42 protein-coding genes (2 of these 42 cut by a window edge) are annotated in these 57,671 nt (G+C 37.5%); 19 read left to right on the plus strand and 23 right to left on the minus strand.

The window, feature by feature from the left end; genetic code table 11:
* Positions 1–324, plus strand: partial view of a 23S rRNA (guanosine(2251)-2'-O)-methyltransferase RlmB gene (gene rlmB / locus GVN22_RS14750; RefSeq protein WP_166551774.1) — the final stretch only. The gene continues 474 nt to the left of window position 1, outside the view; the window shows 324 of its 798 coding nt (coding positions 475–798); the start codon falls outside the window, past its left edge; it ends in the stop codon at positions 322–324.
* 484 nt (positions 325–808) lie between these two features.
* Here the strand turns inward: rlmB and GVN22_RS14755 are convergent, their stop codons facing one another.
* Positions 809–1,561 carry an SDR family NAD(P)-dependent oxidoreductase gene (locus tag GVN22_RS14755; protein WP_166551775.1) on the minus strand — a complete coding sequence of 251 codons (753 nt, stop codon included), beginning with the start codon at positions 1,559–1,561 and terminating at the stop codon, positions 809–811.
* A gap of 196 nt (positions 1,562–1,757) precedes the next feature.
* Positions 1,758–2,513 (minus strand): NIPSNAP family protein, encoded by a 756-nt coding sequence (locus tag GVN22_RS14760; protein WP_166551776.1) that lies wholly within the window; start codon positions 2,511–2,513, stop codon positions 1,758–1,760.
* A 451-nt stretch (positions 2,514–2,964) separates the two neighbouring features.
* Here GVN22_RS14760 and GVN22_RS14765 point away from each other — a divergent pair, with 451 nt between their 5' ends.
* On the plus strand, positions 2,965–3,660 hold the full coding sequence (locus GVN22_RS14765) for an Abi family protein (RefSeq protein WP_166551777.1): 696 nt from the start codon (positions 2,965–2,967) through the stop codon (positions 3,658–3,660).
* A gap of 30 nt (positions 3,661–3,690) precedes the next feature.
* Here the strand turns inward: GVN22_RS14765 and GVN22_RS14770 are convergent, their stop codons facing one another.
* Complete coding sequence (locus GVN22_RS14770; protein WP_166551778.1) at positions 3,691–7,926, minus strand: OmpA family protein; 4,236 nt, start codon at positions 7,924–7,926, stop codon at positions 3,691–3,693.
* Positions 7,927–8,331: 405 nt separating this feature from the next.
* On the opposite strand from GVN22_RS14770, the gene pth reads away from it, so the two are divergent.
* Positions 8,332–8,892, plus strand: a complete 561-nt coding sequence (gene pth, locus GVN22_RS14775) for an aminoacyl-tRNA hydrolase (RefSeq protein WP_166551779.1) — start codon at positions 8,332–8,334, stop codon at positions 8,890–8,892.
* 1,263 nt (positions 8,893–10,155) lie between these two features.
* Here pth and kduI read toward each other — a convergent pair.
* The 3 genes from kduI to GVN22_RS14790 all read right to left on the minus strand — a co-directional run bounded on the left by kduI (position 10,156) and on the right by GVN22_RS14790 (position 15,393).
* Positions 10,156–10,986 carry a 5-dehydro-4-deoxy-D-glucuronate isomerase gene (kduI, locus tag GVN22_RS14780; protein WP_166551780.1) on the minus strand — a complete coding sequence of 277 codons (831 nt, stop codon included), beginning with the start codon at positions 10,984–10,986 and terminating at the stop codon, positions 10,156–10,158.
* A gap of 513 nt (positions 10,987–11,499) precedes the next feature.
* Positions 11,500–13,533 carry a methionine--tRNA ligase gene (metG, locus tag GVN22_RS14785; RefSeq protein WP_166551781.1) on the minus strand — a complete coding sequence of 678 codons (2,034 nt, stop codon included), beginning with the start codon at positions 13,531–13,533 and terminating at the stop codon, positions 11,500–11,502.
* A 222-nt stretch (positions 13,534–13,755) separates the two neighbouring features.
* Complete coding sequence (locus GVN22_RS14790; RefSeq protein WP_166551782.1) at positions 13,756–15,393, minus strand: ABC-F family ATP-binding cassette domain-containing protein; 1,638 nt, start codon at positions 15,391–15,393, stop codon at positions 13,756–13,758.
* 278 nt (positions 15,394–15,671) lie between these two features.
* On the opposite strand from GVN22_RS14790, the gene rpsU reads away from it, so the two are divergent.
* Positions 15,672–15,866, plus strand: coding sequence for a 30S ribosomal protein S21 (gene rpsU / locus GVN22_RS14795; RefSeq protein ID WP_095160389.1), 195 nt, complete (start codon positions 15,672–15,674; stop codon positions 15,864–15,866).
* A 95-nt stretch (positions 15,867–15,961) separates the two neighbouring features.
* Positions 15,962–16,849, plus strand: a complete 888-nt coding sequence (locus GVN22_RS14800) for a tyrosine-type recombinase/integrase (protein WP_166551783.1) — start codon at positions 15,962–15,964, stop codon at positions 16,847–16,849.
* Between the two features lie 271 nt (positions 16,850–17,120).
* On the opposite strand, the gene GVN22_RS14805 is transcribed toward GVN22_RS14800, so the two are convergent.
* On the minus strand, positions 17,121–18,644 hold the full coding sequence (locus GVN22_RS14805; RefSeq protein WP_166551784.1) for a sigma 54-interacting transcriptional regulator: 1,524 nt from the start codon (positions 18,642–18,644) through the stop codon (positions 17,121–17,123).
* A gap of 231 nt (positions 18,645–18,875) precedes the next feature.
* On the minus strand, positions 18,876–19,994 hold the full coding sequence (locus GVN22_RS14810; RefSeq protein ID WP_166551785.1) for a VWA domain-containing protein: 1,119 nt from the start codon (positions 19,992–19,994) through the stop codon (positions 18,876–18,878).
* A gap of 398 nt (positions 19,995–20,392) precedes the next feature.
* Between GVN22_RS14810 and thrA the strand changes: the two genes are divergently transcribed.
* Both thrA and GVN22_RS14820 read left to right on the plus strand, forming a co-directional pair.
* Entirely contained in the window at positions 20,393–22,849 is a 2,457-nt protein-coding gene (thrA, locus tag GVN22_RS14815; protein WP_166551786.1) for a bifunctional aspartate kinase/homoserine dehydrogenase I, read from the plus strand.
* 19 nt (positions 22,850–22,868) lie between these two features.
* Positions 22,869–23,804, plus strand: a complete 936-nt coding sequence (locus GVN22_RS14820; protein ID WP_166551787.1) for a homoserine kinase — start codon at positions 22,869–22,871, stop codon at positions 23,802–23,804.
* Positions 23,805–24,034: 230 nt separating this feature from the next.
* Here the strand turns inward: GVN22_RS14820 and GVN22_RS14825 are convergent, their stop codons facing one another.
* Positions 24,035–24,397, minus strand: coding sequence for a VanZ family protein (locus GVN22_RS14825; protein WP_166551788.1), 363 nt, complete (start codon positions 24,395–24,397; stop codon positions 24,035–24,037).
* Between the two features lie 151 nt (positions 24,398–24,548).
* On the opposite strand from GVN22_RS14825, the gene GVN22_RS14830 reads away from it, so the two are divergent.
* From GVN22_RS14830 to GVN22_RS14840, 3 genes are all read left to right on the plus strand, one after another.
* Complete coding sequence (locus tag GVN22_RS14830; protein WP_166551789.1) at positions 24,549–26,159, plus strand: beta-N-acetylhexosaminidase; 1,611 nt, start codon at positions 24,549–24,551, stop codon at positions 26,157–26,159.
* 170 nt (positions 26,160–26,329) lie between these two features.
* Positions 26,330–27,232: a uroporphyrinogen decarboxylase family protein gene (locus GVN22_RS14835; RefSeq protein WP_166551790.1), complete on the plus strand. Its 903-nt coding sequence runs from the start codon at positions 26,330–26,332 to the stop codon at positions 27,230–27,232.
* Positions 27,233–27,261: 29 nt separating this feature from the next.
* Positions 27,262–29,829, plus strand: coding sequence for an AMP-binding protein (locus tag GVN22_RS14840; protein WP_166551791.1), 2,568 nt, complete (start codon positions 27,262–27,264; stop codon positions 29,827–29,829).
* A gap of 121 nt (positions 29,830–29,950) precedes the next feature.
* Here the strand turns inward: GVN22_RS14840 and GVN22_RS14845 are convergent, their stop codons facing one another.
* The 6 genes from GVN22_RS14845 to GVN22_RS14870 form a co-directional block, all read right to left on the minus strand.
* The gene (locus GVN22_RS14845) at positions 29,951–31,642 is read right to left on the minus strand and encodes an ATP-binding protein (protein ID WP_166551792.1); all 1,692 of its coding nucleotides are present in this window, start codon (positions 31,640–31,642) and stop codon (positions 29,951–29,953) included.
* A 265-nt stretch (positions 31,643–31,907) separates the two neighbouring features.
* Positions 31,908–32,579 (minus strand): MgtC/SapB family protein, encoded by a 672-nt coding sequence (locus GVN22_RS14850; RefSeq protein WP_166551793.1) that lies wholly within the window; start codon positions 32,577–32,579, stop codon positions 31,908–31,910.
* Positions 32,580–32,741: 162 nt separating this feature from the next.
* Entirely contained in the window at positions 32,742–33,140 is a 399-nt protein-coding gene (locus tag GVN22_RS14855; RefSeq protein WP_095160376.1) for a biopolymer transporter ExbD, read from the minus strand.
* A 25-nt stretch (positions 33,141–33,165) separates the two neighbouring features.
* Positions 33,166–33,879, minus strand: coding sequence for a MotA/TolQ/ExbB proton channel family protein (locus GVN22_RS14860; RefSeq protein WP_166551794.1), 714 nt, complete (start codon positions 33,877–33,879; stop codon positions 33,166–33,168).
* A 323-nt stretch (positions 33,880–34,202) separates the two neighbouring features.
* Positions 34,203–34,844, minus strand: coding sequence for an alpha/beta hydrolase (locus GVN22_RS14865; RefSeq protein WP_166551795.1), 642 nt, complete (start codon positions 34,842–34,844; stop codon positions 34,203–34,205).
* 181 nt (positions 34,845–35,025) lie between these two features.
* Entirely contained in the window at positions 35,026–35,955 is a 930-nt protein-coding gene (locus GVN22_RS14870; protein ID WP_166551796.1) for a phosphatase, read from the minus strand.
* 128 nt (positions 35,956–36,083) lie between these two features.
* Between GVN22_RS14870 and GVN22_RS14875 the strand changes: the two genes are divergently transcribed.
* The 3 genes from GVN22_RS14875 to GVN22_RS14885 all read left to right on the plus strand — a co-directional run bounded on the left by GVN22_RS14875 (position 36,084) and on the right by GVN22_RS14885 (position 39,348).
* Positions 36,084–37,082, plus strand: coding sequence for an NAD-dependent epimerase/dehydratase family protein (locus GVN22_RS14875; protein WP_166551797.1), 999 nt, complete (start codon positions 36,084–36,086; stop codon positions 37,080–37,082).
* An 82-nt stretch (positions 37,083–37,164) separates the two neighbouring features.
* Positions 37,165–37,617: a DinB family protein gene (locus GVN22_RS14880; RefSeq protein WP_166551798.1), complete on the plus strand. Its 453-nt coding sequence runs from the start codon at positions 37,165–37,167 to the stop codon at positions 37,615–37,617.
* A gap of 327 nt (positions 37,618–37,944) precedes the next feature.
* Positions 37,945–39,348 (plus strand): tetratricopeptide repeat protein, encoded by a 1,404-nt coding sequence (locus tag GVN22_RS14885; RefSeq protein ID WP_205690909.1) that lies wholly within the window; start codon positions 37,945–37,947, stop codon positions 39,346–39,348.
* A 289-nt stretch (positions 39,349–39,637) separates the two neighbouring features.
* Here GVN22_RS14885 and GVN22_RS14890 read toward each other — a convergent pair whose 3' ends face one another.
* From GVN22_RS14890 to GVN22_RS14925, 8 genes are all read right to left on the minus strand, one after another.
* Positions 39,638–40,051 (minus strand): BrxA/BrxB family bacilliredoxin, encoded by a 414-nt coding sequence (locus GVN22_RS14890; protein WP_166551799.1) that lies wholly within the window; start codon positions 40,049–40,051, stop codon positions 39,638–39,640.
* Positions 40,052–40,150: 99 nt separating this feature from the next.
* On the minus strand, positions 40,151–40,462 hold the full coding sequence (locus tag GVN22_RS14895; RefSeq protein ID WP_166551800.1) for a DUF59 domain-containing protein: 312 nt from the start codon (positions 40,460–40,462) through the stop codon (positions 40,151–40,153).
* A gap of 64 nt (positions 40,463–40,526) precedes the next feature.
* Positions 40,527–40,943: a SufE family protein gene (locus GVN22_RS14900; RefSeq protein ID WP_166551801.1), complete on the minus strand. Its 417-nt coding sequence runs from the start codon at positions 40,941–40,943 to the stop codon at positions 40,527–40,529.
* A gap of 97 nt (positions 40,944–41,040) precedes the next feature.
* The gene (locus GVN22_RS14905; protein WP_370520418.1) at positions 41,041–42,258 is read right to left on the minus strand and encodes a SufS family cysteine desulfurase; all 1,218 of its coding nucleotides are present in this window, start codon (positions 42,256–42,258) and stop codon (positions 41,041–41,043) included.
* Positions 42,259–42,278: 20 nt separating this feature from the next.
* Positions 42,279–42,713 carry a GNAT family N-acetyltransferase gene (locus tag GVN22_RS14910; RefSeq protein ID WP_166551803.1) on the minus strand — a complete coding sequence of 145 codons (435 nt, stop codon included), beginning with the start codon at positions 42,711–42,713 and terminating at the stop codon, positions 42,279–42,281.
* Positions 42,714–43,061: 348 nt separating this feature from the next.
* Positions 43,062–44,378: a Fe-S cluster assembly protein SufD gene (gene sufD, locus GVN22_RS14915; protein WP_166551804.1), complete on the minus strand. Its 1,317-nt coding sequence runs from the start codon at positions 44,376–44,378 to the stop codon at positions 43,062–43,064.
* 76 nt (positions 44,379–44,454) lie between these two features.
* Positions 44,455–45,222 (minus strand): Fe-S cluster assembly ATPase SufC, encoded by a 768-nt coding sequence (sufC, locus tag GVN22_RS14920; RefSeq protein ID WP_095160363.1) that lies wholly within the window; start codon positions 45,220–45,222, stop codon positions 44,455–44,457.
* Positions 45,223–45,652: 430 nt separating this feature from the next.
* The gene (locus GVN22_RS14925) at positions 45,653–47,287 is read right to left on the minus strand and encodes a CotH kinase family protein (protein WP_166551805.1); all 1,635 of its coding nucleotides are present in this window, start codon (positions 47,285–47,287) and stop codon (positions 45,653–45,655) included.
* 260 nt (positions 47,288–47,547) lie between these two features.
* Here GVN22_RS14925 and GVN22_RS14930 point away from each other — a divergent pair, with 260 nt between their 5' ends.
* From GVN22_RS14930 to GVN22_RS14955, 6 genes are all read left to right on the plus strand, one after another.
* Entirely contained in the window at positions 47,548–48,915 is a 1,368-nt protein-coding gene (locus GVN22_RS14930) for an SWIM zinc finger family protein (protein ID WP_166551806.1), read from the plus strand.
* A gap of 65 nt (positions 48,916–48,980) precedes the next feature.
* Positions 48,981–50,498 carry a DUF5691 domain-containing protein gene (locus GVN22_RS14935; RefSeq protein WP_166551807.1) on the plus strand — a complete coding sequence of 506 codons (1,518 nt, stop codon included), beginning with the start codon at positions 48,981–48,983 and terminating at the stop codon, positions 50,496–50,498.
* Between the two features lie 47 nt (positions 50,499–50,545).
* On the plus strand, positions 50,546–51,625 hold the full coding sequence (locus tag GVN22_RS14940; protein WP_166551808.1) for an AAA family ATPase: 1,080 nt from the start codon (positions 50,546–50,548) through the stop codon (positions 51,623–51,625).
* Between the two features lie 60 nt (positions 51,626–51,685).
* Complete coding sequence (locus tag GVN22_RS14945) at positions 51,686–53,974, plus strand: DUF5682 family protein (protein WP_166551809.1); 2,289 nt, start codon at positions 51,686–51,688, stop codon at positions 53,972–53,974.
* Entirely contained in the window at positions 53,971–56,922 is a 2,952-nt protein-coding gene (locus GVN22_RS14950) for a DUF4132 domain-containing protein (protein WP_166551810.1), read from the plus strand. Before GVN22_RS14945 ends, GVN22_RS14950 begins: the two co-directional genes overlap by 4 nt.
* 210 nt (positions 56,923–57,132) lie before the next feature.
* Positions 57,133–57,671, plus strand: partial view of a DUF4132 domain-containing protein gene (locus GVN22_RS14955; RefSeq protein ID WP_166551811.1) — the beginning only. It continues 2,434 nt past the right edge of the window; 539 of the gene's 2,973 nt are visible here — the first part of the coding sequence; it begins with the start codon at positions 57,133–57,135; its stop codon lies beyond the right edge, outside the window.

Raw genomic sequence — 57,671 nt, forward strand, 5'->3', positions numbered from 1 at the left:
ATGAAAACATCTTCAGGTGCCTTAAACTTTTTGCCTGTTTGTCGTGAAGAAAGTTTAGCTCAAACAGTAAAATATCTTCAAGAATCAGGGATTCAAGTGGTAGGTTGCACCGAAAAAGTTTCTAAAAATCTATATGAAGTAGACATGACTATTCCTACAGCAATCATTATGGGTTCTGAAGAGGATGGTATTTCGGATGAATTATTAAAAGCAGCTGATGAATTGGCCAGTATTCCAATGGCTGGTCGTGTAGGCTCGCTTAATGTTTCTGTGGCTAATGGTGTGGTATTGTACGAAGCAGTACGTCAGCGCCTTAGTTTGTAGTATATCTATAGTTTGCAGAAACTAGCATAACATGGTTAGTTTCTGCAAACATTTTCTCCCTATCAACAAATCTTTCGGACCAGAATATATCTGTCTTATTCCTCTTCTTTTAGCTATTACCCTCTTTTTTTGATTTTATTCCTAATGTGCCGTTCACTCAATAATCGGAGTTATATTCCACATATTCAAGGAAGTATTTATAATTTTGATTAGAAATCAGAATGCAAAGTTGAGTTTGTTCGTTTTTAGTAAAAGTCCATTTCCTAATTATCTGCTACTAATTTGACAAATTGCCTCTCATTGGTTAAAAATCGATTTTCACGCAGTTTTTTGCATACACTGTTATTCAGATAATAACATTTTAGTGCGCAATTCGTTTTAGAATTGAACACGTTTGGATTTAGAAATAATTAGTTACCATAAATAAGTTCGGAATATGAAAAGCTCAATACCAATGGTATTGGGCTTTCTTGTTTGTAAGGCGTTACTGTCTTTTTATGACTGCTGGAGAAGCCTGTGCCGTAGGATATACCAAAATATCTGCCAAGACAACGTGTGCTGGGCGCGTCACCGTAAAAGCAATAATATCTGCAATGTCTTCTGCTACCAAAGGCTGGAATCCTTGGTATACTGCATCAGATTTTTGAGCATCTCCTTTGAATCTCACCATTGAAAACTCGGTTTCGACTGCCCCTGGAGCAATATTGGTTACTTTGATATTATGTGGGTTCAAATCCAAGCGCATTCCTTCTGAAATAGCTTCTACTGCAGCTTTCGAAGCACAATATACATTGCCATTCGGATACGTTTGCTTACCTGCTATTGAGCTGATATTGACAATATGCCCTGTCTGACGTGCTATCATCCAAGGCATTACAACCTTCGAAACATAGAGCAAACCTTTTACATTACCATCAATCATCGCATCCCAGTCGGCTACATCACCATCTTGAATAGTTCCAAGTCCGTGAGCATTTCCTGCATTGTTGAGTAAAATATCCACTTGTTTTAATTCTTCTGGAAGACTATTCAATGCCGTTTCTACGGCCTCACGGTCACGTACATCAAAAGTTAGGGTATGAACTTTTACTTTAGATGATAATTCTTCTTTCAACTCGTTGAGACGTTCGATACGGCGTCCACAGATTACTAAATCTATTCCCAAATTGGCAAATGCCACTGCTGTTGCTCTACCAATTCCCGAGGTAGCTCCTGTAATAATCGCTAATTTTGACATAATCGTTGCGAGGGTGTTGATGAAAATCGCCCCTTATCTTTTGTGTATTTTGATTAAGCTTTTTAATACAACTCATAGCTATATATGAATTGTTTCTCAAGTTAGGTAAAAAAGGGAAATGATTACACCCAAAAATAGATAAAGACACCTCGTTTTAGTCGTATCAAGCTATCTTGATTTGCCTTCTTGGTTTGTCTTATTTAATCGGTGAAAAATCGGTTGGCATTAGATATTCTGATTTCAAATAGACGGTAAGCAACCCTCCTGCTTTGGCCTCTGTTTCGGCTTTGACCTTTTTCCATGCTGGATCAGCATCAAATTCCTTAAAAGATGCCAAACCAGAAGCTTTGTCTTTATGTACCACAAAATAGTATAACATATCCTCCGCTCCTTGGCTGGTCTCAGTAGGTGTCCAATAAATCAAATTATGGATACCATGTTTTTCGAGTAAATCAATAGTATGATTTTTAAAGCGGTCGAGCAAATTGCCAAGATTATTGGGCGTAGCTTTATAAACTCGTAGTTCGAATACACGATTACCCACATTTTTCCAGTCATAGGGTGAAAAGTCAGTCATTTTTAAATCCACACTCTCCATTTTAGCGACGATTTCTCCGTCTTTGGTGGTTTCTGACACAACTTTTTTCCACGCTTTATCCTCTACAAAAGCTTTGGAATAAGCTTCTTTTGCAGATTTATTAGGGAATGACAACAAATAAACGAGTTTACTATCTATATTATCAAGGGGTATCCAAAAGCCTTCAACTATTATATGATGCTTCTTGAAAAGTTTTAACGTATGATTTTTAAAACGATCTAGCAAAACGTCTAATTTCCCCTCGGTGGCATAATAGGTTCGTAATTCGTACAAGCGCTCTTGTGGGGCTTGCGCCTGAAGTGTGGTTATTTTCAGAAAAAATAAAAAAACAATTATCAGTCGAGGAGCTTTCATGGTGATAGATTTGTTGAAAAATGTAATAGATTTTGAATATATAAAAAAAGGAAAGAACTCTTTTTGAATCCTTTCCTTTTTCCTTAAAATGAGGGTTTATGACTAGAGAATAATCTATTTTAGAAAAATATTTTTACATTTGTTGAGTAAATAAATAGTGGCACCTACATATAAATAAGACAATGAATATATCTCACTTCAAAGCTATTTTTAGATTAGCTCCAGATCTATCTATTCAAATCGACCCTTCCCATTTTAGCGAAATTCGTTTTCACATTTCAATTCATCTGTTGACTGATGAATGACTGAGTATTTTCACAAGATAAAATCTAATCTTGGGGAATAAGCTATCCCAAATAAAAACAAAAACCCCGACACATGGCAAGCCAGCGGTTTCGGGGAATACGTTGTAAAAATAAGTACTTTTATCCACAAAAACAATAGCAACGAATTGTCTACGCAGTATCAACTTCACGAAAAGTTACTTTCAACACCACGTTTAGGGCGTTTTCTAACAGCCACACAAGGCAATAAATCTCAGGCAGTTAGATTGTATAAATATAATTTAAGGCTATCTCAGTCGCTTTTTGGAACAATTTCAATGCTTGAAATTGCATTACGAAATGCCATTGACAAGCATTATCAACAGCAATTAAACCAACCGGATTGGCTTAAGCATAGTAGTCAACCATCAGGCTTATTCAATGACCCTTCATTAAGAAATCATGCGGGACGTTTTGAACAAGCTGAAAAAGTTAACTCAACCATAATCTCATTAAGAAAGCACTACTCTCATGATAAGCTTGTTGCAGGTTTAAGTTTTGGATTTTGGCGATTTATGTTTTCTGGTATTCAATTTAAGGTATTTGGGAACACGTTATTACAAATATTTCCTAATCGCCCCAAAGGGATAAATCAAAAAAATATTTACCAAAAACTTACCGATATTAATAATTTACGTAACAGAATTGCTCATCATGAACCCATTTGCTTTGATGTTAACAACAAACCCTCTATCCTATATTCACAAAGACACTTTCAGGATATTTTGGAGTTATTAGAATGGCTCGGTTACCCCTCTAAGCAAATATTATCAGGTCTCGAATCTCCCAAAAAAGATTGGGAAAAGATACAAAAGATCCGTTGAAAATACCATTGATAAGGAAGTATGTCTCCCCTACTGAATCCCTACAATCTCAACTCTTCGGTTTCTTTTCTTACTATCTTCGTTATCGTTTGGCGCTACTGGTTGAGCCCCTCCATATCCTTTAAATGTCAAGCGTTTATCGTCTATACCTTTACTCACAAAATAATTTAAAATGACTCTAGCGCGGTTTTCGGACAAGGCTTTATTTAACCTTGGATCACCAACGTTGTCGGTATGTCCTGCAATTTCGATTTTGGTTTGCGGGTTTTGTTTCAACATGGTCACTACCTTGTCTAATTCTGGATAGGACTCTTTTTGAAGAATAAAACTTCCTTGTTCAAAATACACGTTATTTAGTACAAAAGACTTTCCTTTTTCAATCTTCTGTACTACATCTGGAGCATTTTTAGCAGCAGGCGCTTCTACTTTAGCCACTACTGGTGGTGCTTGCGTATTCTCTTTGGTACGAGTCAGCAATATTTCTTTCTTTTTGTCAGCCGATGATGGCTCTATCTTAGCAGAATAAGGCATATATCCCTCTGCCTGAATATCTAACTGATATGAAGCTACAGGACTCAACTCCGCACTATAAGTATCATTTTTCAGATTTAAAGCCAACTCTTGCGAAGACTTTAAGTCGGTCAAATGTGCTGTAACATTACTCACAACATTTTTATACTTGGCATCCATAACAGTAAAAGACAATATGGTTTCTTTTTCGAGCCAGATAGCAGTTTTACCCTTATCTTTCTTCATACTCTCGTCGAGTGTGAAGCGTCCGTCGTATAACTTGTAACCCTCTGCTTTTACTTCAATAGTATAATTTACTTTATCCATCAATGAAGCTAATACATATTCATTACGAATATCGGTACTTCCTTCGGCAATCGTACCTCCTCCTGGCGCGCTAATTTTTATGCTTGCGGACACTCTTGATTTTTTGACTGCATCAATAGCATACAACTGAATAAAATACTTTTTGAAGGGTTGTAATTCCAAATCCTTGCGCTGATCATCGCTAGTAGCCTGTATTTGCGTTTCGTATTCCTCAAAACCTGCTGCTTTCACCTTCATTTTATAAGTATGTCCAGGCGTTAGATTAGCACTTACCTCTCCGTTTGGTAATGTTACCATGGCAGATACCATTTTGTTGGTCTGAATATCTGTCATTATCACCAAGGCATCTTTCAATAAATCACGCGTTTCGGCATGAACTGGACGAGCGGTTAGCACTGAAAAGTCTCTTGAGAAATAGACATTAAAGCTTCTACTCGCAGAAAGATCTGCAATCGTAATTTTCTCTTTTTTAACAGAATATCCTTTTACTACGGTCTCAACATAATATGAGCCAAAAGCAGGAATGACAAACTTAAACTCCATTTTACCAGATATGGTCAAACCCTGACTAACAACACTTCCATCTGCTTTGGTTACTTTAAATATAGCTTCTAATGGTTTTTGTGAAATCGAATCTTTAGCAGCCAAAGTCACGGTCATATCCGATGCCACTCGTGTCATTCGGCAAACTAACTCCGTACCTGAAAAATTATTGATTTCTTGTGAAAAACGCTCAAATCCGCTCGATACCAACTCTATTCGGTATTTGTTTTCTGGCAAAATCGAAATACTAGGCGAACCATCGTTTGCAATGATTACCTCAGGCTTGGCATTTTTATCGGACAAATCATATAGTGCATATTTCTGTACATCAATTTTGGAACCTGTTGCATTGTCAATTACTTTGACAGCAACTTGTACATATTCTTTTTCGAGACGGATAATATAATTATACTTCTTATTTTCAAGCAAATCCGCCATATTGAAGGTACTTTGCTTATGCTTGAATGTTGGCGCTGAAGTTTCGACCGTAAATACTTCTTTTTCTGATATGCGTATCTCTACTTCAGATTTACCTTGGAAAGTCTCCACTCGATTAGATTTCTCAAGTTTGACCGTTAAATTGGCCTCAACAGGCTTATTGGTTTTAGCATCCAAAACAGTAAAGCTTACAGGAACAGATTTGTTTCTGTACAAGGTAAAAGTAAGAGTTGCTCCTACGGGAATGTCCTCTATTTTTTGAGATAAAGGACGATAGCCATCGGCACTTGCTACTACCTCAAAAGATCCTTTACGTTTCATCATGGCTTTAAATTCACCAGCAGAACCCTGAATAGTAGGATTTACTTCGCCAGTGAGCATATCAGCAATTTTCACTTTCGAAGTTTTGATGATTTGCTTGGTATCTCCGTCTACAATTTTCACCGTCATAGGATAACGGTCATTTTGCATGGCTATCAGCTCTACTTTCTTTTCACCTAATTTAAAATCTGAAAATTCAAGTGTTTTTTCAAAAGGCAAGTAACCATCTGCCTCTGCCGTAATTTCTAATACGTCCTCTTTCAAAAGTTTAACCTCAAAAAACTCCGTATCTTTATTCGTTTTACCTTCTAAAACCTCGCCCTTTTTCTTCGTTTTTACTTTGAATGAAGCATACAAAAGCCCTTGTGTTACATCATCTATCGCCTTCAATCGTATGAGCGTAACCTTACGTGGAATCAACTTAACCGTCAAATCATTCGTTGATTGTCCAGTGAAATTGAGGTCATTATCTTCAAAATAATCAGATTGAATAGACACTTTGACTTGGCGATTTTCTGGAAGATGGAGTTTTACAGAATTCATGCCTGTTTGTGGCGCAAATTGTGCTATAGTCCCAGTTCCGTTTTCTGTCAAAATCACTTTCCAGTTTGGTGCAGGCTGATTGGTGCTAGCATCCAATGCCTTTATCGTAAAATTGGCATTAGTAGCTTCTAAAGCGATTTGCGTGAGTGGCTTTGCATCTTTTTGATTATCATATTTGAGGGGCTGCCTTATGGAGTTATATCCTTTGGCATTCACCACTAATTCGTATTCCTGCCCCAAAGCAACTGCGCTTGCAATTTGTCCTGTTGCACCTTGTTGTTGGGTAGCAATAGCTTTTCCACTCCCCTTTTCTAAAATCTCAACTTGTGCTGGCACTAGAAAACGAGTTTGTGAGTCAACTACTTGGAAAACTAATTTAAGTTGAGGCACATTGGCAGGAATTTTGGCTGGAACAGGCTCGACCTTTGCCGTTGTCTGATTAGCGAGCATCACCAACTTGATAGGCTCTACACTTGCTTCACAGCTTGATTGATTGGTAAGATCCAGTCCTAATCTTTTCTCATAATATCCTGCTTCTCTAATTTCAAAAGAATAGTTTCCTTTAGCTGGAACAATAGCGGTATAATTTCCTTCGGCATTTGACAAGAATGAAGCTATCAGAGTATTGCCTTTATTTTTATCAAAAATATTGATTCTAGTTGCCACAGGCTTATTGGTAAGCGAATCAGTAATAGTCCCAATAATGGTCTGATTAGCAAATAAGGAAACCGAAGTGGTATATATATCGTTATTTTCTACAAAGAATAACTCTTGTCCACAAGCAGGTATTGCCGCAAACAAATCTGCCTGTGGAGTGTTTATTTCATTTAAAGGTTTTGCTGGCGACCATGAATTATTCGCTTGAAGAGTAGAATAATACAGATCAAAATTACCCTTTCCTTCTTTTCTTACTGAGGCAAAAACTAAGGTTTTCCCATCAGGCATAATTCGAGGGGCTTTTTCGCAAAGCAAATTGATAGGACTTGGTAGCTCTACAGGCGTTTTCCAAGAGCCATCAGGCGCTTTTTCAGACACCATGATTCTGTAACAAGATTGAGCATCTTGCGTGTTTTTTTCATTGTATTTGGCACGAGCAAAATACAGCTTTTGTCCATCGGGTGACAAAGATGGATATCCTTCGTAATCGGTGGTGTTGATGGTATTAGGCAAACGAGATGGTGACGACCATCCTGTAGATTCTTTTACGGAAACAAAAATATCTTCGTGACCAGAAGATTCTTTGCTTTCTGCCGAGAAATACAAAATATTTCCATCGTAGCTCAAACATGGAGCTCCGAGTGGTTGATTTTCGTAAAAAGTAGCACTGATTTTGGGTATTGACGTAGGAACAGACCAAACATTTCCTTTCCTTTTGGTTTCAAACAACTTCCAATCTCCCTGTCGATTTGACTCGAAAATCATGGTACGACCATCTGCACTAACTGTCGGAGCGGTTTCTATAAATTTGGCTGTGTTAACAGGTGGGTTTAGGGCTTTTTTTCCTTGCGCCACGATATGCTGTGAACCCAAAGAGCCAATTATTCCCAAAAGTATAAACTTAATATTTCGTGTTACGTTTTTCATGGGCAATTAATTACTTTGCAAAATTAGTTAATTTTGCCAATTGCGTACCTTGCTTTACACTCTTAGATGAAGTATTGAGTAGCTTTCTTTCATAACGCATAATCTGATGATTCATGATTTGCAAGAATTTGAAAAGTTTTCACTCATTATGGATAAAAAAGCGAGCACATTAAGGTTTTGAATCCAAAAGATACGGGGTTCACCAATTTTTTTTGCAGAATTAGGCACACAAGTATCATTTTTTGACTGATTTATTTTTATTTGGTACGTTCCTTTAAAAATCATCTCATAAAAATTGCATTTAATCTATAAATAACACAGTTTCGTATCCTGATTTACCCTGAGGCATTTACCCGTAAAAATTGGATTTAGCAGAGATAAGAAACATACAACAGTATTATTAAAATGAAATATTTAATTGTTGGCTTAGGAAATATCGGCCCAGAATACTTATTCACTCGTCATAATATTGGCTTTATGGTCATCGACAAATTAGCCAATACCCATGAAGTAAAATACGATATGAGCCGCCTTGCCTACCATACCGAATTCAGACATAAAGGTAAACAAATTCACCTATTGAAGCCCACTACTTATATGAACCTAAGTGGAAAAGCGGTAAACTATTGGCTAAAAGACCTAAAAATAGAACCTGAGAATCTTCTAGTTATTACAGATGACATTGCTTTGCCTTATGGAAAAATGCGTTTAAAAACCAAAGGCTCACACGGTGGGCACAATGGTTTGAGAAACATTGAAGAGCTATTAGGTACACAACAATACAGCCGTTTGCGTATCGGTGTTGGGAGTGATTTTTCGAAGGGTCGACAAGCTGATTATGTATTAGGTAATTTTACGGATGAAGAAACAAGCTTTTTACCCGAGCATCTTGATAGAGCAAGTGAAATAGTACTTTCATTTTGTACTCAAGGCGTAAATCAAACGATGAACAAATACAATCAGTAATTGTACTTTTTAAAGAATTTTTCTATTTTCTCAAAAAGATACAATCAGAATATTCCAATAGTAATTTGCACAATTAACAAAATATTATTTTGGTATGCTTACCGACAATTACATCTTATACCCAACTATTCACTGATTTTGAAATAGTTATGACATAGTTAGCTTCGTAAATTGAAAAAAACATTTGGAGAATTAAAAAACTTTGCAGAAATTTGCATCATAGAACAACAGCAAAATAATTTGTACAAATCAACGATTAAACAAATTATTAAAAATGCGAAAGGTGACATAAAAAAGTTACAGGCGTCAAAAAATCAGTATGTAAATTATTACTAGAAAAATAGAACCAAACAGCGTCATTTTTCGTTTATTTTATAAGTAAAAATACTGAAAATAAAAATTTTTGTTGTGCCTTACAAAACCCATTTTGGAAAGGTTTTTGTAACTGTTAAAAGTAAGAAATTCGTAAGTCGATTATAGACTCAAAAATATTTTTTTCATAGTTAAATAGGTTTAGAGGTAAGACGAGAAAGGGCGTTTTCAATGGAGACGCCACTTTTTAATTCTCCTCCAAAAGCTATTCAAAGATTTTGGCGAAAAGCCACCGTTTTTTTCATAGTTAAATAGGTTTAGAGGTAAGACGGGAAAGGGCGTCTTCAATGAAGGCGCCACTTTTTAAAAACATTTACACTCAAAGTCGATTAGGTAGTAGCGAATGGGCAGATGGTTGCGATAAAGAGTTTTTGATTTTGTAAAAAGGTGCAGTTATTTTTCATAGTTAAATAGGTTTAGAGGTAAGATTTGAAAGGACATGGCTATTGGCTTCGTCCTTTTTTTGTTTTTATTCCCTTTAGTTTTACTCCATTTATTCGCAAAAATTATGACTTCATACCCAAAAAACATGTATATACATTAATTTTTCAAAACTCATCAAAAATATGCTCTTTGTATCAAATCGACACAATAAAAAAAATTTGTACAATTCTTAGTAAATTCCAATCGTTAGGTATATATTTGTATCAATTTTCATAGTTAAATAGGTTTAGAGGTTAAACAGATAAGGGCGGGAGCTTCTCCTGTCCTTATTTTTATTATACATTCTACATACTTCACAATTTGCAGACATATATGCAAATTATGCTAAGTCATGAATTTGACGGCTCAATAATTCATATTCCAATCTTTTGAATATCAAGAACTTTCCGTAAAAGCAAAAAAAAATCTGCCACTTTCGTAGCAGATTTTGAAAGACTTTTCTTGCAATTATCGTAAGTCTGAAATCGCAGCAAAATCCATATCGGTAAAGTCAAGATTTTCGCCAGCCATACCCCAAATAAATGAGTAATTAGTAGTACCCGCTCCTGAGTGAATAGACCAAGGTGGCGATACAATTGCTTGATGGTTGGCTACTAGCATGTGACGTGTTTCTTGTGGCTGTCCCATAAAATGGAAAACACGGTGCTCTTGTGGAACATCAAAGTACAAATACGCTTCCATACGACGATCATGCACGTGCGACGGCATTGTATTCCAAACGCTACCTTTGTTCAATACAGTAAGCCCCATTACGACCTGACAGCTCTGTAAACCATCTTTGTGGATATACTTATAAATCGTGCGCTCGTTTGAAGTTTCTAAGCTACCTAAAGCTACTGGAGAAGCCTCCTCTTTCGATAGTTTACTTGTAGGATATGCTTGGTGTGCTGGAGCCGACAAAATAAAGAAATTAGCAGGAGCAGTAGCATCTGCACTTTTGAAGGTTACCTTCTGAGAGCCTTTACCAATGTATAAGCAATCCAATTTTGACAATGCAAATACCTGACCGTCCACTTCGATTGAACCATCACCACCTACGTTGATGATACCAGCTTCTCTTCTTTCAAAAAAGTAAGTCGATTTTAGGTTATCATACGTTGGTAATTCCAATGCTTGTTCTACAGGCATTGCTCCCCCAATAATCACACGGTCGTAGTGCGTATAAACGAGCTGAATAGTATCAGCAACGAAGTTTTTCTCTACTAAAAAATTGTTTCTTAACGCTTGCGTATCGAAGCCCTTTGCCTCATTTGGGCTGATGGCATGAAGAATTTGCATATTACTTATTTGGTTTTAATAGACTAAGAGAATCCTTCCTCAAAAAGAATCTTGCCTTCTAAATCTACTTAGAAAGGCTAAAAGATTATTTCGAAAGAAAAACTCCGTACAATCATTTTATTTAAAAAGTACAATTTTAAGAAATCAGTTTATTGAAGAGTATTCATTCAATATAAGGTATATTAGGACTGATTGTGAAACGAATCTAAAAGGTTTTCAAACTTTCTCTTAGTATCTGAAAGAGTTTTTTTGTGCAATCGTTACCGTAAACGTTATCAAGTCAAACCTGCATCCTATTTTTAGCATACTCCACCCCTATTCTATTCACCTATCGATTCAGTTATTAGGCAAGCAATGTTCTTTTCTAAATGGATATCATAGTTTGGTTACAATCTTAAATAAGTACCATTTATCGTCCCATAACAACTGACAATAATCACTATTTTTCATACAAAAGGGTTACCTCTGTAGAGAGATAACCCTTTTGTATGATTAGCTATTGGTAAGAATCTTCTAGTTGATAGAAGCTCCACTCCAAACGTCTTTTGAAGGATATAAGAAAGCCAAAGAACCATCTTTGTCTTCCGCCATCAAAATCATCCCTTCAGATACCATTCCCATCATTGGGCGAGGTGCTAGGTTAGCCAAGAAAGTTACTTGCTTTCCAATCACATCCTCTGGAGAGAAATGCTCTGCAATACCACTCAAAATGGTGCGTTGCTTAAGCCCATCGTTCACTGTCAACTTCAATAGTTTCTTCGATTTTGCTACTTTCTCTGCGGCTTCGATTGTACCGATACGCAAATCCATTTTCGCAAAGTCATCGTACTGAATTGTATCTTTGATAGCCGAAACTTCTTTTCCTGCTAATTCATTCATTTTTTTAGCGTCTTGTAATTTTTGAATTTGTGCTTGAACAGTTGTGTCCTCAATTTTATCGAACAACAAACCAATTGACTCAATTGGACTTCCTGCTGTTAATAAATCCGCATTTCCTGCATCTGACCAGTTCAATCCAGATAAACCTAAGCCAGTGCTTAATTTAGCCGCCGTAAAAGGCATAAACGGCTCAGAAACGATTGATAAAGTTGCAGCAATTTGCAAACCGATATTCAAAATTGTACCTGTGCGTTCAACGTCAGTTTTGATTACCTTCCAAGGCTCGGTATCTGCTAAGTATTTGTTACCCAAACGTGCCACATCCATCACTAAAGCCAAAGCCTCACGGAATTTGTAGTTTGCAATAGCATCCCCAATTTTATTAGGCAACTCAGCCAAGGTATCTAATGTCTGACGGTCAAAATCAGTCAACTCGCCACGTGCAGGGATTTTTGAATCAAAATTCTTTTGCGTCAACACAAAGGCACGGTTAACAAAGTTTCCAAGAATACCTACCAATTCAGAGTTGTTACGTGTTTGGAAATCTCCCCAAGTAAAGTCTGAATCTTTTGTTTCAGGAGCAGAAGCCGCCAAGGCATATCGCAATACGTCTTGCTTGCCTTCAAACTCACGAAGGTACTCATGCAACCATACCGCCCAGTTACGTGACGTAGAGATTTTATCTCCTTCTAGGTTCATAAACTCATTGGCAGGTACGTTATCAGCCAAAATAAAGCGACCATCAGCCATACACATGGCAGGAAAAATCAAGCAGTGGAAAACGATATTGTCTTTACCAATAAAGTTTACCAAGCGAGTTTCAGGGTCTTGCCAATATTTTTGCCATTCGTCGGTCAATTCTTTGGTCATGGAGATATAACCAATCGGCGCATCAAACCATACATATAGCACTTTACCATCTGTATCAGGAAGCGGTACTTTTACACCCCAATCCAAGTCACGGGTCATAGCGCGAGGACGCAGACCGTCGTTCAACCAAGATTTTACTTGACCCAATACATTGGTTTTCCATTCTGGATGACTAGCGATATATTCCTCCAAAGCTGGTTGCATTTTGTCTAATGGCAAATACCAGTTTTTAGTCGGTTTCATCACAGGTTTTTCACCACTCAATGCTGAGCGAGGATTAATCAACTCAGTTGGAGATAGTGTTGAACCACATTTTTCGCACTGATCGCCGTAGGCATTTTCGTTACCACATTTTGGACAAGTACCTATGATATAACGGTCAGCCAAAAAGGTTTGAGCTTTTTCATCAAAATACTGTTCTGTAACTTCTTCAACAAATTGACCTTTGTCGTACAAATTTTTGAACATTTCTTGAGAAGTCTCATGATGCACTTTATTTGAAGTACGAGAATAGATATCAAAAGAAATCCCAAATTCCTCGAAAGAATCTTTGATGATTTTATAATACTTATCTACAACCTCTTGTGGTGTAATACCCTCCTTCTTCGCTTTGATCGTAATAGGTACACCATGCTCGTCGGTTCCAGAAACGAATTTTACATCGTGACCGATTGAACGTAGGAATCTAACATAAATATCTGCTGGCAAATAACAGCCTGCAATATGCCCAATATGGATAGGACCATTGGCATAAATCAAGGCAGCTGTTACGGTCGTTCTTTTAAATTGCTTTGTCATTATATAAACGGAAGAGTCGTTTTCTCTTCTTAAGTTTTTGATTCAAAATTTCGGGCAAAATTACGAATAATTTACACGCTATATGCCGTAGGCGTTAGGCAAAATAAGATTTAAGTGGTCTGGCAATAGGCATTAGGCAAATAGTTTTTAGATAACCACAGATTAATATTACTGAATGCCGATAGCTGAAAGCCGACTGCCTAATATGTTATGTACTCATATTTACGCCTTTCTTTCAATGTCTCTTAAGTTCTCCATTTTCTTATTTCTCAAGAAACCATTAATGTCTTCCAGGTGCTCTTTTACACGTTTGTTGCCAAACTCGAAAACTTTAGTAGCCAAACCATCCAAGAAATCTCGGTCGTGAGAAATTAAGATAATTGTACCTTCAAATGCCTTAAGAGCTTCTTTCAAAATATCCTTGGTTTTAAGGTCAAGGTGGTTGGTAGGTTCATCCAGAATCAACAAGTTTACTGGCTCCAACAACAACTTAATCATAGCCAAACGAGTTCTTTCTCCTCCTGAAAGTACTTTTACTTTCTTCTCGATAGCGTCGCCACTAAACATAAATGCTCCGAGGATATCCTTGATTTTGGTACGAATCTCTCCTACCGCAATATTATCAATCGTTTGAAACACTGATAATTCTCCATCCAATAAAGCCGCTTGATTCTGAGCAAAATAACCAATCATCGAGTTATGACCGATTTTCAAATCACCCTCGTGTTCGATTTCGTTCATAATTGCTTTGACGAAAGTTGATTTACCTTCCCCATTTTTCCCTACAAAAGCTACTTTTTCGCCTCTTTCGATAGTCATCGAAACATCTTTGAATACCAAATAGTCGTCATAGCTTTTCGCAACACCCTCTGCAATTACAGGATAGTTACCCGAACGTGGCGCTGGAGGGAATTTCAAGTTCAACGCTGATGTATCAACTTCATCAACCTGAACAATATCCAATTTCTCCAACATCTTCACACGTGATTGTACCTGTAAAGTTTTTGAATATGTACCTTTAAAACGTTCGATAAACTCTGTCGTTTCAGCAATCATTTTTTGCTGTTCATTAAACGCTTTTTGTTGTTGCTCCAAACGCTCTTTACGCAATTGTTGGTATTGAGTATAATTTACTTTATAGTCATAAATTTTACCCATTGTCAACTCAATGGTACGGTTGGTAATATTATCGACAAACGCTCTATCGTGAGAAATTACGATTACCGCTTTGGCGCTATTCAACAAAAAGTCCTCAAGCCATTGAATCGACTCGATGTCCATGTGGTTGGTTGGCTCATCTAGCAAAATCAAATCAGGATTTTGAAGTAAAATTTTTGCCAACTCAATACGCATACGCCAGCCACCACTAAATTCGCTAGTTTGGCGTTGAAAATCTGAACGAAGGAAACCTAAGCCCAACAAGATTTTTTCAACCTCCGCATCATAATTGATTTCTTCAATAGAGTAATATTTTTCACTAACCTCCGAAACACGCTCGATAATCGCCATGTATTCGTCAGATTCGTAATCAGTGCGAGTTTCGAGTTGGTGATTTAGCTCATCGATTTCGGCCTTCATACTCAACACATTTGAAAATGCTTTTGAAGTTTCTTCAAATACCGTTGAGTTGTCTTCCGTCAACAAATGTTGAGGCAAATAAGCGATAACAGCATCAGCTGGCTTCGAGATTTTACCACGCGTTGGCTTGTCAACACCCGCAATAATTTTCAACAAAGTGGATTTACCAGCTCCGTTTTTGCCCATCAAGGCGATTTTATCTTTTTCGTTGACGTTGAATGTTACATCACCAAATAGCGCACGACCGCCAAACTCTACTGTTACGTTATCTACAGAAATCATATATAAAAAATAGCCCGTTTTCGTTTTTAGCTATTGCCTTTTGAAGTTGTTATGTGTATCGAGAAAATTCTAGCACACAAAGATAAGGCTGATTTATGAATTCTTTGGGAGAAAAGACTTCCGAATTGAAAGTATTCTTTTGAGGGTTGGTTTATGAGCCTACTACGTAACAGTTCTGAAAAAGCGTAGGTTTGTTTGATAAAAACCCTTGACAATCAAATTGGAAATACTTATCTTTGCACCTCAATTATCATTAAGGCAATAAACAAACAAACAATATGCTGATTATCAACGTAAAAGAAAACGAGTCAATCGACAAAGCTCTTAAAAGATTCAAGAAAAAATTCGAAAAAACTGGTGTAGTTAAAGAACTTCGTAGACGTATGGCATTCGAAAAGCCATCTGTTGAGCGTCGTACTGAAGTAATTCGTGCTTCATACAAGCAAAAAATGTACGGTAACTTAGAGTCTTAATTAACGTTTGATTTCATTTCATAATGTTATCATTTAATCGCGAATTAAGCCGATAACCGTTCAGCATTCATAAAAAATTGACTATCTTTAGAATCATGAATTCAGAGATAGTCAATTTTTTTTTAGCCTACATACAACACGAAAAACGTTGTAGCGATCACACCACTACGGCTTATCGCAATGATATGTCGCAGTTTAGTCATTACCTTGCCAATACCTACGATTTTCATCATCCTCAACTTGCCGACCACCAAATGATTCGTTCGTGGGTGGTATCTCTTTCGGAAGCCAAACTCGACAGTCGTTCGATTAATCGAAAAGTGGCTACGCTTCGCAGTTTTTATAAATTTTTACTTTTCAAGAAAATCATTGACCAAGACCCTATGCGTAAGGTTGTGGCCATGAAAACAGCCAAGAATATTCCTACGTTTGTAAGAGAAAGCGAGATGGAAATGCTATTGGATCAAGTTGAATTTCCAGAAGATTTTGAGGGTGTTCGTGACAAACTCATCATGGAATTACTCTACGGTTCGGGTATTCGTCTGTCAGAACTTATTGAGTTGGAAGTAAAAGACATTGATTTTTACCAACACACAATTAAGGTTTTAGGAAAAAGAAATAAAGAAAGGATTGTGCCTATTCATGCCAATCTCTCAGCACAGATAAAGGAATATATTGAAATAAGAGATAGAGAAGGTTTTCAACATCATTTGTTGATTGTAAGCAATAAAGGCGAACAAGGTTATCCTGTGATGATTCAACGAATTGTCAAAAAATATCTGTCTTTGGTCACGAGCTTAACCAAAAAATCCCCTCACGTATTGCGTCACTCTTATGCCACCCATTTGTTGAATAATGGCGCCGATTTAACGGCCATTAAGGATTTGATGGGACATACATCCTTGGCTGCCACGCAAGTATATACCCATAACTCAATGGAAAAACTGAAAAAGATATATGAGCAGGCGCATCCGAAAGCCTAATTTAGTGAGTTGTGATTAAGGAAATGAGTGATTATTTTTTATCTAAGTCGTTTACTAGTTCAAGACTCTTGGGCTTATTTTTTAAAACAGTTTACAAACTGAAGTAAATAGCAGTCCGAGACAAAGTCCCGAACTAGAAAAGCGGTCGAAAAACAAATTTCGACCGCTTTTCTAGTTAATGACATAGCTGTAGACGCAAGGCATTGCGTCTCTACTGATATAATGAATGTTAAAACAATCACTCATGCACTCAATCACAAATCACTCAATACTATTCTTCGTCTTCAAATTTGAAGTTATCCAAGTCGAACAACGAATCAGTCAAGTCTTTGAATTGTAGACCTTGGTCGAGGGTTTTCTTTGAAATCATTGAGAATTCTGAAAGTCCGTGCAATACAAACTCCATCATAAATAATTTTTCACGACCTTCGAATGTTGGATATATTTTTTCTACCAGTTCATCCAAGCCATCAATAGTTCTCAATCTTGATGAATAATCAGCATCGGAACTATCGTTGAAAATATCAATAATGTTGCCATCCATAAACCAGTCGATAATTGGTTTGTATGGATTTTTACCAGCTTTGTCTTTCGCCAACTTTTTGATTTTCTCAGGATCTGGGAAGAAGTTCAAAAACTGCGCACGAATAGCTTTACCAACTAAGTTTTGTGCCACGATTACTGGGCCTTCTACTTCGCCTTCATACACTAACTCAACCTTACCACAAACCGCAGGAATCACGCCTACTAAATCGGCAACACGCACATAAGTTTTTTCTTCTCCACTCAATAATGCACGACGCTCAGCAGCAGAAATAAGGTTTTCATAAGCCGAGATAGTCATCCTTGCCGATACACCAGATTTGGCATCTACGTACTCTGATTGACGGGCTTCGAAAGCAATTTGTTCAATCAAATCCTCAATTAAGGCATTTGTTGTAACTAATTCTTCTTGCTCAGGTTTGATATTGGCTTCCTGCAAAGTAATACGCTTACCGATTTCTAAAGTCTTAGGATAGTGTGTTACAATTTGAGAATCAATACGGTCTTTGAGTGGTGTTACGATTGAACCGCGGTTGGTATAATCCTCAGGGTTGGCTGTAAATACAAACTGGATATCCAAAGGCAAACGCAATTTGAATCCACGAATTTGAATATCACCTTCTTGTAAAATATTAAACAAAGAAACCTGAATACGAGCCTGTAAATCAGGCAATTCATTAATTACAAAAATTCCACGATGCGAACGAGGAATCAAACCAAAGTGAATTACACGTTCGTCAGAATATGGTAATTTTAATGTTGCAGCTTTAATTGGGTCGGCATCACCAATAAGGTCAGCAACAGATACATCTGGAGTGGCTAATTTTTCGGTATAGCGGTCGTCACGATGCAACCATGAGATAGGTGTAGCGTCACCTTTTTCTGTAATCAAATCTTTGGCATAGCGTGATAAAGGCTGTAAAGGGTCGTCATTTAGTTCTGAGCCTTCTACGACTGGGACATATTCGTCCAAGAGATTGACCATCAAACGAGCAATACGAGTTTTGGCTTGTCCACGCAAACCCAATAAGTTGATATGATGTTGCGAAAGAATAGCACGTTCGATATCTGGAATTACAGTATCTTCATATCCCCAAATTCCATCAAATACTTTTTCTTTATTTTTAATCTTTTGAATCAAGTTATCTCGTAATTCTTGTTTAATAGATTTTACTTGATAGCCTGCATTTTTTAATTCGCCAAGGGTTTTGATAGCTAGCAATTGTGTTGCTGAAAGATTTCTGTAAGACATAAATTATTGTTGATTTTGGGATCTAGGCGAATTTTCAATCGATTTCCAAAGGATTCCGCTATAATTCGACCACTTATTTATCTAATTCTGCCGTTCACATACATTTAAGTGCGGCGATACTTAACATTCGGTAATTTTGAAAGGTAGTAACCTCTTTATCTAAAATTCAAAATGAAGCTCCTTTCTGCTTAATCTCAACCTAGCAAGCCTCTGCTTTCGAGCAGGGGCTTTTTATCTGACATCCTTCCTACGATTTCGTTGATAGTCTTCAAAGATAAATTCTCCCAAACCCTTCAAAGAAGAGTAATAGGCACGACCATTGTTGGTTTTAGTAAACTCTTGTACAAATTCTTTGAGATACTGGTCTCGCGCAATCATAAAAGTTGTTACTGGAATTTTCAAACGACGGCACTGAGCAGCGAGGGTGAGGGTTTTGTTCAGAATCTTTTTATCCAAACCAAAGCTATTTTTATAATATCGAATACCTTCTTTTAAACAAGTAGGTTTGCCATCGGTAATCATAAAAATCTGTTTGTTTTTGTTTTTTCTTCTACGCAACAAGTCCATCGCTAATTCTAAGCCAGCTACGGTATTGGTATGATAAGGACCCACTTCCAGATAAGGTAAATCCTTTACCTGAATCTGCCAAGCGTCGTTGCCAAATACAATTACATCGAGGGTATCTTTGGGATATTTGGTCATAATGAGCTCCGAAAGCGCCATAGCGACCTTTTTGGCAGGCGTAATTCTGTCTTCTCCGTACAAAATCATTGAGTGTGAAATATCAATCATCAACACCGTAGAGGTTTGAGCTTTATATTCCTTATCCATGATTTCGAGGTCATTTTCGGTCAACATAAAGTTCTCGAAACCGTTATTGATTTGAGCATTTCGGATAGACTCCGTCATGGCAATTTGTTCTAAAGAATCACCAAATTGAAACTCTCGACGATCGGTATTCATTTCGTCGCCCGTGCCTTGATAGGGCGTACGGTGATTACCAGAATTACCAGTCTTTTTGAGTTTACCAAAAATCTCATCTAAAGATTGTTTACGAATACTTTGCTCACCTTTGGCTGAAAGGACTTGAGCTTGTTGACCGTTTTCGTCTTTTTCTTCGCGGATATATCCTTTTTCTTTGAGGTCTTCAATAAAATCGGCAATACCGTAAGAGTCGTCTGTAAGGTTGTATTGTTTGTCGAGTTGGGTAAGCCAAGCCAGTGCCTCAGAGACATCGCCTGAGGTCATAGTGACCAATTGGTTAAAAATATCTAACAATTGGTCGAACTTAGCTTTTTTCCCTTCTTCTTGTTCTTGAGGAACAAATTCAGAAAAGCGGTATCCGAGCATGCGTGTTTTAGAGCTAGTTGAAGGTTTTAAAAAAGGTAAAATTGAACACCGACACATCGGACTGTTCGAAATTCTATAATTATAAAACAAATTTTTACGCATTGAGGTTTCCAGAATTTAACTTCTGAAATAGGCATAAAGCAAAATATTTTAGTTAGGCATAAGATTTAATCATTTATTTATACCGTTATTTTACTATTTAGCAGGAAAAATATTCTATTTGCCCCCTAAAATCCCCAAAGATTATTCTTGGAAAAGCTTTCCGAAAGGTCAAATCATATCAAGGCTTTATCTATATTTGTACTCCATTATAAACATTTAAACTGCTGTTGTAAAGCAGAAGCGTGCTTTTTAAGAGGCTTTTACACCAACTTATCAAGCAGCATCTTTACCAAAATATGAAAGTATTAAAATTCGGAGGAACGTCTTGTGGAACCGTTGATAGTATTCAATCAGTTCTAAGCATCATCAAGGGAAACCTTGAAAAAGGAGAAAAAATCGCCGTTGTATTTTCGGCAATGGGTGGAGTAACCAATCAACTTATTGAAACAGGCAAAAGAGCTTCTGTAAGTGATTTAAGTTATTTTGACCTTGTAAAAGCTATCGAGGAGCGCCATTTCAATGTAGTTAGAGCACTTATCGATGTAAAAGCTCAATCAAAAGTATTTGCCAATATCCGAACGATTATCAACGAGCTTGAGGATTTATTGAAAGGGGTATCGTTGATTCGTGAGATTTCTTCTCGAACGGCTGATTTAATCGTAAGTTTTGGAGAACGTCTTTCGACTACCCTCATTTATGAAATTCTTCATGCACAAGGCGTAGATTGTCAGTTTTTGGACGCCCGCAAGGTGATTCGTACCAACGATAGCTTTGGCATGGCAGAGGTGGATTTTGATACAACAAATCGTTTGATTCAAGAACATTTTGCCAAAACCAAATCACTACAATTAATTACAGGTTTTATTGGTTCGACGGACAAAGGCGAAACTACGACTTTAGGACGTGGGGGGTCTGACTATACAGGTTCAATATTCGGAGCAGCACTCAACTCGGAGGAAATCGAAATTTGGACAGATGTAGACGGCATGATGACCGCCGACCCACGTAAAGTAAAAAATGCTTTTACGATTCCTACCATTACCTATTCGGAGGCAATGGAGCTTACACATTTTGGTGCCAAGGTGATTTATCCACCTTCGTTGCAACCAGCATTTGCCAAAAATATTCCCATTCGTGTACTCAATACCTTCAACCCTAGCTTTATTGGCACAGTTGTAAGTCGCCAAGCCGAGCCAAGCGAGTATATTATTACAGGTATTAGTTCGATTGATAACCTTGCCTTGGTAAATCTTCAAGGTTCAGGGATGATTGGTGTGGCTGGGGTTTCAGGAAAGCTGTTTACGATTCTAGCAAAACATAAAATATCAGTGGTATTGATTTCTCAGGCTTCGTCTGAGCACTCAATTTGTTTTGCCATCGACCCACAATATTCGCAACAAGTACGTCAAATTTTGGAAACAGAATTTGCGAGTGAAATTGCCATTGGAGATATTGAAGGAGTAGATATCCAAGAAAACCTTTCGGTAATCGCTGTTGTCGGCGAAGGTATGCGTCATCATACAGGGGTGAGTGGTAAACTTTTCTCAGTATTGGGTAAAAATGGTATCAACATCGTGGCTACTGCACAAGGTTCTTCTGAGCTGAATATATCGGTAGTTATTGAGAAAAAAGATATTTCAAAAGCACTCAATGTTATCCATGATACTTTCTTTTTCTCTCAAGTCAAAACTCTCAACTTATTCTTGGTTGGTACAGGTTTGATAGGAAAGGCGCTTTTAAACCAATTGAAAGGACAAGCTAATTATTTGTCAAAATATCGTGGTTTGAAAGTAAATCTAGTTGGTGTGATGAATTCCAGAAAAATGCTCGTAACAAGCGATGGCATTTCGATGGATTCGTGGCAAGAAACCTTAGATGCCATGGGTAAGCCCGCAGAACTTTGGGCTTTTGTAGAGGAAGCCAAACGCTTGAATTTACCAAACTCCGTATTTGCAGATTGTACTGCCGATAAAACGATTCATAATTATTACCTAGGTTTGTTTGAATCTAATATCTCAGTGGTGACGCCAAACAAAGTAGCCAACTCTGGACGATACGAAGATTACGCCTTATTACACAGAACCGTGTTGAAAAAAGGCGTCAAATTCTTGTACGAAACCAACGTAGGTGCAGGTTTGCCAGTCATCAACACTTTGCAAGGTTTGATAGCTTCGGGCGATAGATTCGAGAAAATCGAAGGAGTGCTTTCAGGTACGCTTTCATATATCTTTAATAACTTCAAAAAAGGTGTCAAATTTGCTGACATCGTTCGTGAAGCCAAAGTAAAAGGTTACACCGAGCCAGATCCTCGCGAAGATTTGAGTGGTATGGATGTAGCTCGTAAGATTTTGATTTTGGGTCGTGAAATCGGACTAAGATTAGAACCAGAAGACGTAACCATTTTAAAATTATTACCAGAAAATTGTGAAAAAGCCCCAACTGTAGAAGACTTTTTCAACGAACTGGAAGTATCCAATAGTTATTTTGAAACAATGGTTGACGAAGCCGAAGCCAAAGGCGAAGTACTTCGTTTTATCGCAACACTCGAAGACAATAAAATTACGATTGGGGTAAAAAGCATCGGCAAAACGCATCCATTCTATATGATGGATGGCGCCGACAACGTAATTTCATTTACCACCAAACGTTACCACGACCGTCCATTGGTCATCAAAGGACCAGGCGCAGGTGCAGAAGTAACCGCTTCAGGGGTATTTGCCGATATTGTTGCAATAGGAAGCTATTTGGCGTAAAGTTCAACCTCCATAAACCATGAATGATTCAATAAAAGTATTCGCCCCAGCTACGGTTGCTAATGTAGCTTGTGGTTTTGATATATTTGGCTTTGCGGTAGACAATCCTGGCGATGAGCTAGTATTGCGCAAAACTGATTTGAAAGGCGTAAAGATTAATAAAATCGAAGGTGACGAAGGTCGTTTACCTTTGGACGCTAGCAAAAATACGGCTGGTATCGCCATTATCAAGTTCCTAGAAGCCATCGGTGCCGAATCGCAAGGTTTTGAAATGGACTTGAAAAAATTGATGCCATTAGGTTCTGGATTAGGCTCTTCGGCAGCTTCTTCGGTAGCTGGTGTATTTGCAGCAAATGAGTTGTTGGGTCGCCCTTTGGCGCAAAAAGACCTATTGCCTTTTGCCATGGAAGGTGAGTTTATTGCTTGTGGCTCGGCACACGCCGACAATGTTGGACCAAGTTTGATGGGTGGATTTACGGTAATTCGTAGCTACGACCCACTGGATATAATTCAACTTCGTACGCCCAAGGAGCTATACGCCACCATTGTTCACCCACATATCGAGGTAAATACAAAGGATGCTCGTAATATCTTAAAGCGTGAGATTTCTTTGAAAAAGACCATCACCCAAATGGGTAATGTGGCTGGTTTGGTAGCAGGTTTGATGCTTCCTGATTATGATTTGATTTCTCGCTCGCTGGTTGACGTAATCATTGAACCAGTTCGTGCGATTTTGATACCACAATTTGATGTTGTCAAAAATGCTGCTCTTGAAAATGGAGCGCTTGGCTGCTCTATTTCTGGTTCAGGACCTTCGATGTTTGCTTTATCAAAAGACTTTGACACGGCACAAAAAGTTGGCAGAGCTATGCAAGAAGGTTTTTCAAAAGTAGGTATCGATTCTGATTGTTATGTTTCTGGCATCAACCAAGCAGGTCCAGTGGTAATAGGCTAGATTAGTAATTTATGAGTGCATGAGTGATTATATAAGAATTTGCATTCTTGCTGTAGAGGCGCAATGATTTGCATCTTACATCAAACACTATAGTATAAAAAAAGCGGTCGAAAATTGTTTTTCGACCGCTTTTTTTATGAATAGTTATCAAGTTATAGTAATTTCCAAAATCAGAATGATTCATTTTTGCTCGAACACAAAAAAGTAATATATTACCGACAAAAACACTTTTATCCTTTTTTGAATATCTTGGAAAATAAGATAGCTAACGATATTCCGAGTAATACCCCAATAAAATCTGCAAGAACATCGGCTAAATCATACGCTCGATGAAATGATACTGGCAATAAATACTGCATTATCTCTATTCCATATCCAAACAAAGCTCCTCCTATCATAACTCCTAACGTTGATGAATAAGCATACATTGTTAAAAACGCCCATGCACCAAATGCTATGAAATGCTGTGTTTTATCATAAAAATTGAGAGAATGAGGTATTTCTTTTGAAGGTATAGCACAAAGTACAATAATTAGTCCTCCACATAGCCACGACCACACTTTTTGTTTTAACAGTTTATCAATCAGTATCATATTGTATAAATTAAGGTTTTGATCGTTAATTTAAAATAAATAAGAAATATATTACCTATATATTAAAAAAATTTAAAAATATTCTTTTTTCCTTATACACCTTGGAGTTTTTTCACCTACCTTTGAATCGTCTTTATCAAACCAATTTTTTATGAAAAAACTATTAACCCTTATTTGTGCTTGCGTAGTATTTGTTAGTTCTGCGCAAAATCAATATAACATTATTCCTTTACCTCAGACTGTTACACCACAACAAGGGCAGTTTGTCATAAAGAGTAATACCAATATCGTAGTTAGTACTAATGATCCTGCTTTCAAGCAAGTTGCCTCTATGTTGGCCGACCAATTAGGCGCTGCAATGGGGACAACACCTAAAGTAGTTAGCTCCAATAGCAAAGCCATAAGCAACAGCATTCAGTTTGTAAAAAATGATCAACTAGCAGAGGAAGGATATACGCTTAATGTAAGTAGCAAGCAGGTAAGTATTGCAGCTAGCACAGGAAAAGGTGCTTTTTATGCTTTACAAAGTTTGTTACAATTACTTCCGAATCAAATTTTTAGTAAAGAAAAATCTACGGGCATAACATGGTCAGTTCCTAACTGCTCTATTGCAGATGCACCTCGCTACTCTTACAGAGGTTTGCACTTGGATGTGGGTCGTCATTTCTTCCCTGTAAGCTTTATCAAAAAGTATATTGATTTGATTGCTTTACACAAATTGAATAATTTTCACTGGCACTTGACAGAAGACCAAGGCTGGAGAATTGAAATCAAGCGCTATCCTAAATTGGCAGAAATAGCGTCGAAACGTTCGCAAACTGTTGTGGGTAGAGCTTACTCAAAGAAATTTGATGGTAAACCTTATGGAGGATATTACACACAAGACGAAGTAAAAGAAGTAGTTGCTTATGCAAAAGCTAAGTTTGTGAATGTAATTCCAGAGATTGAAATGCCAGGGCACTCACAAGCAGTTTTGGCAGCATATCCTGAATTTGGTTGTAATCCTGATAAAATCTATCAAACTGCTACTGACTGGGGTGTGTATGAAGATGTACTTTGCCCAAGAGAAGAGACTTTCCAATTTTTGGAGAATGTTTTGACAGAGGTAATGGAGCTTTTCCCAAGCGAATATATCCATATCGGTGGTGACGAATGCCCTAAGAAACAATGGAAAGAAAGTCGTTTTTGCCAAGAAATTATCAAGCGTGAAAACTTGGGCGATGAGCATGGATTACAAAGTTATTTTATCCGTCGTATCGATAAGTTTATTACTTCAAAAGGTCGCAAAATGATAGGTTGGGACGAGATTTTGGAAGGTGGACTTTCACCAAATGCCATCGTAATGTCTTGGAGAGGGACTGAAGGCGGTATTGCAGCGGCTAAAGAAAACCACGATGCTATCATGACACCAGGTGGCTATGTATATTTAGATCACTATCAGGCAGACCCTAAAACTGAGCCTTTAGCGATTGGTGGTTTTACTACTTTAGAAAAAATCTATTCGTACGAACCAACACCAACTGAACTTTCGCCTGAACAACAAAAGCATATCATTGGAGTTCAAGCTAACGTTTGGACAGAATATATGCAAACCAGCGACTATGTTGAATACATGGTTTTTCCACGTGCATCGGCATTATCTGAAGTAGCATGGACGAAAAAGGAATTGAAAGATTATAGTAAATTCTCTGAGCGCATGAAGGTTCATGCTGATCGTTTAGAAAAATTGCATGTAAACTTTTTCAAAGGCTTTTTGAAATAAGCCAAAACAGACCAGTAACTCCCAATTTTCTTATATTTATTTTAAAAATTTATAGATTTCCGATAAAATCCACTCATGACATGAGTGGATTTTTCGTTATTTTTACCTGTGAGTAAAATCTCTCACCTTTTTATTAATCCATATAAAACTACCTATAACCTACTGTTACTATGACTGTTTCATTCTGGAAACACCATCCAATCTCAGACCAACACGGGCAACAGCTTGCCCAAGAAGCTATTGACTTTCAAAATAAATTTCAGTTTGATTTCTTAAAACTCACCCCAGCAGGAGATTGGCTGGCTGTATGCTACGGAGCTAAAGATGAAGTCTGGGAAAACGACGCTGTCGGAAGGCGAAAAATTACAGAATTTGCCCTAGAAGAAGTCAAGGACTTTTACCAATTACAAGCATTTACCTTTCAAGAACAGTTGCTTGCAGAGATCATTCAAGCACTAGAAATATGTTGTCGTGAAGTTACAGTACCTGTTTATGCAACCATTTTTTGTCCCCTATCTCAATTAATCCAAATTGCAGGGCTTGAGCTTTTCCTAAAAGCTGCACAAACAGAACCAGAAGCAATTTTAGCTGCGTTGGATGTTATAAATCAAAACACCATACGCGTAATTGAGCGAGCAGCCGAGATTGGCGTAAAAGGGTTGTACTATGTTAGCCAGAACATGCAAACAGATTTACTATCGCATGTCTTATACCAACAATATGGTCAACTATCCGATGAGCTTTGTTTGCGAAGCGCTGCGAAAGTGTTGGATTCGATTATCTTTCATATTCATGGTAACGATTGCTACGCTTGCATTGCGAGTGATATCCCCAAATTGTATCTTCATTGTACCTTCAATCCGAAGTCCTCTCTATTATTTGAAAAAACTGGCTACCCAATTATTTATGGATTACCTGCAAGTATATTAGAACAGGCGACCAACGAACAAGAATGCCATGAGATTTTAGAAAAGTTTCCGACTAATACAATCTTCACTTGTGAGTGTGTGTTACCCTTGGCCTTTCCTGATGAGCAAATAGAGCTCTGGAATAAAGTCATTCGCAGTCTTTAACATTTACATAAAGATTTGATATTAATATCATGAACAAACCCTTTGAGCATTTATCTCCCACATGGATAAATGCAACTGTATTTGAACATTTTGAGGAGATTGCTATGCTTTATCCTTCCAAAATTGCCATAAATGACGGAACACATATATTGACTTATCAAGAGGTGTTGAGTTATATTCATATCATTGCGAGTAAGCTTCAATCCTCCCAGTCAAAGAATGAGCCTGTTCTTATTTTGTTAGAAAATGATGCTTATTTTATCTGTGTAATGTTAGCGTGTTTGGCAGTGGGCAGAGGTTATGTCCCTTTAGACGCAGGATATGCACATAGTAGAAACCAAAAAATCATTACACATAGTCAAGCTAAAACGATTATTAGTCGTACATCGTTAGCAGAAGTATATGACTTAGATGATTCATACGAACTGATTGAGTTTGATGCTAGCTGGCCTTTGGTTTCACCAGCAAGCTACCATAATAATCCCCAAAATTTAGCCTATATCCTCTACACTTCAGGTTCCACGGGACAGCCCAAGGGAGTCTATCAAAATCAACAAAATCTCTTACACGATGTTATGCAATACATCAATAGTGTAAATATTACATCTGAGGACAGGATGAGCTTGTTATACTCACCTAGTGTCAATGGTGCTATACGAGATATTTATGGTGCTTTGCTTACGGGAGCGACTTTGTATATCCACAACCTACAAAAGCATGGCGTAAGTACTATTCCAGATTTTATTGAGAAAAATGCTTTAACTATCTACCATTCTATTCCAAGTATTTTCAGGACGGGTATGGGTTGTAGGAACTTACAAAAGTTCGATACTGTACGCTTAATTTACTTAGCTGGAGATAAAATTTTCAAACATGACATCGACATTTACAAGCAGGAATTCTCTGCAACCTGCCGTGTATATGTAGGCATTGGCTCTACCGAAAATGCAACAATTTATCGCCAGTGGTTTATTGATAAAAACACAGATATTGCAGATGGAATTGTACCAGTAGGTTATGCCGTGGATGATCGTGAAATGACATTGGTAAACGAAGACGGAATCGTACACCAAGTAAATGTTTTAGGTGAAATTCAGGTAAAAAGCAAGTACTGCGCCTTAGGTTATTGGAAGGATGAACGCCTTACAAACCAACATTTTATTTTGCACAATGATGGCAGTAGAACCGTAAAAACAGGAGATTGGGGACTTATTAATGATGAAGGTTTATTGGAGTTCAAAGGTCGACGAGACGGGCAAGTAAAAATCAATGGTTTTCGAATTGAAATTGGAGAAATTGAAGCCAATATTAGAGCAGTAAAAGGTGTAGCGGATGCTGCGGTATTGGTCAGGCATCAAGAAGAAACTAGTAAAATTGTTGCCTACCTAGTTTTAGAAGGAGCTATTTCTTTAGAAGACGTAAAGCTCAAACTTGCCGACAGTTTAGCTGCCCAGATGTTTCCTTCCTTTTTCTATCTACTTGAAAGTATGCCTTATTTGAATAATTTCAAGCTAGATTATCAAGGTTTGAGAGCACTCGAAAAAGAGAATATAGCAAGAGAAAATCAAGCAAAAGCTCCAGTGGTGCCACTTTCGACAAATGAACCTCTATATCTCAAAGAGCGTCTGCTTAATCTTTGGTGTCAATATGCTTCGTACGAATCATTTAAAAATGACTTGACTTGGAAAATGGGCGGTGGAAGTTCCCTAGAGGCTGTCAATTTCATCGTAAAAATGGAGCAAGAATTTGGAATTAAATTTCCCGATGAATGGATTCATGAAGCCATGAAACCAACCCACATTGAACAACAGATTAGGCAACTTTTAGGCAACACTACAGCGTTGACTAATACGCAAACTGATGATCTGGTCCATGTGTATGCCTTTCCCCCTCTAAAAGGGATCACTCCTCAAACGCGAGAATTTCTAAGAGCCTTAGGCAACAATCTTCCTTTAACCTTAATTGATTATCCTAGATTTGAGACATGGGAAAAGGATGATATTTGTCTAGAAAAAATTGCTAATACCATCGACAAGCAACTCTTTCATAAAGGAAAATTAAAAATCTTTATAGGGCATTGTTCTGGCGACCATTTGGCATTTTGCATACTTAATCGGTTATCCGAAGTTTATCCACTGGAAAATCTTCATTTTTTCATTATGGATTCTTGGAATCATCATTATCATTTTAAAGGACTTACACCATATCGAATCAATCATATTATAAAGCGAGTAAGACATGTAGGACTTTGGACCGTATTCAAAGCAGCCTTCATATTTCGTAAGAGAAGATTGATAAACAAACTAACAAAAAACGATTTTACAAAAGCACGAGCTTATGACTACGCCCAAGCAAAAGTTCCCATGGAAAATTACCCCTTTAAATCTATGAATATCAACGCTCACTTACTGATTTCATCAGAAAACTCTTATTCAGCGGATATGGGCTGGCTATATTATTTACCTAAATTAACCTCTGAGGCTTTTCCTTTCAAGCATTTAGAAATGTATAAAGATGAAGAAAATCAACAAGTAGTTTTAGAAAAACTCTTATCTTTTATTGAAGAAGCTAAAAGAAATTATACTAGCGTAATATAAATCAACATTGCCAGACTTTATGGTTATTAGTAGCTTTGAGTATTCAAAACTTAAGCTAGAGCAATTTGTACTTAAAATTCCAATAAAAAAGGTCAGCAGGATGTACCATGCTGACCTTTTATTATTCTTCTGTTACGTATTTCAAATGTTGTGCGAGTAAAATATACAAATCTTGTGGCGTATGTGGTTTCAACAAATAATCATTCATCCCTGTACTAAGTGCCATTTCGATTGTTTCTGTATTGTTATCGGCAGAACTGGCAATAATAGGAATTTCTGAAAACTTCCTTACTTCTTCCGCAAATTCAAATCCGCTCATTTCTGGCATTTGTAAATCAACAATTACTAAATCATAATGCGTGCCTGCTTTCAAGGAGGCTAAAGCATCGATACCATTATTAAAGGTTTTTACAGAAATACCTTTCTTTTGGAGACTTCTATTAATGATAATAAGGTTTATCTCATTGTCGTCAATAGCCATCACATTAAAACCTTCAAAGTTAAAACTGGCAACTGTATCTTTATTTGCTACCTCTTGTTGTACCTGATCTACAGTCAAATCAAACTTGAACGTAGAACCTTTGCCTACTTCACTTTCTACACAGATACGCGTACCAAACAATTCTAGAATTTTACGAATAATGGCCAACCCTAATCCTGTACCTCCAAACTGGCGTGTGGTTTTATTGGACGCTTGAACAAATTCTTCAAAAATCTGATTTACAGCCTCTTGAGGTATTCCAATACCCGTGTCTATTACCTCAACAGTAAGGATATTTGTCGTTACAAGCTGCTCTTTAAGGCTAACTTTTATCGTAACTACACCATTTTTGGTAAACTTTACGGCATTCGAGACCAAATTATTTATAACCTGAACCAGTCTGGTAGGATCCCCTCCTACATAACTGGGTACATTGTCAGCAATATCAATCAGTATTTTATTTCCTTGTTCTTTGGCTCGATGCAAGTTTATGCTGACGATATTTTTCACCAAATCTCGAACATTAAAACTAATTTTTTCGAGTTGTACTTTGCCAGCTTCAAGCTTACTAAAGTCCAAAATATCATTAATGATGGACAACAATGTTTCTCCAGTAAACCTCAAAACATTGAGAGGATCTTCTTGATCTGGCCTAGGAGATTCTTCTAAAAGTAGGTTAATATTACCAAGAATTGCATGTAATGGTGAGCGTATTTCATGACTCATCATCGATAAAAAAGTTGACTTAGCTTTCAATGCTACTTCCAAATTGTCCTTAGCTTCGGTCAATGCAGAGTTTTTCAACTCCAAACTTTCTTTAGTTTCCAGCAATTCAAAAGTCTTTTTACGAAGCTCCAGCTGGCCCATTGCCTGCGAGGCTAAGGCTTTTAAAGCCACCACTTGTTCATCTTTCAGCGTTCTTGGGCTGCTATCTATTACACACAAGGTACCAAGCGCATGCCCATTTTCTGCCACAAGTGGTATTCCTGCATAAAAAACCACATAGGGAGAGCCTACAGTCAGCGGGTTATCCGAAAAACGTTCGTCTTGACGCGCGTCTTCGATAATAAAAGGGCGATCAGGTTGTACAATTGCATGAGCACAAAAAGATAGCTCGCGTGGACCACCATCACCATCTATTCCACTTTTAGCTTTAAACCACTGACGATTTTCATCTATGATAGTAATAGTCGAAATGGGGGTTTGACATATTTGAGAAGCTATTCTTACGATATCATCAAAATCCTTTTCTGGAAGTGTATCTAGTATTTTATACGCCTTTAGGGTATCTAATCTTTCTGTTTCGTTTTGTGGTATTGTTGGGAAAATCATAATATCAACCGACTCGATTAAGTAAGGTTTGTATAAATGATAGGATCAATAGAACCAAGTAATCATATTTTGGTTTATCAAATCGAAGATACTTAGGAGCGTGGGAAGGAAAACATCATCAATCTAAATGTATATAATAAATTAGCTTAGGATGCTTTTTTCAATAAATATACTACAAAACGCTTGTTATTGTAGTATATCGTTTCAAAATTATTCAGCCTTTTTATACTTCTATTTAAGTAATCCTTAGAATAATTATCCTTCCTTAAAACTCTAACTCAATTACATGAGGTTCGGCGATAAGCTTTTTGGCTAAACGCTCATGTTTTGAAGTTTTGCCTCTCACTGACCAAAAGCAGGTAATGGTTTCTTCTTTATAAATTTGCTTGCCTTTTTTAGCTTGCATTCTAAACTGTTTAAAAATTTCATCCATTTTCAAAAAGCCTTCATCACCTTTCTTTATCACAATTTTGTAATTACGTGTTTCTCCATATTTATGAATCCAACGTTCCATTACGATAAAAAACTGCAAAATCATAAATACCATAATGGCGCCAAAAAAGGACAATAAAATATGTCCATCGCCAATAGCCATCCCTAACGACGCCGTTACCCAAATAATAGCTGCCGTGGTAAGTCCTTTTACTCGGTCGTCTACTTTAAAGATGATTCCAGCACCTAAAAAACCTACCCCTGTAACAATATTGGCAGAAATCCTGTCAGGCGATGCACCCATACCTACTTTTTCAGAAAGAATGGTAAAAATAGTTGAACCCACTGCAATCAAAGTAAAGGTTCGTAAACCAGCGGATTTACTATGATATTCGCGTTCGCCACCAATGATTGCTCCAACAAAAGTAGAAGCAAGCAGTTTGATTAAATCTTCATCATGAATAATATGATTCCATAGAATCTCCCAATCACCCATCAAAAACATACGTATATTTTTTCTTTATAGATTTTACGATTAAAAGCTCATACTCGTATCAAGAGACACTATGCATACTATAACTTTTATGCACCGTGAAATTAATAGATATTCACAAGGCAAAAAAATAGCCGTCACTTTCGTAACGGCTATTTTTTTGGGTAGTTACTCCTATTGTTTTTCGGTGGCCATTACTAGCGCCAAATTTAGCTTGGCAACCACGTCGTAAATTTTTGCTAATTCCTGTACAGTACGATCTTTTGAAATACGTAAAACCACCGTTTCCGAATTTTTAGCTTTGGCCTGCTCTGCCAAATATGCTTCCAATTGATCGGCTTGAACAGGGTTATCATCTACAAAATAATTATCATTCTCATCTACAGTCAAACGAATATTCTCTTTGGTAGCCGTTTGTTCTGCTGAGCTTGATTCTGGCAAAAGAAGCTTAATAGCATCAGGACTTGCCAAGGTTGATATCATCAAGAAAAACATCATCAAGAAGAATAGGATATCCGCTAAGGCTCCTGTTTCTACTTCAGATTGTTCTCTAGCTCTTTTTCTAATGTTCATATTTACTTCAAATTAGAAAGCTCTATTATTTAGAAGCTGGTTTGTGAAGAATATCCAAAAAGTCGATGGCTGTAACTTCCATTTTGTTTACAGTACGGTCAATCATCGTTGTCAAGATGGTATAAAAGAAGTATGCAATGATACCTACCATCAAACCTGTTGCCGAGGTCACCATTTTCTCATAAATACCACTCGCAATCGTACTAATGTCGATTTTGTTAGCTACCGAAATATTGTGGAAAGTACGAATCATACCCGAAACCGTACCCAAGAAACCAAACATTGGAGCAATTTTGGCAATAGCTGACAAAATACCCAAGTTTTTCTCCATGTTATAAATCTCAACACGGGCCGAATTTTCGATGGCATTTTCAATGTCACGCATAGGTGAGCCAATACGATTTAAGCCTTTTTCTAATAAACGAGCAATCGGGAAAGGTGATGTTTTGCAGTAGTTTATCGCTCCTTGAATATTACCAGCATACAACATTTCTTTGATTGAGAACAAAAATGTATTGTCCAATCTTGATGTTTTACTGATATATCTGTAACGCTCAACGAACAAGAAAAGAGCAATAAAAAACAATACAAAAATAGGAATCATTACCCATCCCCCTTTTTCCAAAAGGCCAAATAAGTTTAGATCTTCTCCTACTTTCGTAACTGTAGTTACCGTCGTAGATGTTGTGTCGGGTTCAAAAGTAGTTGTCTGTAATAAGATACTTAGAAGAGTAGTCATAAGTTTTTACAGGTAAAAGCGTATTTCCTCAATTGAAAAATACTGCTATTTTGATTTGTAGGAAATTGATTAATTATTGAGTTACCTTGCTTGCAAATTATTGCGATTGTTACACGAGCAGTTGCCTCCGCGAACTAAATTTTCAACAAGTTTAACGAAAAATTTTAAGTAATATGATATAAGTCAGGCAAAAAAAAGCCCGTTGCTGTACTGTAGGGTATGAGTTTGAGCTTGTTATACGAAATGTACAGAGTCTTCATTTTACTAAAGTAACATAGAAAAACGACTTTCTTTTTACCGTTTGATAAAAATGAAGCAGAGACTCAAAAAATTTGTTTCAACACCTTTGTATTTATCTGATGCCCTCCTTCAAATTCGATGATATGTATGGTGGGGACTGCCTGTTTCAATGATGTTAAAAATTCATCAAATTGGGTTTGTACTAGAATTTCATCTTTGTTCCCGTAAACATACACCAGAGGTTTGTCGACAAAATGTGAAGGACTTACTACTTCCGAAATACCCTCCGAAAAATACCCAGACCAAAGAATGAGCCTTTGAAATGCTTCTGATTGTACCTCAAACCATCTTGCAGCAGTGGCGCACCCCTGCGAAAAACCTAATAATTCAATCTCTACGTCAAAAGGATTCAAATCCATCAATAGGGTATCTAACAACTTATTGAGGTAATTAAGATAGTCCAAAATTTCGGTATCTCTTGCCTCCTTGGTCATCCAAGTTGCCCCAACCCTACCAGAAAATCCATTAAGGTAAAACCTTGACAAGGCTTCAGGCGCAACTATCAACGTATTCTCAGAGGCTAATTCTTTAAATTTTTGGATAAAAAACTCTCCCAATTGCCCGTAACCATGCAATACAAAAATAACCTTTCGAGTTTTTTCTGACCATTCGCCAATGGTATAATAACGAGCCGTTTTAGTTACTTGAATTTCGTGTAAAGGCATTATATAATTAGTTTTGAAAATTAAGTATTAGTGCAAAATAAAATTGCATTATTACGCTGTAAGCTGTAGGCATCAGGCAAAAGTTGCTATTACTTCGTGATAAATACTATTTAACTTTTAGCCTACCGCATAAAGCCTAGAGCTTAAAGCGAGTAAAATTATTTTTATTTTGCCCGCTACCTTATTGATTCAACAACTTTGCTAATACCCCTTCCTTCAAAGCATACGTAGAAACTTTAATTTGCTGAATATCATATCTTTTCAAGATAAAATCTATCAAACAAACTCCCACCACAATCATATCTACACGTAACTCTATCATCCCAGGAATTTGCATTCGTTTTTCTCTGTCTTGAGAAACCAAAGCTAAAAAAGATGTTTTGAATGATTCCAAAGGTAGCTCAAAACTCACTTGCTCGCGCGGTGGCCAATCGCCATGAAGCTGATGCCAGTACATATCCACTAAGGTCTCAAATGAACCTGCCGAGCCAATGATACATTCGGGAGCATATTGGTGAACCGCATTGGTCAATGGCAAAAGAGCATCTTCCAAATAATCTCGCATTAACCCTACCGAGCGAGGTGAAATAGGGTCAGTATTCATAAATTGGTCCATCAAGCGCTGACCGCCTATTTCAAAACTTTGTTTCCAATAAACTTTGCTTGCATCACAAATGATAAACTCGACACTTCCTCCGCCAATATCAATAATCATTGATGATGTTCGTCCGATTTGCGTTCCTAACCTAACGCCTTCATAAATCAAACCCGCTTCTTCATCTCCTGAAATAACCTGAATACTAATACCTGTTGCCTCAGCAATTTTTTCACAAAACTCCTGACCATTTGACGCATTGCGTACCGCACTGGTTGCCATAGCCTTTACATTTGCCAAGGAAACGCCTTCTTTTTCCAAAATGGTTTTGAAATAATTCAGCCCTACAATAGCTCGCTCGATTCCTTCTTGAGTGATAATACCTTTCGAAATACCACCTTGTCCAATTTTGGCGGCATAACTGTCTTCATGTATAATCTGAAAATTATGCTCCTCTTGTTCAACTACCAAAAGTTGAAAAGTATTCGTTCCTAAATCAATAATTGCTTTTCTCATGTTTGCTATCGCTGTTTTTCCACTCGGAGAGAATTACAAAGAAACGGGATTCTTCTCCTACAAACGAACTTTCACCGAAAAACTTCGTGTTCTTTGTCTGTAAAAAACTCTTAGGTTATCTTTACAGTATGGTATTAATAACAGGTATTACAGGATTAGTTGGAAGCTTTGTTGCCAAGCAATTTTTGGATAAAGGGCACCAAGTAGCAGGACTTCGCAGAGCAAGCAGTGATTTGTCACTGGTGGCTGATATTCAAACTCAAATTCATTGGATTGAGGGTGATGTATTGGATGTTTTGTCATTGGAAAAAGCCTTGGTAGGTATCGACATCGTTGTGCATGCCGCAGCGGTAGTCTCCTTTGCCCCTAAAGATGCCGAGTTGATGAACAAAGTCAACATTGAAGGTACAGCCAATGTGGTAAATGCTTGTTTGGATGCAGCAGTTTCCAAAATGTGTTTTATTAGTTCTGTAGCAGCTTTGGGTCGCAAATTACCTCAGGAGTATGTGCAAGGACAACAAGTAACCCTCAACGAAAAATCCACATGGGAAGAAGACCCGCTCAATTCTACGTACGCCAAAAGTAAGTATTTAGCAGAAATGGAAGTATGGCGTGGCGTGGCAGAAGGACTCAATGCTGTTATTGTGAACCCATCAGTCATTTTGGGCGAGGCCGACTGGAACAAAAGTTCAACACAACTTTTTAAATATGCCGCTGGCGAACCCACTTATTACCCCAAAGGCACAATCAACTATATCGATATCTTAGACCTTTCAGCATGTGTTTATCAATTAGCCACTTCTGATATTGCTGGCGAAAGATTTATTTTGAATGCAGGCGTTATTCCATACCAAAATTTCTTCGCACAAATTGCAAATGCTTTGGGCAAAAAAGCGCCTAATAAGGTTGTGTCAGAGACCATGTCAGAAATACTTTGGAGAATCGAAGCGCTCAGAAGTTGGATTACAGGTAGTACGCCTATTTTGACCAAAGAAACGGCTCGCTCTTCGAAGTTTAATTTTTATTTTGACAATACAAAAATCAAGAAACAGTTGAATTTTGACTTTAGAAGTTTTGAGGATACTATTACCAGAGTGACTCAAAATTTATCAAAGAAACAGCCATAAGCAGGTATACAGCACTAATTTAAAGTTTAGCTAAAATAGCTATTTTTTTGAACCCATCCCCTACAGAATCAAGTCCTGAACCATGAATGTAATACCCAATTTGATACAACTATTTGAGCGAGATTTACAAAAACTCAAAGCTGAAATTGTCCAATATTCTGTGGAAGAGAATATCTGGACAGTAGTTCCAGAAATCAATAACTCTGCGGGCAATTTAGTTCTTCATTTAGTAGGCAACTTGAATACCTATATCGGTGCAGAAATTGGCAAAACTGGCTATGTTAGAAACCGCCCTTTAGAGTTTTCTCAGAAAGGATTATCAAAAAAAGAACTCGTTAGCAAAATCAGTGACACACTCGACGTAATCAAAGAAAGTCTCAATACTTTACCAGAAGAGGCTTTGGAGGAAATATATCCTCAATTAGTGTTCGAACAAAAAACATCAACAGGCTATTTATTGATTCATCTTACCACTCACCTTACCTATCACCTCGGACAAATCAACTATCACCGTCGTTTGTTAGATAAGGCGTAAATAAGACTAATTACTCTTGCCATTATACATATACTAATCAACTTTCAATCAAACAATTAAGTAGAGATACAGGACAATACAAAACAGAGTCATATTAGAAAAATACAAAACTGGTTCGAGCTATTTAAGATAGGTTTTCGGCAAAAATCTCGTTTGCGATTTTGAAAATAAAATCTTATCTTAGCAATAAGTCGTTTTGTAAAAAATAATTGTGGAAGATTGTTCCCCTATTAATAACCTCTTATCATTTCTAGCTTTAAGAAATGATAAGATTCAAAAACGTTATTTCACCTCGTATTAATTGTATCTTATCCAATTAGAACCATTATGGAACAAGACTTTGAAGACCGTCATGAAGATGTTCTCCAATCGGTAAAACGTTTTGAATCTATGTTAAAACGTGCCGAGAGCTCTTTTTTCGACTTAGATACTTTTGAGCAAATCGTAGAGCATTATATGGAGGAAGGAAAATTCGAAGAGGCTTCTCAAGCTTGCGAAATCGCACTTGAGCAATATCCTTATTCGGTTGAGTTGATGCTGTGCAAAGCCGAACTCAGTTCCAGCCTTGGTGAGTATGATGAAGCCCTAGAAATTTTGGCTCGTGCCGAGTTATTTAATCCATCCGATAACGATATTACCTTTTTAAAAGGAACCGTTTACAGCCTCAAAGGCGACTATCAAGCAGCCATTGAGATTCTGACAGAAACCCTCGAAAATGCAGAAGACAAAGATGAGGTGTATTACCATATTGGTTTAGCGTACCAGAGTTGGGAGCGTCATCACAATGCCGTAGCGGCTTTCAAACAAGCGATTGAGGTAAATCCTAATAACGAAAATGCGCTGTACGAACTTGCCAATAGCTTAGAGATAACTGGTAAATTAGAAGAAAGCCTTCCTTACTACGAAAGCTTTATTGACAACGACCCGTACTCTCAAAATGCTTGGTATAACATCGGTATTGCATATTCTAAGTTAGGACGATTTGAAGAGGCAGCCAATGCCTACGAATATGCCGTGGCTATTCAGGACGATTTTGCGTCTGCTTATTTCAATTTGGGAAATGCCTACATGAATTTAGTCAATTGGACTAAAGCTGAAGAATGTTATCGTTATTGTTTAGAGCATGAAGAAAAAAGCCCAGAGGTGTATTGCTGCCTTGGAGCAAGTATCGAGCGCCAAGAGCGCTTTGATGAGGCAATGCACTATTACAAAGATGCCATCAAATTAGATCCGCTTTGGGATGATGGTTACTTTGGGGTAGGTATTTGTTTGTGCGAGAAAAAGAAATGGTTTGAAGCTATTCATTTTCTTAAAAAAGCGCTTGAGCTCAACAAACACAATACTTATTATTGGTTGGCATTGGCAGACGCCGAAGCTAATTTGGGAAGTTTAGTATCTGCTTTGGAAGCTTACCAAAAAGCTGCTGAGTTAGACCCACAAAATACCGAAGCTTGGATTAAATGGTCGGTATTGAATCATGAACAAGGCAATTATGACGATGCCGCCAACTTGATGTTGAGTGCTATCGACGAATTACCAGAAGAATCAGAATTGTATTATCGAGCTTCGATTTATTTGATTAAGGCAGGAAAATATAGAGAGGCTTTTAATTACTTGGAAACAGGACTAATTCTCAATTTTGATGGTCATGAAATCATGTTTGAATATTTCAAAAATTTAGAAACTCAAAAGGCGATTTATCGAATTATCGAACAATATCAGAAAAAGTAAAATTCTTTTGCTGGGTATGTTGAAAATTTTAATTTGGCATTTGCTGAAAAAACAAAATTTCCACTCGACACTCCTTACTTTTCTTGTCTTGACACAAGAAAAGTAACCGCGCGGCGGCCGCAAAAGAAAGTCAAGAAATCCTAAACTCGCCTACGGCTCAAACAATAGGATTTCATAAGTGTCAATGCAAACCTTTTCACTTTTAATGGCTTATAATATTTAAACATGCTCTCAAAAAAAAATCCCCAAAGTCTGACTTTGGGGATTTTTTGTTTTGGTTAACCAACGATTAACAAAACTCTTCGAATACCATTTCAAGGTGTGCAGCAATCATTTCAGCTGAACGGCCTTCGATGTGGTGACGCTCAACAAAATGAACTAAATCACCATCTTTGAAAAGCGCAATTGATGGAGATGATGGAGCGTAAGGCAATGAGTATTCACGTACTTTAGCTGTAGCATCTTGGTCAACACCAGCGAAAACTGTGTACAGATGATCTGGTTTTTTAGCAGCATTCCAAACCGCTTCTTTCACGCCTGGACGAGCAGTACGAGCAGAGCAACCACAAACTGAGTTGATAAACACCAAAGTAGTGCCTTTTTCTGTCATTACTGAATCTACTTCACCTGCTGATTTCAATTCTTTGAAACCACCTTCTACGATATCAGCTCTCATTGGAGCCACTAAATGTTCTGGATACATAATTACTTATAAACAAATTTAAAAATTTGGAATTTCGTTAATACAAAAGTAGTTGAGCAATAATTTATAGGCTTACAGCCTATTGCCTAAAGCCATCGACTACATAAACCCTAACTCAAGCTTTGCCACTTCTGACATCATATCTTGTGAATATGGTGGGTCAAAAGTAAGCTCAACACTTACGTCAGAAACACCATCAATTTCTCTAACTTTTTGCTCGATTTCAACAGGAATTTGCTCTGCTGATGGGCAAGAAGGTGACGTCAAAGTCATGAGAATGTAGATGTTGTTTACGGGAAAAACCTTAATGTCATAAATCAACCCCAACTCATATACATCTACAGGAATTTCGGGGTCATATACCTTTTTAAGTGCCCCAATAACTTCTTCTTTTAATTCTTCCTCAGTCATTGTTTTGTAAAAAACTTGTTAAGTGGTTTATAAAAAGATAGTCTACTTCTCTAATATCTTTCTTTTACACTAATTGATAAGCGATAGCGTAATTTTTCATTTGCTTTACCATCGACACCAAACCGTTTGAACGTGTTTGAGCCAAATGCTGACTCATACCAATTTGGTCAATGAAATAAAGTTCTGATTCTGCAATTTCTTTGGGTGAATGCCCCGACAAAACTCTAATCAACATACTCACCAATCCTTTTACAATTACTGCTTCAGAATCAGCTTCGAATACCAAGTTTTCTCCATCTTTATGAGCGTTTAACCACACTCTACTTTGGCAGCCCTTGATAATATTATCTTCTGTTTTTTGGTCTTCTGGCAAGCCTTTCAGCTTTTTCCCCATGTCAATAATATACTCGTATTTATCTGCCCAATCATCAAATAAAGCAAACTCTTCGATGATTTCGTCTTGTATCTCGTTGATTGTCATTGATTTTTATATCATTTAGTGACTTGTGAATGCGTGGTTAGTAAATTGAACAAACTAAATCACTCACAAATTTATTCACTTTCTCAAACTCGTGGTATTAAGCAAGCATTTTCTTCACACGGTGAAGTCCCGCGATTAAACGATCGACTTCCTCAATTGTATTATAAACCGCAAAAGAGGCTCTTGTAGTTCCAAGAATATTAAAACGTTTCATCAAAGGTTGTGTACAGTGGTGACCTGTACGTACGGCAACCCCCAAATTATCCAACAAAACACCTATGTCCTGCGGGTGAATACCCTCAATCACAAAACTGGCTACTGAAACTTTATTTTTGGCCTCACCAATCATTCTTAATCCTTCGATTTGTAATAATTGCTCCGTAGCGTATTGTAAAAGCATATCTTCGTGAGCCGCAATTTTATCACGACCGATTGAGTCCATGTATTCCAATGCAGCTTTGAGAGCTACTACATCAGCGATATTGGGTGTACCTGCTTCGAATTTGTAAGGAAGTTCGTTATAAGTAGTTTTTTCAAAAGTCACTTCTTTAATCATCTCACCGCCACCCATATATGGAGGCATAGCTTCTAATAAAGCTTTTTTGCCATACAAAGCCCCAACACCAGTTGGACCATACAGTTTATGTGCTGAAAACGCATAAAAATCTGCGTCTAAATCTTGTACATCAATGTCTAAGTGAGAAGTTGCCTGTGCACCGTCTATCATCACTACCGCTCCTACTGCATGCGCTTTGGCTATGATTTCTTTCACTGGGTTAATCGTTCCTAAAGCATTTGAAACATGGTTTACTGATACCAATTTTACTTTTTCAGAAAGCAATTGGTCATACACCTCCATATCCAACTCGCCACGATCATTTACAGGAATAACCTTAAGATTAATCCCCTTTTCTTCGCAAAGCATTTGCCAAGGCACAATATTAGAATGGTGCTCTAGTCCTGAGATAATGATTTCGTCACCTTCTTTGATAAACTTACGTCCGTAAGTACTAGCTACTAGGTTGATACCATTGGTAGTACCAGAGGTAAAGATAATTTCTTCGGTCGAAGCGGCTCCCAAAAATTTACGTACTGCTTCACGCGTAGCTTCAAAATCACGCGTAGCACGTTCGGCCAAAGTGTGAATCCCACGGTGAATATTGGCATTATCAAATTCATAATAATGCTTCAGTGCATTGATAACTGCGATAGGCTTTTGAGTTGTGGCCGCATTATCAAAATACACTAATTTTTTCCCATTGATTTCTTGATCTAGTACAGGAAAGTCTGCTCTGATTTTTTGAATATCTACAATTTCGGTGAGTGTCATGGCAGTTACGTGTTTTTGGGAAGTTCTAAAATAAAATGGTGACTAGCAATTCTGAATTTCTTTTGAAGATACAAACGATGTGCATCGTGTCGCTGGTGACCCGAATCGAGGTGAATGGCATCACAGCCTAATTCGATAGCAAATTGTTTGACAAAATCTAAGAGTTGACTGGCTCGACCTTTTCCACGGGCTTGGGGCAATGTACTGAGGTCATCGATATAGATAATTTTGCCAGCATAAAACAGATTCATACATCGGAATCCTACAGCTGACCAAATTTCTTGATTCGGTTCTTCGACAAAAGCGATTTGATAGGACTCCTTTTGCATTTGCTCATACATTTCCACAAAACGCTCTACGGTAAGATGTGGTCGTAGCTCGTGTATGACAGGAAAGCATCGAAGCAAATCTTCATGTGATTGAACCAGTTTGATTTGCATAGTACCTGAATAAGTAGGAGTTATGAATTAGTGCTGAATGATGAGTTGTGAATGTAAAATTTTAATTATGAATATCTTACATTTTCAATTGATTAAATCATATTTATCATGACTACTTTTTCAAGTAACTAATAACCAACCACTTGCCTCAAAAGCACATTAATTTTGTACCACTACTTAAAATAAATATGTCGGGTAATAAGTTTTGAAATATGAATGTAGAGTTTGTGAATTATGAATAAAAATCTTTAATCATAGATAATTAAAAACTTACATTTACAACTCATAATTTAACACTCACACCTACTTAATACCCGACACGATTTTGATTTTTCTTTAAGATCAATCTTACGCTTGATATATTTTTTCAACAATAAGTCCTTCCAAGTATTCTTTAATAGCTGGAATTTCCATTTTGTCGATTACTTCTTGCGCAAATGCTAACATCAACAAAGCACGAGCAGAATCTTTAGAGATACCACGCGCTTGCATATAAAACAAAGCATCATCGTTTAATTGACCAGTTGTTGTTCCGTGTGAACACTTCACGTCGTCTGCCCAAATTTCCAACTGAGGCTTTGTATTCATCGTCGCATCGTTTGAAATCAACACATTTTTGCAAGACTGGAATGCATTTGTTTTCTGTGCATCTTGTCTTACATAAATTTTACCGTTGAATACCCCTGTTGACTTATCTTTCAAGATACCTTTATATAATTCGTTTGAGTTCGAATTAGGTTTGGCATGGTCAACAGCTGTGTGGTTATCTACGTGTTGTTTTCCGTTTGGAATGTACAAACCGAACATGTTCGCTTCAGCGTACTCACCATCAATTTTGATATTGAGGTTGTTACGTACAAAACCACCATTAGCAGTAACAGTGTTTGCAGTAAATACCGAACGACCTTCTTGATAAACAGCAGTAGTACCGATGTTATAAGATTGATCTGTTTCGTTTTGTACTTTATAGTAGTGTACGTTTGCTTCCTCTGCTACGTAAACTTCGGTAACAGCATTGGTAAACGATACATTTTCACCAAAAGAGCGAAACGCTTCAGCTACTTTCACTTCAGCACGTTTGCCAGCTATAATCAAGTTACGTGGTTGCGCAGCTACGTTAGTTTCGCGAGCATCAGCAATAAAACGCAAGATGATAGGTTGTTCTACTACTTTTTTCTCTGGTACGTAAATAAATACACCATTTTTAGCAAAAGCAGTATTTACAGCTGTAAAAGCATTGTCGGCAGAATCAGCATATTGGTTGAAATATTTTTCAATCACATCAGCATGCGACTTGATAGCCTCCGCTAATGGAAGAATTACCACCTCGTCTGTAGGGCTTACAATGGTACTTAAAGATTCGTTGTAAACACCGTTGATAAAATACAAAATATTGCCATCCAAGTTTGGAATAGCCATTTGCTCTACATCAGCAGCACTAAAGTCGGAAGGGGCATTAAACGCAAACGATTGGCTTACCAAGTTTTTTACGTTAGAATACTTCCATTCTTCATGCTTGATTGTTGGGAAACCCAATTGATCGAAGGTTTGCAAAGCCTGCTGACGTACCAAATGAATCGGGCTTTTGGCCTCGCCATTCATTTTGCCCTCAGCATCTTTAAAGTCAGCAATTAATTGTGCCTTCAAATCAGTATTACTATTCATTTTGTTCGATGATTTGATAATTGGTAGATTGTTACAGTACTACCTTTGAGTAAAACGCCTCAAAGATTACCGAAAATTAAGCGCTTACTTCAGCAGCGTCAACTTCAGCTTTAATCCAATCGTAACCTCTTTCTTCAAGTTCAAGCGCTAATTCTTTTGTACCTGATTTTACGATTCTACCTTTATATAATACGTGTACGTAGTCTGGAACGATATAATCCAACAAACGTTGGTAGTGAGTTACTACGATAGTTGCGTTGTCTGGTGATTTCAATTTGTTTACACCTTCAGCTACAATACGAAGTGCATCGATATCCAAACCTGAGTCAGTTTCGTCAAGGATTGCCAACTTTGGCTCTAATACTGCCATTTGGAAAATCTCATTACGTTTTTTCTCACCACCAGAGAAACCTTCGTTCAACGCACGGTTCAACAAAGACTGGTCGATATTTACGTAAGACATTTTTTGCTTGAACATTTTCAAAAACTGAACTGCATCCAATGGTTCTTCGCCACGGTACTTTCTGATTTCGTTTACAGCAGTTTTCAAAAAGTTAGTTGTCGAAACACCTGGGATTTCGACAGGATATTGAAATGCAAGGAAGATACCTTCAGCAGCACGTTCTTCTGGAGCCAAATCCAAAAGGTCTTTGCCAAAGAAATCTACCGAACCTCCTGTAACTTCATAATCTTCGCGACCTGCCAAAACAGAAGCCAAAGTACTTTTACCTGAACCGTTTGGTCCCATGATAGCGTGAACTTCACCAGCTTTAACTTCTAAGTTGATTCCTTTCAGAATTTCTTTTTCACCAATTTTGGCTTGTAAGTTATTTATCTTTAACATTTTCTTGGTAGTGATATTTGACCTATGACAAACGTTGTAGGATTGGCCTCCTCAATCAAAACTTACTGATTATCATTTGAAAGTACACTTTCATCTGTCAGGAGACAACACCTATTTAATTTAGGCACAAAATTAATTATTGGATTTTTCAAATACTATACTTTATTTAGAACAACTCTAAACAAATTGAAAAAGTTTATATTTATCCACATTTTTCTTAAAAAAAATGACGAAAGTCAGTGATTTTTTTTCTGGAATTTTTAAGACTGACATCGGTAAGCTATTTCTTCTGGTTTTTGGTAGGGTAGTTGAGGGAGGGTTAAAGGACAAAAGTGAATGAGTCAAACTTTGTGCCTTTGTAACTCTATGTCTGTTCACTCTACCACTAAAAAAATACTCCATGCCTAATGCCTCCTTGCCTATCCCCTATTTACTGAACCACCACTTTTATCCTATCCACAGGTATTCCACTGAGGTGATAGTCGAGGATATAAATTCCTTGGGGAAGTTGTTTATTGAATGGTGCTTGATATTCGCCTACAGATTGATTTTCGTTGACTACTTCATGTATCTTTTTTCCTGACAAATCGTAAAGATTAATTTCTACTTGACCTTTTAATAATACTTCATATTTGACCTGACTTTGAGAAGATATAGGGTTAGGAAAAATGGTTAAACTTTGTTTAGGCTCAAAAAAGGCTTCTGTTCCAAGTACAAGCGACTTACTTTGAAATTGTCCATCCAGCCATAAACATCTCGAGCGAATCCAATCTTTCATAAAATTTAATTCATCTTGAAAAGTTGTTCCAACGTAATAGTTAGGCCATACTTTTGTTCCTAAAACTCCTGGCCATCTTTTAAAATTACGTGCTACCGCAGGAGCAATAATCGTAGCCGTTGAGTCGATCCATTGATTGATACGGTCTGTGGATAAAATAGATTTTCGAAGTTCCCCCCAACGAGTAGAAGCTTTGGTTCTAAAATCTTCATCTTGCACGAGTTTTGACCACCAAAGAGGAGACAAATAAATGTCGCCCGTTGGAGATGCCAATGCGTTGATTTGATATTGCCAACCTGTAGTTTTGTATCCTTCATAATAATCAGCATTGCCATACGCCAAGTTGTAGTCCCAAGCTGGTCCCATTTTTAGGCGAGCATCTTTACTATCTTTATCCTTGTAGAAATACGTACTGAGTCGATAACCATCAATATTTTTGGTTAGCTCTGTCAAGATAAAATAGTCTACAAAAGAATCCATATCTATCATATTGCGCCAAGCAGCGTCTTTGTCAAGTGCAGTATTGGCATAAAGTTCTTTTTCAAAAGTTGTCATCCAGCCTTTGATATAGGTCAATTGTTTGGAGGTTAAATCGGCATACTTGGGATATTCTACCTGAAAAAGTACACTTGGTGTCCCAATCGTATTCTTCCAAGACCAAGCAGGCGAACCATTAACCTTATCAATTTTAAGGATATACCCACCCGTGAGTGCATCGCCAGTACTATCGGTGGTTTTGATGCTAGAAATATTGACTCTATTTTTATCTCTTTTGATTTTTTCCATGACCAAATACAACCCATCATAACGACCATTCAAGGTAATTTCACAATAACGAGTACGCGTGGCATATCTACCCATACGATTCGAAATATCATAGGTCAAAGCATCTCGCATAAAGGTTTTATCATTGTAGCTGGCATTGAGTACCCAGTCAGATTCTTCGGGCATTCCTAGAAAAGCTATTTTCTGACTTTTTCCTGTTGTATCTGCCCAAAGTTCAAAGCCATAAGGTTTTTTCGGAAAAAAGTCTTTGGAGGTCGACCCTCTTAGTTCTATTCCCAAATATCCATCGTAACCTGTAGGCGTATCGTTGGGAGTATTTACTCGTCCGTTGCCATTATTAATGAGTTGTAATGTGCCCAAAATTTTAGGCTCATCGGGGATGGTTGCGCCATTTTTCGTGGTAATTTTCAGGATAGGTAAATTTGATTGGTCGAGGGTTTGTGCAATAACAAAATGATGACATAATATACCAATGAAGGTTAGAAGGAATAATTTTTTCATAGTTTGAATAGAATAGTTACCCACAAATATAGTCAATATTTTAGCCGAATAGTGATAATCTATCCTGTAGCATCTATTATCTATTAAATATATTTTTAGCAGAATAAAGTCAGTTTTTTTAGGCAAAAAATCGTTTATTTCTGCACCAAAACCACTTTTTTTATTTTTTCAAAAATAAAAGATGACAAAAGGCTTGTATTTAACTAAAAAAACAAGCTAAATTTAAAACCGAACTTTTACCCTAGTGTTGAACTTTATCTATGAACTATTTAACTGACGAGCAAGTTGCTCAACTTGCTCCAGACGCTTCTTCTTTAAAAGCAGGACGAGACTTATCACATGAACCCAAATGGCTCAATTTTCAATCCAATGAACGAGTATTGTGGGGAGAAGTCCAAGGGAGTGGTAAAAACCCTTATCAAACTCAAATTGATTTAACCAATACCGCCTTCAAATGCTCATGCCCAAGTCGCAAATTTCCTTGTAAACATGGTTTAGGTTTATTGTTTTTGGTTGCCAAAAAAAATGGCGAAATCTCTTCAGCCATCGAGGAACCTTCGTGGGTTAGCGAATGGATGAATAAAAGGAGCGCAAAAGTTAATAAACCAGAAGTATCTACCGAAGAAGAAATATCACCTGAAGTGCTATTAGCACAAGCCGAAAAACAAGCACAAGCAAAAGCCAAACGACAAGAAGAACGCTATCTGAAAGTTCAGAATGGTATTGCAGAACTAGAACTTTGGCTTAAAGATTTAGTACAAGCAGGTCTATTGACAATTCCTCAAAAAGGTGCGCATTATTTTGAGCGCATGGCTGCTCGATTAGTTGACTCGCAGGCTACAGGACTTGCAGGATTGGTCAAGTCTTTTAATAAGTTAGATTTCTTTAAAAATGACGACTGGCAAAAAGAATCATTAGAACTCATCTCTAAAATATACTTATTGATTGAAGCATTCAATCGACTAGATCAACTTCCTCCACTGGTTCAAGAAGAAGTAAAAGCAAGAATTGGCTGGAATATCCAAACCAAAGAATTACTGGAGCGTGAAGACATAGAAACCATCAACGATCATTGGTTGGTAATAGGTCGACAAACCACTATAGAAGAAGGTCTGACCATGCAAAAGAACTGGCTCTGGGGGCTCAAAAGTCAAAAAAATGCCCTAGTACTAAATTTTGCCTTTGGCGGGATGGCCATAGAAACACCCATTTTACCTGGTAGTATTGCACACGCAGATCTGGCTTTTTATCCTAGTAATACACCTTTGAGAGCTACAGTAAAAAACTATATCTCGACTGTAGACTATCTACCTGAACCTATCTCTGGACTCAGCTCTTGGAACGAAGCTCACGCGAAAGCAATAGATATTTTGGCACAAAACCCTTGGACAGATACCGTTCCTTTACTGATTGAGCAAGTATGTATCGTTTTTCATCAAGGAAAATATTACCTACAAGATGCACACGAGACCATTCTGAAGATTGATTCGACAGTAAGTAACGAGCAAATCTGGAAACTATTGGCTATCACTGGTGGTAATGCTGTATCACTAATGGTACTTTATCAGTTTGATTCTGTTAGGCCATTGGGTTTAGTTCAAAATTATGAATATCTATTATTGGACTAGCCCAACAGCTTAGAATTATACTTTAAAAATCAACCTTCGACCAACAATATACCGCTATCGATATTATGTATTGGAGTCACCTAAAAAAAACGGCATTATTGGGCACTACCAAAATGCCATTACAGCTTGAGCCATTGCCAGAACCCATACAAAAAGCCCTTGCTGAAGAAAAAAACACAGAGGATCTATTTCTAAAAGCTTCTGCCATGACGCTTTTGTACGAAAAAGCTGGCACTATGCATGAGAAGGTAACTTTTCCCAATCAGGCATTTTCGGAGACTGAAACCTCTGAGTATAGTTCCAAAAACATTCATGCTATCTGGAAAGGCTTTTTGAACGAAGATAAAGTCAACTATTATCTGGTAGAGTATTTACTTCTCCAATGTACACAAAATCAGTTGATTGTACAGGATCATCTAATTGTTCCGATTCTGAACAAATTTTTCACAAAATTCAAATCAAAACTATATCCTGTTATTGGCAAAAAAGGACTTTGGCTAACACAATTCAATCCTGATTGGCAAGATAAGCTTATAGTTGATAATGTATGGACAGAAGGAAAACCCTCTGCTCGAAAGTTATACTTTAGTAAGTTAAGAAAAGAAACGCCCAACGAAGCACTGGCGCTTTTGGAGGCTTCATGGAGTTCAGAAACAGGAAAAGATCTTAAAGATTTTCTGAATGAATTCTTTCATCGTTTATCTAGTCAAGACCTTGATTTTTTGAATAAAGTACACGAAGAGTTAGCCCAAATCAAAAAGCCCAAGGATATTACTTCCGATACGATTAAAATCATTCTTCGCCTAAAGCTAGGTATTTATGGGTGCGACTGGGCCAATAGCGTTGCTAAGCACATCGTAGATTTGCTTCCTAAGTACTTGGATTCAGAGAAAAAACCTGTAGAAATAGCTACATTCTGGGAAGAAACTAAGCTGAGAGAAACCCTCGGAATGCAGCCAATAAGCCCCTATAGAGGTGTTTCTGATGAATTGTATTGGATTTCTGAGACCTTAACTTATCTACATCCACAATACATATTCGATTATTTTGACAACGATATACAAAAGCCTATTCAAAAATTTGTAGATACTCCCGAGTCACTATTGCTCAATGCTTTTTCACAAAGCATGGAACTTGCTACACCTGATCAAATTGATATGTTCCTATCAAGTTGTGACTTTTCAAAATATGCTTGGCATGATTTAATACAATTTCTCAATTGGGAACGACAAGAAGTTCTTTTGATGAAAAATGATTCTATTGATCTTGCGATACTTAAAGATTTCGTCTTATTAAATCCGCATCAAGAATATTCCACAAAATTTTCAACGTACATTTTATCAGTTTTAGCCTCTGTAATTGTTAATCCGCAAACCTTTTACACGTTAATGTACGAGCATGATTTAATGAGTACTCTAGGAAGATGTTTTTCAACTCAGCTTCTAAAACAACTTGATAATTACCCTGAACAAATTCAAACCGAGCCGCACAGAAACATGTGGGAACGCTCCGTAGTAGTTCCTCTAAAATCTTCACTGTATTACAAAAAGATGATTCAAGCGGAATTTTTACAAAAACTATAGCCAATACCAAATTATAACACATAGTTAGATTATAAACCTTCAACACCATGAACGTATTACGTCAACACGCAGAAGAGCAGTTTGCTCATGAATTAGAAGAAATTAGTAAACAAGATAAAAATGTCCGTCCAACCAGTTGGAATCTTTCACCACAGGCGGTTGTACACTACCTAATAGGTGGCAAACTACCGAATGGGTTTGAGGTATCACCCAAATATATCGGTAATCGTCGCTTGATGGAAATCGCTGTAGCCACTCTTACCACCGACCGAGCGCTACTATTATATGGATTGCCCGGAACAGCCAAGTCATGGGTAGCAGAGCATTTGGCAGCAGCGATTTCGGGAAATTCAACATTGCTCGTACAAGGTACGGCTGGAACCAGCGAAGAAGCCATTCGTTATGGTTGGAATTATGCCAAATTGTTGGCAGAAGGTCCAAGCGAAAATGCCTTGGTAACCACTCCAATGATGCAGGCGATGCGCACAGGAAAAATTGCCAGAATTGAGGAATTAACACGTATCACTGCCGATGTTCAAGATACTTTGATTACTATTTTATCTGAAAAAACACTCCCTATTCCAGAGCTAAATATGGAAGTGCAAGCAGTAAGGGGATTTAATGTGATTGCCACAGCCAACAACCGTGACAAAGGAGTAAACGAATTGTCAGGTGCCCTAAAACGCCGTTTCAATACAGTGATTTTACCTGTTCCTGAAACGATGAAGGAAGAGATAGCAATTGTACAACATCGTGTATCTAGCTTACAAAAAGCCCTAGAGCTTCCTGCTGAGGCACCTGCTCTAAAGGAAATTCAACGAATTGTAACTATTTTCCGTGAGTTACGTGCTGGCGTAACTGCCGATGGTAAAACCAAAATCAAAACGCCATCCAGTACCATGAGTACTGCCGAAGCTATTTCGGTAGTAAATAATGGTTTAGCCTTAGCTGCTCATTTTGGTGATGGTCGTCTCAATGCCGAAGATTTGGCTGCTGGTTTGGTTGGTGCTGTGGTAAAAGACCCTATTCAAGATAAAGTCGTTTGGAATGAATATTTGGAAACAGTCATCAAAACACGTGAAGACTGGAAAGACGTGTATCGTGCCTGCAAAGAGATTGTATTGTAATATGTACAATATCTATTCATGACAAACTGAATCTTTAACGCTTAAATCTGCACGCAAAATATGCCCTTAACAATTTTGGGAATACGACATCATGGGGTAGGTTCAACCCAAAATGTAATCGAAATGTTGGAGCAAATCCAACCAGATATGGTACTGGTTGAAGGCGCTCCAGAACTAGATTCGATTATTTCTTGGATTGGTAATGAACAGCTCAGACCTCCCGTGGCTGTACTTGGTTACAACGTAGACGAACCCCAACAGGCTACCTTCTACCCTTTTGCAGAATTTTCGCCTGAGTGGCAAGCTATTCTTTATGCCAACAAACGCCAAATTCCAGTAAGAATGTTGGATCTACCTTTAGCCATAGGTTTTCAACAAAAGAAGAATGAACAAAGAACGGAAAATGATATTGTAGAAGAAACCAATATTGAAGATAACGATATCGAAGATTCCAAGCCATTAGAGCCCCTGCATATTCATCAAGACCCTATTTCTTACTTTGCAGAAATAGCAGGTTATGACAATTCGGAACTTTGGTGGGAGCATCACTTCGAACATAACTATATAGCAAATAGTGCCAAAGAGCATTTTGATGCCGTAATGCTCATGATGACGGAACTTCGCCGTGCCAATATTCCATCGGTATTGGATGAAGAAAATATTGCCCGTGAAGCCTATATGCGTGAGATTATCCGAAAAGCTCAAAACGAACTTTTCGGCAATATTGTAGTCGTTTGTGGTGCTTGGCACGCTCCTGCGTTGCTCGATGTGGACAGCACCGCCAAAGCGGATACGAAACTCTTAAAGTCTTTACCCAAAACTAAAATCAAAGTAGCCACCACTTGGATTCCATGGACAAACGGGCGTTTATCCATGTACTCAGGATATGGTGCAGGTATTACCTCGCCAGGTTGGTATGACTTTTTGTGGAAAAAAGGCAAAAGAAAAGATTTTGCCATAGAATGGCTCAGCCTTGTAGCGAGACTTTTCCGAAAAAAGCAAATTGATATATCTACAGCGCACGTTATTGAGGCATTTCGTTTGGCTGAGACTTTAACTAGTTTACGTGGACTTTCTCGTATTGGCTTACTCGAACTCAACGAAGCTACCCAAACAGTAATGTGTATGGGCGATACAGTTTTATTGAGTTTGGTCAAAGATAAACTTATCGTGGCCAATCGCTTGGGCGAAGTTCCCGACGAATTACCGAAAGTTCCTCTTCAACTTGATTTTGAAAAGTTGGCAAAAAGTAACCGTTTGGCACTTACAGCCGAAAAGAAAGATTATGAATTAGACCTTCGAAAAGAGCTAGATCTCAATCGAAGTAAAATGATTCACCGACTGGATATTTTGGAAATCAATTGGGGACAAAAAGTCTATGCCCGTAGCAAAGGAACATTTAAAGAAGCATGGACCTTGTCATGGAAACCCGAAATGTATTTGGCTTTGATTGATAAAGCAGTTTGGGGCAACACGCTTGAAGATACTTGTACAAAATACTTGATTGACACTAGTCAAAAATCACAAAATATTGGAAAAATTGCTGAGAACATCCAAAAGGCAATACCTGCCGAGCTGTTTGTAGCAATTGAATTTTTGCTTAAAAAAATTGACGAAGTTGCTGCCATTTCTGCCGATATCTTAGACTTAATGACCGCGCTTAAGCCTATGGTGGAAATCAGCAGATATGGAAACGTTCGCAAAACTGATTTAGGTGCAATTCGTCAGATTGTGGATGCTCTCCTCACCCGTATATGTATAGGTTTGCCAAATGCCTGCTACGGACTCGATGATGACAATTCGCGAAAAGTATTCGAGCATATCAAACAAGTAAATGAAGCAACTAAGCTAATCGAAAATGAAGACTTGACACAGTTATGGTTTGATACGCTTAAAAAACTTTTGACCAAAGATGGCGTTCATGGTATCATTCAAGGCTGTACTTGTCGCTTATTACTTGATGTTCAAGAAATTAATACTGAAGAAACCGCAGAGCGATTTGCTTGGGCTTTGTCACAAGGACAAGAACCCAATTTTTCGGCAGGTTGGCTCGAAGGATTCCTCAAAGGAAGTGGTATGATTTTAATCTACGACCATGTCCTATGGAACCTCCTCTACAAATGGGTAGCTGAGCTACCTCAGGAATACTTTACGGAGCTATTACCCATTTTACGACGTACTTTTTCACAATTTGAACCTAACGAACGAAAACAACTAGGAGAAAAAGCCAAAGCTGGCACTATTATTCAATCACTAGAATTTACCACTATTAACGAAAATTTTAACCCTCAATTCGCCGAAAGCGTACTGCCTATGTTAGAAACGCTTTTGGGTATTAATCCACTATGAAAAATTTAGAGAAATTAGAAATCTTTATCGAAAATCTAAAAAAATCAGTTCATGCATACGCCCGTGTTGAAGCTGATAGCTGCATCGAATATCTGAGAAGTGACGACCCTACGATTCCAGTACCTCCTATACAAAACTACTGGGTAATCACAGGGTTTGAGCAGTTATTGGGCAATGTAGACGAATGGGATGAATGGGAAGAAAAAATCATGGCATTGATGACTCAACCTTCCAATTGGAATGAACCTCAAGCATTGGGATTTTCCACCTACGGTGGCTTTCGTGATTTTACTGATTGGGTCAGCAAACAAATACTACGTAGCAAGAATAATCTTGACATAACCAAAATCCTCCAACTAGCAAGTCGTTTTATTACCGATGAAGCATTCCTAATTTACTTTTTAAATACAAAGACATTTTTTGTTGATGGAAACCAAAATTTGACAAAATGGGGAAATTATCTTTTGCTCAATAATCAACACTATAATCCAATTTTGCTGAATACCAGTATAGAAGCTAATGAGAAAACCCTCCTAGTAATGTTTCTTTTATCCTCTAAGCAAAATGAATTTTTATCGTCAACAATCGACTCATTGATTGTTGATGATAATATTTTGAATATCACCGATTTGCTACTTAATGAGGATTCAACAAAATATGAACCACTCATCTTCACTAAATGGCAAAACCTAAAGAATAGTTATATATTCATTAAACTGTATGAATTTTTGGCGAACAAGTTTCCCGAAAAATATAACCCACTTGAATTAGATGCCATTCAAAAAACACTTACCATCGAATTGAATTGGTGTAGTACCAACTATGCCAGTCTTTACTGTTATGGGCCTGAGCCAATCACTGTGTTAGCTCACTGCTTTAATTTTTTGGTAAAAAAAGAAACTCAGGAAACTAAAAAACGATTCCAAAGCGAACTACAAAATATCTACTCAATACCTGTTGACCTTTTAGTAGCGATAGCAAACGAATTGAAAGAAGATGGTTTAGATATTTTAATAGAAGCCCTACAACAAGACCCGAATAATCTTTACTGGAATGATAAAGATTTCTTCAAAAAATACTTCAAAATCGTTGAAGCACTTGATTTCCGCTCACACCAAGAATATTTCTGGGATTTGAGTAAAAACAAATCGAAAGAGTTACGAAGATTAGGTGCTGGTCTATTGAGTAAATTAGGCAATGAAGCCATTCCAAACGCTTCTGAACTAACAAAGTCTAAAAAGTTGGAGGCTAGACAAATGGGCTTTCTGATTTTATCCCTTATCAATACCGATGAATCAAAAGTCATTTTGGTTGAACTTTTGGAACAAGAAAAGAATGATGAGGCTCGTGATATTATTCTGGAATCATTGCGTCACTTAGTTAGTAAACAAAATTCTTTAGCAGAAATTAATACCAAAATAGCATTTGCTCAAAAAAGAGCTAAGCTCAATGCTCCATTAACGCCATGGCTCGACGAAAAGGTGCTTCCTCCACTATACTTCAAAGATGGTACCCAGCTAAGCGTTGAGGCGTTTCGTTTCTTACATTATCGTATGAGTCGTGCCAAAGAAATTCGCCTCGATATAGAAGCAAAATTACTTATTGAGCATTTGGATACTGACAAAAACTACGAATATGCCGCTAGTTTATTGGATGCCTATTTTGTCAATGGAGCACTAGCTAATTTCAAATTCTGTTTGACGCTCGCTAGTATTTTTGGAGATACTACTGTCATCCGTCAATTGCGTAATAAGGTGCAAGAATTTGCCGATAACAATCGTGGTAAAATGGCGGAATATGTCGTAAAAGCATTAGCGCTCAATGGCGGAACACAGGCATTGCGTCATGTGGAGTACTTTTCTAGAAAATATAAAAACAAAAATAAAAACGTTGGCGCTGCCGCAACCGAGTCGTTTACCATTGTTGCCGAAGAGCTGGGAATATCTCCATACGATCTAGCCGACCAAATCATTCCTGATTTTGGCTTTGAAGGATTGTTTAAAACCTTTGAAGTTGAAGGACAAGAATATCGTGCCTTTGTGAATCAAGATTTTAAATTCCTTTTCTTAAATGAAGATAACAAAACGCTAAAAGCGCTTCCTAAAGGAACGCCAGTGGATTTACAAGAGGAATTTAAAGAGATAGGAAAGGAAATCAAAGACATCGTGAAATCTCAAACACCTCGTTTGGAGCAATACCTCATTATTCAACGTCAATGGGATACTGAAAAATGGCAGAGCCTTTTCCTGAATAACCCCATTATGTTTGTCTATGCAACGAGGTTAATTTGGGGTGCTTTCAACGATCAAAAGCAATTGTTATTTACCTTCAAAGTGCAAGAAGATCAAACGTGTATCAACCAAGATGGTGACGAGGTAACGTTTGAAGAAGGACAAATGATTCGAATGGTGCATCCACTAATTCTTGAGACGGAGACCATCAACTATTGGTCAGAAGTATTAGAGGATGAAGGGCTATCACCTGCATTTTTACAACTCAATCGTGAGGTAGTCAATTTTGACCCTGCGGATAAAGGAACCCTTATTTCCTCAAAGTACAGAGGCATTGAAATGTCAGGATACACCTTCGTGTCTGTACTTGAAAAAAGAGGCTGGTTTAGAGGTTCGGTTGTCGATGCAGGCTTCATCAGCAATTATTACAAAAACTTTGCTGAAGAAGGTATCACAGCCATTATTACACAAGAGGGAGATATATGTGTAGGTTATCTGGACTCCATCGGAGGAATTGGCAACCTTATGTTTGTAAAATACGGTAGTGTCGACTTTGGAAGTTATACATATGATGAACCAGGGCACACAAACGACCCAAGACTAATTCCTTTTGAACAAATCTCCCCTATCATTTACTCTGAGGTAATGGCAGATATGCAGTTTTTCAAAGAAAATGATACTAGACAAAACAGCGGTAATTTAAATCCATCTCTATAAATGGGCTACAAAATACTCTCGAGTAATATTCTTCCGTATTATTACACATTTTGCAACGTGGCTTTTCTCATTTTAAAGCTTACCTTGACTTTTTCACCAAGGTAAGCTCTATTAGTCATAAGAATTTAATACCACAAACAAAAAATTTAACCATCAACGCACCGAAAGTGTATCGACTATTTTGGAGGTACTTTTAGGCATTACACAATCATGAAAAATACTACAGCACTTGAAACGTACATCGCCAACACCAAAGCTCTACCCTTGTATCAAAAGGAAACACAAGAATATGACAAACTCCTCAACTATCTAACTGGTTATACGGATGAAGTTCCTGAAATTAATGTACGCAGCATAGAAATACTTTCCCTAGAAACTCTTCTGGGATCTATTGAAGAATGGGATGAATGGGAAGAGAGAGTAGTAGGATTGAGACATACAAAACATTGGTTTTTATCTATTCCAAAAGCCAATAGCTACATGCCTAAACCTGAGTACTTATTTCAAGCATTATTATCATGGGCAAATGCACAGATTTCTGAAGATACTCGTCTATCCAAAATAGATAGCATCCTTACTAAAATAAATAACTACACAAACGACTTTGGAGGATTGATATATTGGATGTCAAAAGTTCAACCTCTTGTAGTTAATGATAAGCCTACAGCGCTAGGTGAATATGTTTTAGAAAATACAGATGCTAATTTGATTTCCCTAAATGAGGCATTTTCTTTGGATTATCACTCTTT

Origin of the sequence: Cellulophaga sp. BC115SP (assembly GCF_009905545.1) — a bacterium.
Taxonomy (GTDB): domain Bacteria; phylum Bacteroidota; class Bacteroidia; order Cytophagales; family Spirosomataceae; genus Flectobacillus; species Flectobacillus rivi.

What these genes read in the sequence shown, in the direction of transcription:
- GVN22_RS14790 (WP_166551782.1), bottom strand. Translation starts at nt 15,393, where the DNA reads ATGATTTCTGTAGATAACGTAACAGTAGAGTTTGGCGGTCGTGCGCTA.
- GVN22_RS14760 (WP_166551776.1), bottom strand. Translation starts at nt 2,513, where the DNA reads ATGAAAGCTCCTCGACTGATAATTGTTTTTTTATTTTTTCTGAAAATA.
- thrA (WP_166551786.1), top strand. Translation starts at nt 20,393, where the DNA reads ATGAAAGTATTAAAATTCGGAGGAACGTCTTGTGGAACCGTTGATAGT.
- GVN22_RS14835 (WP_166551790.1), top strand. Translation starts at nt 26,330, where the DNA reads ATGACTGTTTCATTCTGGAAACACCATCCAATCTCAGACCAACACGGG.
- GVN22_RS14855 (WP_095160376.1), bottom strand. Translation starts at nt 33,140, where the DNA reads ATGAACATTAGAAAAAGAGCTAGAGAACAATCTGAAGTAGAAACAGGA.
- GVN22_RS14800 (WP_166551783.1), top strand. Translation starts at nt 15,962, where the DNA reads ATGAATTCAGAGATAGTCAATTTTTTTTTAGCCTACATACAACACGAA.
- GVN22_RS14935 (WP_166551807.1), top strand. Translation starts at nt 48,981, where the DNA reads ATGTATTGGAGTCACCTAAAAAAAACGGCATTATTGGGCACTACCAAA.
- GVN22_RS14810 (WP_166551785.1), bottom strand. Translation starts at nt 19,994, where the DNA reads ATGCTCGGATACCGCTTTTCTGAATTTGTTCCTCAAGAACAAGAAGAA.
- GVN22_RS14870 (WP_166551796.1), bottom strand. Translation starts at nt 35,955, where the DNA reads ATGAGAAAAGCAATTATTGATTTAGGAACGAATACTTTTCAACTTTTG.
- GVN22_RS14845 (WP_166551792.1), bottom strand. Translation starts at nt 31,642, where the DNA reads ATGATTTTCCCAACAATACCACAAAACGAAACAGAAAGATTAGATACC.
- GVN22_RS14755 (WP_166551775.1), bottom strand. Translation starts at nt 1,561, where the DNA reads ATGTCAAAATTAGCGATTATTACAGGAGCTACCTCGGGAATTGGTAGA.
- GVN22_RS14860 (WP_166551794.1), bottom strand. Translation starts at nt 33,879, where the DNA reads ATGACTACTCTTCTAAGTATCTTATTACAGACAACTACTTTTGAACCC.
- GVN22_RS14900 (WP_166551801.1), bottom strand. Translation starts at nt 40,943, where the DNA reads ATGACAATCAACGAGATACAAGACGAAATCATCGAAGAGTTTGCTTTA.
- GVN22_RS14910 (WP_166551803.1), bottom strand. Translation starts at nt 42,713, where the DNA reads ATGCAAATCAAACTGGTTCAATCACATGAAGATTTGCTTCGATGCTTT.
- GVN22_RS14930 (WP_166551806.1), top strand. Translation starts at nt 47,548, where the DNA reads ATGAACTATTTAACTGACGAGCAAGTTGCTCAACTTGCTCCAGACGCT.
- GVN22_RS14895 (WP_166551800.1), bottom strand. Translation starts at nt 40,462, where the DNA reads ATGACTGAGGAAGAATTAAAAGAAGAAGTTATTGGGGCACTTAAAAAG.
- GVN22_RS14875 (WP_166551797.1), top strand. Translation starts at nt 36,084, where the DNA reads ATGGTATTAATAACAGGTATTACAGGATTAGTTGGAAGCTTTGTTGCC.
- GVN22_RS14885 (WP_205690909.1), top strand. Translation starts at nt 37,945, where the DNA reads ATGGAACAAGACTTTGAAGACCGTCATGAAGATGTTCTCCAATCGGTA.
- metG (WP_166551781.1), bottom strand. Translation starts at nt 13,533, where the DNA reads ATGACAAAGCAATTTAAAAGAACGACCGTAACAGCTGCCTTGATTTAT.
- rpsU (WP_095160389.1), top strand. Translation starts at nt 15,672, where the DNA reads ATGCTGATTATCAACGTAAAAGAAAACGAGTCAATCGACAAAGCTCTT.
- GVN22_RS14825 (WP_166551788.1), bottom strand. Translation starts at nt 24,397, where the DNA reads ATGATACTGATTGATAAACTGTTAAAACAAAAAGTGTGGTCGTGGCTA.
- GVN22_RS14840 (WP_166551791.1), top strand. Translation starts at nt 27,262, where the DNA reads ATGAACAAACCCTTTGAGCATTTATCTCCCACATGGATAAATGCAACT.
- GVN22_RS14770 (WP_166551778.1), bottom strand. Translation starts at nt 7,926, where the DNA reads ATGAAAAACGTAACACGAAATATTAAGTTTATACTTTTGGGAATAATT.
- GVN22_RS14850 (WP_166551793.1), bottom strand. Translation starts at nt 32,579, where the DNA reads ATGTTTTTGATGGGTGATTGGGAGATTCTATGGAATCATATTATTCAT.
- GVN22_RS14945 (WP_166551809.1), top strand. Translation starts at nt 51,686, where the DNA reads ATGCCCTTAACAATTTTGGGAATACGACATCATGGGGTAGGTTCAACC.
- GVN22_RS14950 (WP_166551810.1), top strand. Translation starts at nt 53,971, where the DNA reads ATGAAAAATTTAGAGAAATTAGAAATCTTTATCGAAAATCTAAAAAAA.
- GVN22_RS14925 (WP_166551805.1), bottom strand. Translation starts at nt 47,287, where the DNA reads ATGAAAAAATTATTCCTTCTAACCTTCATTGGTATATTATGTCATCAT.
- GVN22_RS14940 (WP_166551808.1), top strand. Translation starts at nt 50,546, where the DNA reads ATGAACGTATTACGTCAACACGCAGAAGAGCAGTTTGCTCATGAATTA.
- GVN22_RS14805 (WP_166551784.1), bottom strand. Translation starts at nt 18,644, where the DNA reads ATGTCTTACAGAAATCTTTCAGCAACACAATTGCTAGCTATCAAAACC.
- pth (WP_166551779.1), top strand. Translation starts at nt 8,332, where the DNA reads ATGAAATATTTAATTGTTGGCTTAGGAAATATCGGCCCAGAATACTTA.
- GVN22_RS14880 (WP_166551798.1), top strand. Translation starts at nt 37,165, where the DNA reads ATGAATGTAATACCCAATTTGATACAACTATTTGAGCGAGATTTACAA.
- GVN22_RS14820 (WP_166551787.1), top strand. Translation starts at nt 22,869, where the DNA reads ATGAATGATTCAATAAAAGTATTCGCCCCAGCTACGGTTGCTAATGTA.
- GVN22_RS14890 (WP_166551799.1), bottom strand. Translation starts at nt 40,051, where the DNA reads ATGTATCCAGAACATTTAGTGGCTCCAATGAGAGCTGATATCGTAGAA.
- GVN22_RS14830 (WP_166551789.1), top strand. Translation starts at nt 24,549, where the DNA reads ATGAAAAAACTATTAACCCTTATTTGTGCTTGCGTAGTATTTGTTAGT.
- kduI (WP_166551780.1), bottom strand. Translation starts at nt 10,986, where the DNA reads ATGCAAATTCTTCATGCCATCAGCCCAAATGAGGCAAAGGGCTTCGAT.
- sufC (WP_095160363.1), bottom strand. Translation starts at nt 45,222, where the DNA reads ATGTTAAAGATAAATAACTTACAAGCCAAAATTGGTGAAAAAGAAATT.
- sufD (WP_166551804.1), bottom strand. Translation starts at nt 44,378, where the DNA reads ATGAATAGTAATACTGATTTGAAGGCACAATTAATTGCTGACTTTAAA.
- GVN22_RS14865 (WP_166551795.1), bottom strand. Translation starts at nt 34,844, where the DNA reads ATGCCTTTACACGAAATTCAAGTAACTAAAACGGCTCGTTATTATACC.